Source organism: Archangium sp. (assembly GCF_045802675.1).
Taxonomy (GTDB): Bacteria; Myxococcota; Myxococcia; order Myxococcales; family Myxococcaceae; genus Archangium.
This window is the reverse complement of record NZ_JBJMQO010000124.1, coordinates 1-56361: the sequence shown is the minus strand read 5'-3', so window position 1 is coordinate 56361 and position 56361 is coordinate 1. Positions and strand designations below refer to the sequence as shown.

Here is a 56361-nt window from a genome sequence, read left to right as displayed (position 1 = left end):
CCCGCCGTCGCGGAGGCTGGAGCGTCCATCACGAAGCGCGCCAGCCCGGCCCACGTCACCTGGGCGCTGGCCGTGGCGGTGAGCGCCGCGTTGCCCGTGTCCTCGGCCGTCACCGAGTGCTCGAGCGCGCGCGCCGTGAACAGCTCGAGGGGGAACGTCTTGAGGCCCGCGTCGGCGGACGTGAAGGTGTAATCCAGCGGCAGCTCGGCCCTGCTGTCCGTGGAGGTGAAGCGCACCGTGCCGGTGTAGCCGGTCTTGCGCTTGCCGAAGCCGTCGAGCACCTCGAGCGTCAGCATGAGCGGGTCGCCCGCCTTCACCGTGTCCGGCAGGCCCGTGAGCACGAACTGGTCCGGGGGAGGCGGGCTCACCTCCACATCCAGCGTGTTGCTCGTCAGCCCGTCGCTGGAGGACGCGGTGAGGCTCTGCGTGCCCACGGTGCGCAGGACGATGCCGGAGAAGGTGTACTGCCCCGTGTCGGTGGTGGTGAAGGCGTGGCCCGCCGGCAGCGAGGCGTCGGCGTCACCGGAGGCGAGCGTCACCGTGCCGGTGTAGCCCTCCGCGACGTTGTCGAAGGCATCCAGCACCTTCACCGTGGCGCTGTGCCCGGTGCCGGAGATGACGGGGCTCTCGCCCGACAGCTCCAGGCGCGAAGCCGGAGCATGGGTGATGTTGAAGAAGTTGCTGGTGGCGGGGGTGAGCGGGGTGCCGGAGGTGGTGCTCGCGCTGGCCTCCAGGGAGTAGTCCCTGCCCGCCTTGTCGATGCGCACGGCCTGGATGCCGTCGAACGTGGCCACGCCCTTGTCGGCGGCCACGGTGAAGGGACCGAAGCCCGAGACGCCCTTCACGGTGAGCGTCACGGTGAAGTCCGCGTTGGTCACCAGGCGTCCGGCCGAATCCTGGATGGCCACCTTGACGGCGGGAGACAGCTGCGGCTCGCCGGCCGTCCCGTTGCGAGGCTGCTCGAGGAAGACGAGCTTGGAGGCCTCCGGGTATGCCGTGGCAGCCGAGCCCGTGACGCGCACGGCGTTGCCGGCGTTGTCCGTCACCTTCAGCGCCACGTAGTAGGGGGTGCCGGGAGTGAGGCCCGAGAGCGTCGCCGACTCCAGCGCGTTGGCTGGCTGGGGCGAGCCCACGATCACTGGAATGGCTCCGGCGAAGCCCGGGTCGGTGGAGTAGAGGAGCTCGTAGCTGCTCGCCTGCCCGGACAGGCCGTCATCGCCGACCGCCTTCCAACCGACGGTGAGGGAGTCGATGCCGTTGACCGTGAAGGACAGCTCCGGCGCGGCGGGCGCCACGTTGTCGGTGATGGTGAAGGCGTTGCTGGAAGCGGTCGCCAGCCCCACCCCCGAGGCCGTCAGCATGTAGCCCGGGTCATCCTCGGCGATGGAGAGGCCAGAGAACGAGGCCACGCCATCCACCGGCGTCACGGAGACGGAGCCCGCCAGCGTCCCGGTGGCCTTGTCGAGGCCGAGAGTCACCGCCGGAGTGCTGGCGGCCACCTGGTTGCCGAAGGCATCCGTCAGCGCCACCGTCGCGCCGAACGTCTCGCGGACGAAGCGGTCGGCCGGCTGCCCGAGGAAGGCGAGCTTCGCGGCGGCGCCGGGCACCACGCCCACCTCGCGGGTGGCGCCGAGGGCCGCATTGCCCGTGTCCCGCACCGTCACCTGCCGCGTGCCCGCCTGCTTCAGCATGAGCGCGCCGGTGAAGAGGTGACGGCCCGCGTCGGCCGAGGTGAAGGCGTAGTCCGCCGGCAGCATGGCCGAGCCGTCCGTGGAGGAGAAGCGCACGGTGCCGGTGTAGCCCGTCACCTGGTTGCCGAAGGCGTCCAGTACGGACACCTCGGGGCTGAGCAGGGCACCCGCCGTCACGGTGTCCGCCACCTGCGCCACCTCCAGCGAGGCGGGCGCGGCGGGCGCCACGGTGAAGGCCGGGCTCGTCGTGCCCGTCAGCCCCTCGGCGCTGGCCACCAGGGTGTAGCCCGTCGCGGCCTTCTTCAGCAGCAGCTCGGAGAAGCGCGCCACGCCATTCACCGCCGACACCGACACCGTACCCTCCAGGACCGCGGCCGCCGGGCCCGAGCCGCGCGCCAGCGTCACGGTGTTCGTGGCCCCCGTCATCGTCTCGCCATCCGCGTTCTGGAGGGTGACCGCGAAGCCCCCGAGCACCGCGCCGGCCGTACCGGACGTGGGCGCCTGGGTGAAGGCGAGCTTGGACGCCGGCAGCACGATGAACGCGAGGGTGGGCCGCGACAGCAGCGTCACCGGGCCGCCCTCGGCCTCCACCGAGGCCGTCACCGTCTTGAGGCCGGCGAGGGTGGACGTCACCCTGGCGACGGCCACTCCCTGTGCATCCGTGGTGCCCGCGGGCTGCACCACCGTGTTGCCCTCACCGGAGACCGTCACCTTCACGGTGCGGCCTTCCAGCGCCGTCCCGTCCGCCTTGCGCACCGTCACCTCGAGGTCGACGGTGTCCTTGCCGTTGGCGCGGATCGCCTTCGTCTTGCTGGCCTCCACCGCCGAGCGGTCCGCATCCGGCATCTCACGCGTCGCGGGGGAGGGCACCCTGTCCGTGTCGCAACCACCGCAACCCGTGAACAGACCGAGCAACAACACGCTCCACACGACCAGCCGTGCGAACGAGGGTGGGCCTTGCGTCATGAACATCTCCAAGCAGGGGGACTCCTCGCCACCGCCACTCGAAGGCACGGCGAGAACGAGATTTCTTCTAGCAGACATTCCACGTCTGGAAAAACCTGTCGGAGCGGGTGTCGAAGAACTCGTTCCGACCCGTCGTGCTCTCCGGGTCGTCCCGACGAGTCGTCACCCAGGTGTCGTTCCTTACGAGTTGTCTGACACCTTCTTCGAGACACCTTCTTCGACACATGCTGCGCGAGGCCGGCCTGCGCGTCTTCCGGGCCTCCAACGGCGTGCTGCTCGCGCGCGCTGTCCCCCGCGACGCCGTCACGGATATCCTGGGTGCCACGGCCACCAGCGAGCGGGCGCTCGGGGAGTTGCGGCGCCGTCTCCGCGAGCTGGCCAGCGCCCTGGGCGGATGATCAGTCGATCCCGGCGGGGAAGGCGTGTGTCCCGTCCGGGTTCAACGGCAGCCGCGTGGCGCCACGCACGGCCGCGAGGGGGAGGGGGCCGTAGAGGTGAGGGAAGAGGCCGGGGCGGGAGCCGCTGGCGGCCGGTTCCCAGCGCAGGGCGTCTCCGAGCGCGGCGACGTCGACCTCGACCAGGAACAGGTCCGGCTCGCCGGAGCGGTGCCTGGCGGCGCTGGCGCGCACCTGCGCGGCGGTGGAGAAATGCAGGAAGCCGTCACGTCTGTCGTCGGGGCTGCCGCGGTACTCGCCCGCGGCCTGGGTCGCCCGCCAGTCGTCGCCACGCACCAGGGTGTAGAGGGTGGTGACGGATTCGGGCGGGCGGGCTCGGTCGCTCATGGGCACATGATGCCTCATCCCGCCGTTCGCTGGACGTGGTTCACGCCATGGTGATCACGACGCTCCCGCGCTTTCTCCCGGTCTCGACATAGGCGTGCGCGTCGACAATCTGGTCGAGCGGATAGGTCCGGTCGATGAGGGGCCGGTATCGGCCCGCTTCCACCAGCTCCTTGAGGAAGTGGAGGTGCTCCACGCGCTCCGGGGCGTTTCCCGCGACGACCTTCTTCCTGCTTCTCCTCGAAGCCCAGTTGGAACCGAGGATCTGGGGCAGGCTCCCCGCGCTGAGGATCAGGCGCCCGTCTTCCTTCAGCGCCCCTTCGCACGAGGAAAACGAGGTGCTCCCGACCGTGTCGAAGATGAGGCCGTACTTCTCGCCGCCCTCCTGGAAGCGTGTCTTCGTGTAGTCGATGACGCGATCGGCGCCGAGTGCGAGCACCCGCTCCAGGTTGGGCGTGCTCGTCACTCCGGTGACCCTGGCGCCGAAGTGCTTCGCGAGCTGCACGGCCGCGCTGCCCACGGCCCCGGACGCGCCGATGATCAGGACGTCGTCGCCGGACTCGAGCTTCGCGAGGTCACGCAGGAATTTGAGCGCCGTGACTCCGCCGAACGAGATCGACGCGGCTTCCTCGAAGCTCACCCCGGCGGGCATGTGCATGAGCCGCCCGTCCTCGGGCAGGGTCCTGTACTCGGCGTGGCACCCCATGTCGAAGCCGGGGTACGCGAACACGGCGTCACCCACCTTGAACTTCCGGACGGCGCTGCCGACGGCCTCGATCTTCCCGGCGAGCTCGGTGCCGAGGACCTTCTTCCTCGGACCGAACAGCCCGAACACCGGGCGCGCGAAGAGGCCGAACCCCGCGGGCATCTGGAGACTGCGCGCCCTCCAGTCCCCGGCGGACACGGTGCTGGCTTTGATCTTGATCAGCACCTCGTTGGCTTTTGGCTCGGGCCTGGCCAGCTCCTCGATGCGAACCACGTCCGGAGGTCCATACTGACGGTACACGGCGGCCTTCATGCGAGCGGCTCCTTCCGACACGGGCACTTTCCAAAGGGCTACCCTCTTCGCCGGTTCTCCGTCAGAAGTCGAGCGGTCTTCCGTCGAGCACGGTAGCCTTCACCCGCGGGTCGAACCAACATGGGGGCACGTTGAAAAAAGTCATCAGCATTCCTGTTCTCGTTCTCGCACTGGCAGGTCTTGTTTCAGCACAGGCACATGCGGATCAAACCGCTCGCCCGCAACCCACGGACCCGCCAGCGGAGAAGATAGACAGCTTGATGGCTCCGTGGAGCCGGGGCGGCACACCGGGCGCGGCCATCCTCGTCATTCAAGATGGGCAGATCCTCTTGAAGAAGGGCTATGGCCTCGCCGACCTCGAGAGCAAGAAGCCCATCGGGCCGGACACCGCCTTCCTGCTCGGCTCCGTCACCAAGCAGTTCACGGCCATGGCCGTCATGATGCTCGCCGAGCGCGGCAAGCTGAAGTACGACGATCCGCTGTCGAAATTCCTTCCCGGATTTCCTCCCTACGCGCGGAAGATCACCGTCCGCCATCTGCTCCATCACACGGCCGGCCTGCCGGATTACGAGGACCTCTTCCTCGAGAGCGGCAATCTCGACAAAGACTATCCGCGGTCGGCGAAGACCCCACGGAGCCGCTTCGAGCCGACCTCCAAGGAGGCCCTCGCCCTTCTCTCCCGGGTGAAGGCGCCCCGCTTCGCTCCCGGCGAGCAGCATGAGTACAGCAATTCCGGCTATGTCATCCTCGCGCAGATCGTCGAGAAGGTTTCGGGGCAGTCCTTCGCGCGGTTCCTCCAGCAGAACATCTTCCAGCCGCTCGGCATGAGCCGTTCGCTCTTGTATGACGAGACGCGGCCCCAGGTTCAAAACGCCGCCACCAGCTACACGTTGCAGGACGGTGTCTACCGCGACATCGACTACACGCCGCTGAATGCCATCTACGGCGAGGACAATATCTACTCGACCGTCGAGGACCTGTTCAAATGGGACCAGGCGCTCTACACCGGGAAGCTCGTGAAGGCCGCGACGCTCGAGGCCGCCTTCACGCCCGGGACGTTGAACAATGGCCAGTCCACGGAGTATGGGTTCGGTTGGCGGGTACGAAAATTCCTCGGCCTCGACGTGGTCGCGCACGGCGGTGCGTGGGCCGGCTTCAAGACAGTCATTCTGCGCATCCCGGAGCAGCGTTTCTCGGTCGTCGTGCTCGCCAACCAGCAGCAACTGGACGTGAGCGGCATTGCTTTCGAGATCAGCAAAGTCTATCTGGCCGGAAGAATGGCCGGGCCCACTGTCTTTGAAGTCGCTCCCGAGGCGCTGCGGAAATGCGCCGGCAGGTATGAGCTCGCCCCCGGCTTCATCGCCGAGGTCAGCCTCGAGAAGAATGACTTGTGGGTCAAGCTGCCGGATGGAACGAGCTGGAAACTGCGGCCGCAATCGGCGACGACGTATTTCGTCGAGGGCCGGGAGCAGGAGCAGGTGACCTTCAACCTGGACGAGAAAGGCAACATCGTGAGTCTTTCCCGTTCCGGGCGCACCGCGCGAAAGCTATGAAGGGCCTGATGTGAGCGCATTGCAACGGGGGAGGGCATCACCAGGTCGAGGGGAGGGGGTCCGCGTCACCTTCGCCGATGGCCAGCAGGTGAGGGGCGACTGTCTCATCGGCGCGGATGGACTGCACTCGGTCGTCCGCCAGCGGCTGCTCCCCGAGGTGCGGCCGCGGTATGGAGGCCGGACCTCCTGGCGTGGGATCGTGAACGTCTCCTCCGAGGTGATTCCGGAGGGAAGCCAGTTCGAGCTTTATGGTCCGGGTGCCCGCTTCGGCATCTGTCACCTCGGCCGGAGCCCGGAGGGTATGTGGCGGATGTATTGGTTCCTGCTGGCGCCCGCGAGCCAGCGAGGCCAGGGCGCTGTTCAAAGGCTTCGACACCGCCGCTGGCCTCCGGCTCCTCATCCGCCCGCGCTCAGTACGGGTAGAGCTCCGCCGTCTTCTGCGCGTCGCAGGACGTGACGGCTTCCGCGCACTGGGTGGGATCCGTGTACATGATCGAGTTGCAGTTCGAGTAGTGGGCGATGCCGAGCGTGTGGCCGATCTCGTGGATGGCGACGGTCTTCGCGTAGTGCGCGCCCGTGTAGTACGTGTTGTTCAGCTTCACGGTGCTCCCGGTCATGCAGCCGCCCGAGGCGTAGTTCCAGGTGTACGCGTACCAGCCGGTGTAGCCGTAGTAGCCCTCGTAGACCATGACGTCGGAGGTGCCGCTGCCGCGCCAGTAGAGATACACGCCGTTCGAGACGCTCGAGTACATCCACGCGTTCATGGCGTCACCGACGGGCCAGCGCGTGGTCGTGTAGTCCGTGAAGGTGACGTTCGCCGGCCTCCGGCACCACTTGTAGCCAAAGCCGGCGAGCCCGCACCAGTTCTGGGCGGTCGGCCCTTGCTTCTCCTGGACCACCTCGCGCGTGTCGGGGCCCGTGTACTGGACGGTCCGTGCGCGGGTCTCCACCCGGTCGAGCAGCGCGCCGACCGGCTCACCCTGGATGAGGCCGTCCTGCACCAGGACCCGTCCCAGCGGTCCGCCGGTCACGGAGTAGACGCCCGTCATGGTGCGCGTGGCCATGGGCTCGGTGCCCCCCTGCGGGGTGAGGAAGAGAACCGCCTGCTCGCCCACCTTCGGCAGCGGGCTGTCCTTCGGCTCGAGCGTGCAGCCGTCGGAGAGCAGGCCGCCGGGGAACATGACCTCCACGGTGGTGCCCTGGGCGACCGCTCCGCCCGAGGCGCTCTTGAGCTCCAGCGAGGAGCGCGCGAGGTCGCCGATCCTCACGGTCGCGATGGTCACCGGCAGGTCGCTGTAGATGCCGCTCTCCGCTCCGGTGGGTTGCCCCTCCGTCTTGGACTGCGCGTAGGTGCGGATGACGTCGAAGCGCGTGGACTCCACCTGACCGCGAATGACCAACGCCGAGTGGTCGGTCAGGTCCTCGACCGAACCCCCCTGGCGGATCCAGTCGAGCTCGAGCGTGTGCTCCGTCCCCTCGGCGTGCGCGTGGGCGGGCCTCGGCGTTCCGGGCAGCCACGCCGTCACGGGAGCGTCCGCCGAAGCGAGCTCGGGCGACTCCCCGGCCCCGGGGTTGGCACATCCCACCACGCCCATGAGCGCGAGGGGTACGATCCAGGAACGCGTCTGCTTCTTCATCACGGCTATCTCCGCGGGTGAACGCCGGAGCCTGGCTCCAGCGTCGGTTGGAACGACGGACACTCCGTAAGGACGGAGAGACGTGGCGCTCGTCCCACGCGGAGCCGAAAAAAAGTTTCGGAGCCCCCACGGTGTAAAGAGGTGCTCGGGGCGGAGCCCGTGGGTCCGTCAGTCCTTCAGGAGCAGGCGCAGGCTGACGTCGAGCTGGCTGCGCACGAGGCGCAGCAGGCTGTCCAGCTCGTCGGACGTCAGCCCCAGCCGTGTCGTCAGCTCCTCGCGGGTGAGGGCCAGGAGCCGCTCGCGGGCGCGGGCAATCCAGCGCGCCACGGTGGAGCGGGGCACCTGGTACGTGGCGCTCACCGCGTCCATGGACAGGCCGTGCACGTGGTGCAGCCGCAGCAGGTTGCGCTCCCGGGCCTCCAGCCGGCCCAGCGCGGCGCGGAAGGCCACGCGGAAGTCCTCCTGGTGCCGCTCGCGGATGAAGGCCAGCTCGGGGTCCGCGCCCAGCCGCTCCGCCAGCGCCACCGGGGCCTCCTCCAGGGGCCGCTCGCGCGGCGCGGCGCGCTGCAGGTCGATGTGGAGCCGTAGCGCCACCGCCCGCACCCACTGTCCCAGCGGACCGCGCCCGGAATAGGAGGCCAGCTTCGGCGGTGTCCCGTCCCCCGGGACCAGCAGCCGCTGGCGCAACAGCTGCCGCAGCTCGTCCACGAGAGCGGGGGCCTCGCGCGGCAGCCACGTCCCCACCTGGGACAGCACGTGCGTGTCGAGCGCGTCGAGCGCCCGCGCCTCCCCGCGCACGCAGGCGAAGGCGAGGAAGCAATCCTCCGCGCGCAGGCTGGAGAGGACCTCGCGGGCCTCGCCCGGGGACGGCAGCCGCTCCGCCACGTACGCGAGGAAGGCCCGTGCGTCCATGCCCACCTCGGGCCACGCCTCGCGCGCTTCCCGCACCAGCGCCGCGAGCGCTTCCTCCAGGCCGGGCAGCGCCCGCAGCGCCGGGAGGAGTGCATGCGGCGCCCGCGACAAGAAGGACTCGGTCAGCTCAGACGTCACGGCCCACCTCCACCAACGAGCCCGCCCACTCGCGGGCGGGAATGAGATGCAGCGCCCCGGCTCAGGAGGCGCCATGGGCGGACAGCCAGGACTGCACCTCGCGCACGCGGGGCGCGTAGACGGGCGCGCTGCGTGCGTAGGCCGCCTGGGCCTCCCGCGCCAGGGAGAGCGCCCGGGGCCTCTCCCCAGGCGACTGCCAGAGGACGCGGGCGAGTGCGAAGCGCGCCCGGCCCACGTCATGCGGGGGGAGCTCCACCCGCGTGGAGAGCGTCACCGCCCGCTCCAGCGTCTCCCGGGCCTCGCGCAGCTGGCCGCCCTCCACCAGCGCCTGGCCCAGCATTCCGAGCGTCTGCACCACCCGGGGGTGCTCCGCCCCGAGCGCCTGCTCGCGCAGCTCCAGCGCCCGCCGCAGGTAGCCGAGCGCCGGGCGCACCCTGTGCAGGCGCAGCTCCACGTGCCCCAGGTTGTACAGCGCGCTGGCCACCTTCGGGTGTCCGGGGCCGAGCGTGGCCTCCCACAGCACTCGCGCCGCCTCGAAGTGGGCGCGCGCGTCTTCCAGGCGGCCCGCGTCCATCGCCACCGCGCCCAGGTTGTTGCGTGACAGGGCCACGTCCGGGTGCTGGGGGCCGAGCTGTGCCTCCTGGATGGCGAGCGCCTCGCGGTAGGCCGCCTCGGCCCGTGGAAGCTGTCCCAGGTCCGCGAGCGCATTGCCCAGGCTCAGCAGCACGGTGGCCACCCGCAGCCGCTCGCCGTCCCCGCCCTTGCGCAGACTGGCCAGGGCGCGCTCGTAGTGGGGCAGCGCCTGCGCCAGCTGGCCCTGTCGCGAGAGCGCGTCGCCCAGGTTCATCCGGATGATGCTGGTGTTGGAGTGTTCGGCCCCGAGGAGGCGCTCGGCCAGGTCGAGCGCCTCGCCATAGCGCGCCACCGCCTCGGCCACCTTCCCCTGGAGCCGCAGCGCGGTGGCCAGGTTGTTGAGGAGCTCCGCGCGCCGCGGGTGCTCGTGCCCGTACACCGCCTCCACCAGCGCCAGGGCGCGCGCATACGGCCGCTCCGCCTCGGCGTAGCGCCCCATCGCGTTGAGGGCCATGCCCATGTTCGTCAAGACGTCGGCGAGCGCCACGTCCTGGGGCCCGCGCGCCCGCTCCAGCAGGGCCAGGGCCTCACTGGCGTCCGCGAGTGCGCGCGCGTACTCGCCCTGCCGGTAGTCGAGGCTGCCGCGGACGCGGTGCAGCTCCGCGGCGACCTCCAGGGAGGCCTCGGGCCCCAGACGTTCCACGGCCGCCTCCGCCATGCGCGCGGTGCGCTGGGCCTCCTTCGCCAGGCCCAGGCCCTCGGCCTCCGTGAAGAGGAGGCGGCTCCACGCGCGCGCGGCCGTCTCGTCGTCGTGCCCGGCCTCCGCCACGCGCACCGCCTCCTCCAATACCTCACGTGCCGCGGGGAAGCTCCCGGCGGTGCCCCGCAGCTCGCCCAGCAGGAGCAGGGCCCTCGCCAGCGTGGGCCGGTGCCCCAGTCCTCGCAGGGCCGCCACCACCTCCTCCAGCCGGGGCAGCGCGCGCGCATGGAACCCGGCCGCGCCCTGTGCGCCCAGCCCGTCCAGCTCCCGGCGCAGCGCCGCCAGTTGCCGCCGGGCCTCCGGGGCTTCCGGCAGCGGGTCCACGCGAGCGAGCGTGTCCCGGTCCGCGCACGCGGCCAGGGAGGGGAGCTGCCGCGCGGCTTCCGGCGCCCGCGTGAGCGCCTCCCGTTCGCCCCCCTCCAGTAACTCCACCAGGACGAGCAACGCCTCGCGCCGGCCATCCAGGCACGCCGCGCGTAGATCCATCAGCCGCTCGGACTGCGCCTGCCGCACGCGCGTGTCCTCGCAGGACTGCCGCTCCTGGGCCACCAGCGCCTGGGCGTAGGCGTCCAGCGCCCGCGCGGTGGACTCGAAGGTGTCCCCCGGCACTGGTGATGCGCCCTGACGGAAGCGCTGCTCCAGCCGGGCCCGGCGCGCCGTGTCCCAGGTGCCCTCCAGCCGGGCCTCGAAGCCGGTGCACACCTGCGCGGCGTCTCCCCATGCCAGGCCGAAGCCCACGGCGGCGCTGGCCGCCACACCCGTGGCCAGCGCCGCCGCCGCCCAGCGCCAGCGACGCGCGCGCGCGCCGGACTCGAGCCGGGTGAGAAGCACGTCCAGGGAAGGGTGGCGCGCGGCCGGCTCGGCGGCCAGGCCCCGCAGCACGGCGTCGCGCACGGCGCCGGGCACGCGCGAGCCTCGGGGTGGCGGCGTCGCCCGTCCCTCGCGCAGGGCCCGGACGCGCTCCCCTGGCGTGCCACCCGCGAAGGGCCGCTGGCCGAAGAGGGCCTCGTACAGCGCGACGCAGAAGCTGAATTGGTCGCTGCGAGCGTCCGCGCGCTGGCCCCGCCACTGCTCCGGGGACATGTACGCGGGCGTGCCCTGCTGGACGCCGGTGAGGGTTTCCTCCGCCCGCGGCGGGGCCTCCCGGGTGGGGCCTTCCCCGGCCCCCGGCACCGAGGGCTCCAGGGGCAAGGGCTCCACGCGCGCGAGGCCGAAGTCGGTGACGCGCACCTGGCCGTCGTCCCCCAGCAGCACGTTGTCCGGTTTGAAGTCGCGGTGCACCAGCCCCACCGCGTGCGCGGCGGCCAGTCCCTGGCCCGCCTGGAGGAAACGCGAGAGCACCTCGCGCCACGGCCGCGGCTCCTCCGCCAGCCAGTGGCGCAGCGTCCGCCCCCGCACCAGCTCCATGGCGAGGAAGACGGTGTCGCCGTCCTGTCCCACGTCATGGACGATGACGACATTCTCGTGGGAGAGCCGGGCCAGCGCCTGGGCCTCGCGCACCAGCCGCCCGCGCGCCTCCGCGTCCGCCACCGCCCCGGGCTTGAGCAGCTTGAGCGCCACCTCCCGGTCCAGGTCCGGGTCATACGCGGCGAAGACGACCCCCATGCCTCCCTCGCCCACGTGGCGCAGCAGCACGTAGCGCCCCACGCGCGCCCCGGGCCCCGGTGTACCGCCCGGCCCGAGCGGCGCCAGGGGCTCCAGGTCCTCCGGGGACAGAGCCCCTCCACTCCGGAGTCCCGCCACCACCGCCGAGCATGCCGCGCACCCGTCCAGGTGGGCCTCCAGCCGGGCCACGCCGTCCGCGGACAGGTGCCCCTGCTCCCACTCCAGCAGCTCGTTCTCGTCAGGACACGGAGTCATGAGAATGACCGGAAGGCCATATAAACTGGAAATGATACTTCACCGGAAGACCTGGCCGAAATGAGGACGGCCACGGCGAGGGGAGGCCGCGAAATCCCGCCAGCGTCGAAATGGACGCCGTGGCATTCAATTCCATAGCCCTCCGGAGGGGCGCCGCGGGGTGTCTGGCTTTGAGGGCCTGGCTCGAACCGGAGGGCGTTGGATGGACAACGCACCTTCCTCGCCGTGGTGGCGGGAGACGCGGGTCCTCATCACCCTCGGGGGTGACGAGGATGGCCCACGGTATGACGACGGTCGCGGAGTTCATCGAGCAGCACCGGGAGAAACTCATCCAGCGCTACACGGAGGAGGTGGGACGGATGGAGTCCGCCCGGGGCCTCACCCCGTACGAGAGGATGGACAGCTTCCCCGAATACCTCTCGACCCTGGCGGCCCTCTCCCAGCAGGGCCACCGGGGCGATCCCCTGAGGACGAAGAAGCGCCAGGAGGAGACGCACATCGGCCAGCGCCTGCGGGTGGGCTTCAACCAGGAGGAGGCGACGAGCGAGTACGTCCTCATGGGCCGTCTCATCTCGAGCCTCTGGGAGGCGCTTCCCCTGGAGCAGCAGCCGTCGCACGAGGACACGCGGCTCCTGTTCGAGGAGCTCCGGGAGGCGATGGACCAGGTGGTGGCGACCTTCAGCGGCTACTCGTTGGAGGACCGGCAGCGCGAGAAGCGTTTCCTGCACCGCCTCGACGCACTGGCGGGCGAGGTGATGGGAGATGACGAGCGCGCCGTGCCCCTGCGGGAGCGGCTGGGCGCCATGGTGGAGGTGGTGCGGGAGGCCATGAGGGCGGAGGCGGCCGCGCTCCTGCTCGCGTCCCCGGACGGCGGGACACTGCTTCCCACCACGTACACGGGCCGGTGGAGCGCGCTGCCCGAGCCCGGGCCCGTTGCGGTGGACGGGCCCTCCTACGTGTCCAGGCTGGCCGGCTCCGAGGAGCCCCTGGAGCTGGCGGACGCGGTGGGGGCCGGCCCCCTGGTGCCCGAGGGCGTGCGCCAGAGTGGCCTGCACTCGCTGCTGGGCCTGCGGTTGTGGCCGCATGGCAAGCTCCTCGGGGTGCTCTACCTCGGCGTCGCGGAGATCCGGCCCTTCGAGCCCCAGGCGCGGCGCTACCTCGAGACGCTGGTGGAGTACCTCTCCGGCATCATCCAGAAGGCGCTCCTGCTCCAGCAGCTCCGGCAGACCAACGAGCGGCTGCGCAGGTCCGAGACGGTCTACCGGTTGGCGACCGAGGCCATCAGCGACGTCATCTGGGAGTGGAATTTCCAGACGGATTCCCTCACCTGGAGCGGGGGGGTGGAGACGCTCTTCGGACACACCCAGGAGACACTCGGAGGGCACATCTCCAGCTGGTACGGCCGCATCCATCCGGACGACCGCGAGCGTGTCGTCCACGGCATCCACGAGACCCTCGCCAGTGGCGGGCCGCGGTGGGGGGACGAGTACCGCTTCCTTCGCGGGGACGGCGGCTACATCCACGTCACCGACCACGGCCGCGTCCAGCGGGACGCGAGCGGCAGGGCGGTGCGGATGGTGGGGGCGATGCAGGACATCACCGCGCGCAAGGCGGCGAGTGAGGCGCTCCGGGTGAGCGAGGACCGGCTGCGGCTGACGGTGCGCGCGACGGAGCTGGGGACGTGGGACTTCGACCCGGTGACGGGCATCTTGCGCTGGGACGAGCGATGCAAGGTGCTCTTCGAGCTCCCCCTGGAGCCCGAGGTGACGTACGACGCCTTCATCGCGGCACTCCACCCGGAGGATCGCGAGCGCGCGCACGCGGCCGTCCAGTGGGCGCTGAATCCGTCCAGCGGTGGCGAGTACGACATCGAGTTCCGCCCGCTGGGGCGCAAGGGCCGGGCCGTGCGCTGGGTGCGCGCCATCGGCCGCGCCTACTTCGAGGAGGGAGGGGCCGTGCGCTTCATCGGCACCGCGCAGGACATCTCCGAGCGCAGGCACCAGCAGCAGGAGGCGCAGAAGCGCGCGGAGTTCGCCGAGCAGCTCATCGGCATCGTCTCGCACGACCTGCGCAACCCCCTCAACGCCATCACCCTGTCCGTGGCGGCGCTGATGAGGCAGGAGGACCTGGGTGAGCGGCAGGCGAAGGGACTGGCGCGCATCTCGGCGGCGACGGAGCGGGCGACGCGGATGATCCGCGACCTGCTCGACTTCACCCGGGCGCGGCTCGGAGGCGGCATCCCCATCGAGCGCGGGCCGCTGAACCTCCACACGCACTGCCGGCAGGTGGTGGAGGAGGTGCGGCTCGCCCATCCGGACCGGGAGGTGGAGGTGGTGGGGAGCGGGGAAGGCGCGGGCGAGTGGGATGGGGACCGGCTGGCCCAGGTCATCACCAACCTGGTGAACAACGCGCTGGCCTACAGCCCGCCGGGAACGCCGGTGCGCGTGGAGACGCGCGGCGAGGACGGCACCGTCCTGCTCCGTGTGCACAACGAGGGCAGGCCCATTCCGCCCGAGCTGCTACCGCACCTGTTCGAGCCGCTGACGCGGGGCAGGCCCGGAGGAGACACGGCCAGCCGCAGCATCGGCCTGGGCCTGTTCATCGTGGCCAACATCGTCCAGGCGCACGGAGGCACCGTCGACGTGCGCTCCGAGCCGGTGGAGGGCACGACGTTCACGGTGAGGCTGCCGCGGGCACGCGTCGTGGGCTGCTCCGACGGCGGAGGGATGGGGGCGCGGCAGTAGCGTGCTCGGCCTCTCGGTGGGTCGGCTTCCTGGGCGGAGGACCTCGCCCGGGGTTAGACTTCGCCCATGAACTCCAGCCCCTCTGGCCGGTCGTCCGTCGTCGTGGCGGAGCTGGGGCCCACGAACACCGGGAAGACGCACCGCGCCATCGAGCGCATGCTCGAGCACGAAACGGGCATGATCGGTCTACCCCTGCGCCTGCTCGCTCGCGAGGTCTACGATCGGGTGACCGCTCGAGTGGGCGAGGGGCGGGTCGCGCTGATGACGGGCGAGGAGAAGCGCCTGCCGCCCCGTCCCGACTACTGGGTGTGCACCGTCGAGGCGATGCCAACCGACCGGCAGGTCGACTTCCTCGCGGTGGACGAAATCCAGCTCGCGGCCCACCGGGAGCGCGGGCACATCTTCACGGACCGGCTGCTGCATGCGCGGGGGCGCAAGGAGACGTGGTTCCTCGGCGCGGACACGATGCGGCCCATGGTCCAGGCGCTCATCCCCCATGCGTCGATGAAGCGCGCCACCCGCCTGTCCCAGCTGCGCTATGCCGGGCGCCGCTCGCTGAAGAGCCTTCCTCCGCGCTCGGCCGTGGTCGCGTTCTCCGCGGACCGTGTGTACGAGCTCGCCGAGTCGCTGCGCCGCCTGCGGGGTGGGGTGGCCGTGGTGCTGGGCGCGCTCTCCCCGCGCACGCGCAATGCCCAGGTGGCGATGTACCAGTCCGGGGAGGTGCAGTACCTCGTGGCCACGGATGCCATCGGCATGGGGTTGAACCTGGACCTCAACCACGTGGCCTTCGCGGCGCTCTCCAAGTTCGACGGCGCCGAGCAGCGGGAGCTCTTCCCGGACGAGCTGGCTCAAATCGCGGGCCGCGCGGGGCGCCACCTGAATGACGGCAGCTTCGGGATGCTGAACACGCTGCCCGAGCTATCTCCGCGGGTGGTCTCGGCCATCGAGTCCCACCGCTTTCCGGCGGTGCGCAGTCTCATCTGGCGCAATTCCTCGCTCGATTTCGCGAGCCCGGAGTCGCTGTTGGATTCGCTGTCGCGGGCCCCAGGCAACAATGCCTTCATCCGGGTGGAACGCGCGGACGACTTCGATGCGCTCAAGGAGCTCTCGAACGTTCCCGCCATTCGAGACGTCGCCACCGACAAGGCCACGGTCGAGCTGCTGTGGCAGGTCTGCCAGATTCCAGATTTCCGCAAGGGTCTGTTCGGCCAGCACGTCGCGCTGCTGCGGGAGACCTTCCTTCAGCTCTCCGAGGGGGACGGAAGGCTGGAGCAGGCCTGGCTGAACAAACAGGTGTCGCCGCTCGATGACGTCGCCGGAGACATCCACACGCTGATGGATCGGCTGGCCGCCATCCGCATCTGGACGTACATCAGCCATCGTGCGAGCTGGCTGCACGACGCCGAGCAGTGGCAGGAGCGCACCCGCCGCATCGAGGACGCGTTGGGCGATGCCCTGCATGAGCGGCTCGTGGAGCGCTTCGTGCAGCGGGCCGCCCGCAGGAGCGTACGCCGCTTCGTGAGAGCCTCCGCACACCCCGCGGCCACGTCGGACAGCCCCTTCGCCAGGTTGGGACAGCTGCTGGGCGAGGTGCCGGGCGCCGACGGCGGCGAACTGACGGAGGAGCAGTTCGTCCAGCGGGTGGTGGATGCGACGCATGACACCTTCGAGGTGGACGCGTCGGGAAGCATCTCGTTCGAGGGGCAGCCGCTGGCCCGCCTGGTTCGCGGGAAGGACCGGCGCTCACCGCTGATCGCGCTGACGGAGCCGGAGATCTGGACGGGAGGCGCGCGGCAGCGGCTCGAGCGCCGGTCGCTGGCGTTGGCGAGGGATCTCGTCACCGAGGCCATGGGCGGCTTTCCCGCCGAGGCCCTCATGGGAGCGGGCCGTTCCGCGCCGATGCGGGGGCTCGCCTACCGTCTGGCCGAGGGGCTGGGAGTGATTACCCAGGGCGAGGCGCACGAGCAGTGGCGGCTCCTGGAGGAGGAGGAACGCGAGCACTTGAGGGTGCTGGGCGTCCGCGAGGGGCAGCGCTTCCTCTACGTGGCCGAGGCGCTCGCACCGCAAGCGCTCGAGCGGCGCTGCATGCTGACGGCGCTGTTCCAGCGGAGTCCGGCACCCAAGGGGGTTCCCCGGGAGCCGGTGCTCGAGGTCGCGGAGCTGGGCGGCTGGAACGCACGGGCCCTGGGCTATGCGGTGCTCGGTCCCGTGGCGTTGCGGCTCGACCTCGTCGAGCGGCTCGGCGAGGTGCTGCGCCACCCGCACGGGACCCAGAAGGCGCACACGTTCCTGCAGGAGCTGCGTCTGGAGAGCGGGGTTCGCGCGCGGGTGCTGCGAGAGCTCGGAGGCCAGTCCGGGCGCCCTCCGATGAAGAGGCGGCGGCGCCGGCGGGGAGGGAAGGGGCCCGGGGCGGCTCCCGACACACGGGGAGCCGAGGGGACACCGGCTCACGCGGGCGCGCACCCGAAGCCCCGCAGGAGCGGGGCCGGGGAGGGGGGCGCACAGGGCGAAGGCCGGAGAGGCGGTCCGCCCCAGTGAGGCGCCAGGGACGGCGTCACCACTGGAGGGCAATCGACTCGTAGCCGCTGTAGAGCAGGGCCGGGGCCTTGCGCCGCGGCGGCTGCGACTCGTCCAGCAGCAGGTAGGGCATCCGCTCGAGGAGCGCCTCGAAGGCGATCTCCAGCTCGCGGCGGCCCACTCCCGCACCCAGGCAGGCATGCACACCGTAACCGAAGCTCACGTGCTTCTGGTGGAGGTGGTCCCGGGTGATGTCGAAGCGATCCGGATTCGGGAAGACGGCCGGGTCGCGGTTGGCGGCGGCCATGCCGAGGAACACCCGGTCCCCCTTGCGCAGCGTCTGGCCACGCAACGGCACGTCCTGCGCGGCGACGCGGAGCATGAAGGGCACCGACGGATTGAAACGCGTCATCTCCTCCACGGCGGACTTCACCAGGGAGGGATCGTTGCGGAGCTGCCGGAGCTGCTCGGGATGCGTCAGCAGATCGACGAGACCGTTGCCGAGCTGGTCGGTGGTGTTGAGGTGCCCGGCCGTGAGGATGAGGCTGGCGTTGGCCACCAGGTCCTCCTGGGACACCTCGCCCTCGTCGTGGGTGTGGATCATCTGGCTGAGGATGTCCTGGCCGATCGATTTGCGGCGCTGCTCCACCAGCCCGTTCAGGTAGTCCCGCAGCTCCGCCTGGGCCGTGTTCGCCTGCTTCGCCAGCGCCAGCAGGTCGGCGCCCGGCGTGGGGCTGGAGAAGGCCGCCAGGGGCCCGGTCCACTTCACCAGGCGCTCACGGTCCCCGGCGGGAATGCCGAAGAGTCCGGCCATGACGTACACGGGGAAGCGGAGGGAGATCTCCGTCACGAAGTCCGCCCGCTGCAGCGGCAGCACCCGCTCCAACAGCTCGTCCATGGCCTTGCGGATGAGAGGCCGCCAACCGTCGAGAACCTGGGGGGTGAAGACCGAGGTCACGCGGCGCAGGCGCAGATGCTCCACGCCATCCTTGTAGAGCATCTGCCGGCGGGAGACGGAGCTGAAGTCCTCCACCACTTCCGGCCCGGCTACGCCCTGGAGCTGCTGGGCGAAGGCGTCCGTCCGTTTGGCGCTCAGCCGCGAGTCGCGGTAGCAGGCGATGACGTCGTCGTACCGGGTGACGAACCAGGCGCGCACCTCCTCCGACCAGTACACGGGCTGCTCGTTCCTCAACGTCCCGTAGAACTGGGCTGGATTGAAGAGGTTCTCGGCCTTGAGGGGATTGAGGTCGCTCATCGCAGTGGGGCGGTCAGGGTGTGGAGGGCTGACGGCGGGACGGAGCCTAGTCGCCGGGTCCGGGCCTGTCGATACGTGGAATCATTCCGCGAAGGCACGCTGGATGAGCGCATGCATCGGAGCATGGGCCGGAAGCGTACCGAGCGTCTGCCCATGCGCACCGGCCAGACGGGACTCGCAGAAGGTGTCCGCGACCTGGGTGTTGCCAGCGCGCAGGAGCAGGGAGGCCTGGAGCGCCAGGGCGAGGCGCTCGACGATGAACCGGGAGCGCACCTCGAGCGTGCTCAGGTCATCGAACTCCTTCGCCAGGCGCGCGGCTTCGGCATCGAGCGCCGGATGCCCACCCCGGGCGGCGAGGAGCTCCGCGAACAGGGCGTCGCGGCTGGCCGGCTCGCGGGTGGCCGCGCGCAGCATGTCGAGGCACTGGATGTTGCCGCTCCCCTCCCAGATGGAGTTCAGCGGGGCCTGCCGGTACAGCCTCGCGAGGTTGGACTCCTCGACGTAGCCGGCACCGCCGAGGCACTCCTGGGCCTCGTTGATGAAGACGGGCGTGCGCTTGCACACCCAGTACTTGCCGATGGCCGTCGCGATACGGCCGAAGGCCGCTTCCTTCGCATCCCGGTGGTTGGCATCGACGGCCCGGGCCACGCGCGCGGTGAGCACGGTATGCGCTTCCGATTCGAGCGCCAGGTCCGCGAGCACGTTCATCATCAGCGGTTGTTCAATCAGCCGCTTGCCGAAGGCCTTGCGGTGCCGTGCATGGTGGATGGCCTGCACGAGCGCCTGACGCATCTGGCCGCTCGAACCGATCATGCAGTCCTGGCGCGTGAGGGCCACCATCTCGAGAATGGTGGCGATGCCGCGGCCTTCCTCGCCCACCATCCACGCGGTGGCGCCCTGGAACTCGACCTCGGAGCTGGCGTTGCTCCAGTCGCCGAGCTTGTCCTTGAGGCGCTGGATGCGGATGGCATTGCGCTCGCCGTCCGGCGTGAAGCGCGGCAGCAGGAAGCACGACAACCCGCCCTCGGCCTGCGCGAGCACGAGGAACGCATCGCTCATGGGCGCCGAGAAGAACCACTGGTGGCCGACGAGCGCATAGGGCTGTCCGGCGCCCCGGCTCCCGAGCGGATGTGCGCGCGTGGTGTTCGACCGCACATCCGAGCCGCCCTGCTTCTCCGTCATGCCCATGCCGAGCGTGGCGCCGTGCTTCTGGGCCGCGGGGATGAAGCGCGGGTCATAGGTGGCCGAGCTCACGCGGGGCAGCCATTCCCTGGCGAGCTCGGGCTGGCGGCGCAGCGTGGGCACGCTGGCGTAGGTCATCGTCAGGGGGCAGCTCGTGCCCTGATCGGCCTGGTTGTGCAGATAGAACAGCGCCATGCGGGCCACATGGGCACCGGGCTTGTCCTCGTGGCGCCAGGCGAAGTTGGGCACGCCATGGGCGATGCCCAGCTCCATGAGGCGGTGGTAGGCGGGGTGGAACTCCACCTCGTCCAGGCGGTTGCCGTACCGGTCGAACGGCCGGAACTTCGGCTTGTTCTCGTTGGCCACGAACCCGAGCTGCATGAGCTCACCGCCGACGAGGGGGCCGTACTTCGCGAGCTCGGCCTCCGCCCAGCCGCCCCCTTCCCGGGTGACGGCCTCTCGCAACACCGTGTCCGTCGCCCAGGCGTCATAAATGAGCGGCGGGGCCTGGTTCGTGACCTGGTGCGTGAGGAAGCCTTCGGTGACGGAGCGGTGTTCGTTCATGGGCGCGTTCCTAGCAGATTGCCCGGTTCCTGGAGGCCGGGCCCTGGCCAGGAATGCCCCATCCGAGGCAACCTTCCCCCATGCAACTCCAGACCTCCGCGAGCCGCCCCCCGCTCCCCCTCCTCCCCGAGAACCCCTCGCTGCTCACCCGCCTGCGGGTGGGCCTGCGGACCCTCCAGGTGCTGAAGGTGGAGCCCACGAATCCAGCCTTCGGCGCCGTGTTCTACGACAGCGTCGAGATTGGCCGGTGCGCGGAGCTCGCCCGCCAGTTCTCCCGCCATGAGGAGGGCCGCCGGCTGCTCGCCGACAAGCCCTCGCTGAGCGGCTCGGAGCTGAACCTGGAAGCGCTGGAGAAGCTGCCGCCGGGAACGTTCGGTCACACGTTCGCGAGCTACTACCGGGCGAAGGGCCTTCAGCCCATCGAGACGCTCAGCCCGCCGAAGAACGACGCCCAGTACCTCGCCAAGCGCCTGCGCGAGACGCACGACTTCATCCACCTGATGACCGGCTACGATACGGACGTCATGGGTGAGATGGAGGTGCAGGCCTTCTCTCTGGGTAACCTCCACCTGCGCACCTCGTTGATCATCCTCCTCAACACGGCGAGGGAGCTGCCCCAGCACATCCCCGGCTTCAATGCGGCGGTGTATGTCCGGCGGTTGTGGGCCGCGTTCCGGCGCGGCGCCGACTCGCGCCAGTTCGCCAGCTTCCGGTGGGAGCACCACTGGGAGACCCCGGTGGCGCTGATGCGCGAGCAGCTCATCGCCCCCGCGCGGGAGTGGAACTGAGCGAGGGGAGCTCCTCCAAGCCGCGAGGCCGGTGTGACGCACTTCACGCCGGACCCGTGAGCACCCTCACAGCCTGCCCGGCGGGGAATCGTCAGAGTAGGCGTCAACAGGGGCGACACAGCCCCTGGTGAGCAAGGGGTTGGGCTCCATGTATTCGATTCAAGAGGTCCTCAACAACATCGATGCGAAGACGGCGATCATCCTCGCCAGCGGCATCGTGGTCCTGGTCGGCGCCTTCCTCATGTATGGAGAAGCCATCCGGCTTGGCTTCCGGGACAAGACCCACTCCATCCCCCTCTTCGCCAACATGTATTTCTTCGCTCACGACCTCTTCTTCGTGGCGAAGTACGACTACTGGTTCCATGGCGTGGGGCACTGGCTGTTCAAGCTCTTCTGGGTGGCGCTGCTCGTCTTCACCCTGCTGGAGTTGGTGGTGCATTACCAGACGCTCAAATACAGCCGGAAGGAGTTGTTCCCCATGCTGACACAGGCGCAGTACGTGCTGGTGTACGTGGCCCTGCAGGGGGGCGTGGTGGTGCTGTTCTGGTTCGTCTACAGCGTGCTGGAGGATCCGCTCTTCCTGATCAACTTCGCGCTCACGGAGATCCTGTCGAGCACGTTGTTGCTGCCCCTGCTGTGGTCGCGGCGGAGCGCCCAGGGACAGTCCATGCTGCTGGGCTCGGCGGTGCTGGTGGGGGCCGACGTGGGGTACTTCCTGCTGCTCCTGCCCCTCATGGCGCATGAGTTCGCCACGCCGGTCATCTACTCCCTGGGCGGGGTGCTGGCGGTCCTGACGCTGGGCTATCTCTGGGCGCTGCGCGCGGTGCGGCGCGGCGTCTCGGTGAGCCCGGCGAAGGCGCTCGCGAGCCGTGTGATGTTCTTCAGGCGCACCCCGGGGGCGATGCCCCGCTGAGAGCAGGCCGCCGCTCCGAGGCCCCGCCCGGCGGTGAGGCGGGCCGTCTCGTAAGCCTCCAGAGGAGCGTGGACTCGCAGCAGGGGCGTCACCCGGGGGCGCAACCACCCTCGGGGACGATTCCCTGGAAACGCCGGCCATTCCATATTATGGTCATAATATGGCAAGGGCGCCCGGGTATGCAGCCCGGGTGATGCCCCCTGGCGTGCGCCTGCACGAGGAGAAGTCATGAACGGCCGAGTCTCCGCTCCCAAGAACACGCGGCACCTCCAGGACCTGGAGCGAATGCTCCGGGGAGAGGTGCCCCCGCCGCCGATCGCCAAGCTGCTGGGGCTCGAGCTCACCCGCGTCGAGCCGGGCCGGGTCGTCATCGAGCTGAATGCCTCGGAGCGCCACGCCAACCCCATGGGGACGCTCCACGGAGGGGTGATCTGCGACCTGGCCGATCTGGCCATGGGCGCGTCCATGGCCACCACCCTCGAGGACGAGGAGAGCTTCACCACGCTGGACCTCACGTCGAAGTTCTTCAAGCCCATCTGGAACGCGCGCCTCCGGGCGACCGGGCGCGTGGTCAAGCGGACGCGAACGCTCGGGCTGATCGAGTGCGACGTGGAGGACGAGAAGGGCAGCCTCGTGGCCAAGGTGTACAGCTCGTGCATGGTCCTCCGCGGCGATGAGGCGCGCGGGCGATGACGGCCACCTCGTCTGTCGTGGGAGCGCGGGGCTCGCGCGAGGTGCGCGCGGGGGCCGTGCTCGCGGTGCTGTCGGTGGCCGCGTTCCTGGCCAGCCTGGATCTCTTCATCGTCAACGTCGCGTTCGAGCACATGGGCCGGAGCTTCCCCGGGGCCTCGCTGGCGGACCTGAGCTGGGTGCTCAACGGGTACGCCATCGCCTATGCGGCGCTGCTCATTCCGCTCGGGCGTCTGGCCGACCGGTTCGGACGCAAGGCCGGGTTCCTGCTGGGGCTCGGCCTGTTCACCGCCGCGAGCGCCGCCTGTGCGGCGAGCACCGGGCTGTGGATCCTCGTCTTCTCGCGCATGGCGCAAGCGGTGGGCGCGGCGCTGCTGACTCCCACGAGCCTCGGGCTCCTGCTCAACGCCACGCCCCCGGAGGGGCGGACGCGGGCGGTCCGCATCTGGGCGGCGGTCGGTTCGCTGGCGGCCGCGGCCGGGCCCGTCGCGGGAGGGCTGCTCGTCGAGCTGTCGTGGCAATGGGTGTTCCTGGTGAACCTGCCCGTGGGCATCGCCGCGCTCCTCGCCGCCGTCCGCGTCATCCCGGACTCGAGGGAGGCCGCACGCGGTCCCCTGCCGGATCTGCCCGGCGCGGGGCTGCTCGGCGTAGCGGTGGGGGCGCTCTCGCTCGCGCTCGTCAAGGTGCAGGAGTGGGGCTGGAGCGATGGGCGCACGGGTGTGTCGCTCCTGGTTTGCGTCCTCGCGGGAGCGTGGTTCTGGTGGCGCTCGGGCGGGCATCCCGCGCCGGTCGTCGAGCCCGCATTGCTCCGGGTGCGGACCTTCGCGTGGGCCAATCTCAGCGCGTTCGTATTCAGCGTGGCGTTCGCCGCCAACCTGCTGACCAGCATCCTGTGGATGCAGGAGGTCTGGCGGTTCTCGGCCCTGCGCACGGGCCTGTCGATTTCCCCCGGCCCGCTGATGGTTCCCCTGTTCGCCAGCGTCGCCCAGCGGCTCTCGCGCCGGGTGGAGGCCGGGTGGCTCGCGGCCGCGGGCTGCGTGTTCTGCGCGGTGGGCCCGGCCCTCTGCAGGGTGTCTGCGGGAGCCGCGCCGGACTACGTGACGGGATTGCTGCCGGGCTGGATGCTGGCCGGGGTGGGGGTGGGCCTCGCCTTTCCCACGCTGCTGGCCTCGGCCACCGTCGAGCTCCCTCCGGCGCGGACCGCCACGGGCAGCGCGATCGTCAACATGAGCCGCCAGGTCGGGATGGCGCTCGGCGTCAGCCTGCTGGTGGCACTGGTGGGCGGGGCGGTGGGCGACGCGCTGCGGGCCGCCTTCGGGCACGTGTGGCTGGCCGCGGCCGTGCTGTCGCTGTGCGCGGCCCTGTTGAGCCTCGGGGTGAACCCGTCCCGGGTGACACGCCATTCGACGGCATGACCCTCCCCGAGCTCTTCGTGGATGGGAGCGCCCCTCTACCGCGGCATCGCGCGCCTACTCGGGCTCCTCCTCCAGGTCCGACTTCAAGCGCGCGAGCAGCTCCACCGCGCCCGCCGCGTACCGGCTGATCCACCGGTCGTGGATCTCCTTGATGGGGAGCGGATTGAAATAGTTCCAGCGGTGCCGGCCCCGCCGCTTCACGATGACGAGCCCCGCCTTCTCGAGCACGCCGAGGTGCTGCATCACCGTGGTGCGATCCAGCTCCGGGAAGTGGTCGGCGAGCTCCCCCGTCGTCCGCGGCTGCGTCTTGAGCAGGTCGAGCATCGCGCGCCGCCGGGAGTCCCCCAGTGCTTTGAAGATCGCGTCGTGATCGTCACCGCTTGACATGTTATAAAGTTATAACATATTGACGGTGAAGGTCAATTCGTGGAGGCATGTCATGGGGCACGAGCAAGGCGCGACGTCAGCAGCGGGGGGCGAGATGGACCTCACGTTTCAGGTCCACGCGAAGATCGCGAAGCCGGTTGCCGAGGTCTTCGACGCGGTCTACAACCCGAAGAAGCTGAGCGGCTACTTCACGACCAACGGAGCGAGTGGTCCGCTCGACGAGGGGACGACGGTCACGTGGGACTTCGCCGACTTTCCCGGCGCGTTCCCCGTGCACGTGCGCAAGGTGGAGCGCCATCGCTTCATCGAGCTCGAGTGGAAGGCCGGCGATGGCGACTACCACACCCGGGTCCGGATGGAGTTCGAGCCGGTCGGCGGCGACGCGACGCTGGTGCGCATCAGCGAGTCGGGATGGCGCAAGACACCGGAGGGCCTCAAGAGCTCCTACGGCAACTGCATGGGCTGGTCGCAGATGCTCCTGTGCATGAAGGTGTTCGTGGAGCAGGGGACGAACCTGCGCTCGTTCCTCTACTAGCGCGGTCCCGGTGGCGCGGCGCTGACGGGCGGTGACGGACCGGGGAGCGTACCCGGCTCCCCGGGCTGCCGCCCGCCGAGACGCGCAACCGCTTCAACTTCTCCTTCGAGAGCTTCGTGCGGACGGTCGCCGCGCCCGAGCATCCGCTCGTCATCTTCCTGGATGACTCGCAGTGGGCGGACCTCCCCTCGCTCCAACTGATGGAGCGGCTGCTGTCGGACCTGGCGACCCATCATTCGCTGGTCATCGGCGCCTATCGCGACAACGAGGTCTCGGACACCCACCCGCTCTTCAGCACCGTGGCCGGGTGTTCATGCAGCCGTCAGCGCCAGGCTTCATTCTACGGCCCGCGGCGGAATGTCGGCGGCTCGCTGGCGCCGGGCAGCGGTCGCGAGCAGATTGTTCGTGGCGGGCACGCCCTCCATCGGGCGGCATGACCACGCTCGCCCCGTCGCAGGCCGCTCAGGCGAATCGGCCCTCGCATGCCGAACGCGGGGGTACCTGTATTCACGTCCAATGCTGCGCTGCGTGAGCCGTATCTAACCTCTGGTGAGGTCCAACTGGAGGAACGGTCATGAGGCACATCAAGGCTGTGGTGATCGGCGCGTTGTCCGCGGCTCTGCTCTTCGGCGTGGGGTGTAAGGGCGCGGGCGGCGCCGGGAATCAGGGAACGAGCGGGACCAATACGACCCAGGGCGGCTCCACCACCGGAGGTGGAACGACGACGGGAGGCTCCACGGGCGGAGGTAGCACCACGGGCGGTGGCACGGGAGGAACGGGCTCCGGCGATATCGGCGGCACGGGAGGAACGGGCTCCGGCGACATCGGCGGCACGGGCGGAACGGGCTCCGGCAGCGTGGGCGGCGGCGGAACGGGCTCCGGCAGCGTGGGCGGCGGCGGCACGGGCACTGGCGGCGACCTGGGCGGCACGGGTGGTAGCGGCACGGGCTCCGGCGATATCGGCGGCACGGGTGGCAGCGGCACGGGCTCCGGCAGCGTGGGTGGCTCGGATACTGGCGGCACCGGCTCCGGCGGCTCCGGCTCCGTGAATCCGGGGACTGGCTCCAGCGGCGGCACGGGTGGTTCTGGCTCCAGCGGCGGCACGGGTGGTTCTGGCTCTGGCGGCAGCACGGGCCACTAAGACCGGAATACCGGCGCACGTGGACGCTCTGGCAGCGCCCCGTGCGCCGGACCGCGTCATGGCGCTCGCGTTCCACCGGCGCTGATCCGGAGGACAATGCCGCTTCCGCCCCTCGGTGCCAGCTTGCTGTCATGAGCCTGGCGATTCGGAAAGAGAGCGAGCAACGTGAGGTCGCGGCAGCCCCTGGCCAACGGTGGGTGATTGTCGCCGTGGATGGCCGGGGTTGGTACGTCCGGCTCGAGGGCAGCCGTCACCTCGACCGGTATCCCAACGTGACCCAGGCCATCCACCGTGGGCGCAAGCTGGCGCACCAGCACAAGCCCGCGGGCCTCGTCGTGCGCTACCTGGACGGTGTGGAAGAAGAATCCTGGTTCGGTGACGGCGAGGGCCCCTGAGGGGGAACGCCCGTGGGACGCGAAGCAGGCGTGCGTGCAGGCGCTCGTCTTGTACGGCCTGACGGGGCAAGCGCTCCGGCTTTCACGAAAGCCAGGGGTCGTCCTCATGGACCCGGCCGACCCCAGATTGTCTTCGGAAGGGATGCGTGACCGTGCGCCATGTGCGGTCCGGCCGCCCTGGAGCCTCCTGCTCCCGGGGTGGGCCTCCTGGAGGCCGAGCGAATGAGCAACAGGGAGAAGGAGGACGAGGGAAGGCAGGACGAGTCCTGGCAATCCGCTCGCTCGGGGCGTCTACGGGCGCACCCGGCAACCACTCCGCGGACCGGGGGCGCCCCGGTGGGCATGCACCCTCTCGGCGTGAGCCTCGGACACGATGGTGTCATCTACGTGCCCTCCAGCTACCGGCCCGAGCACCCCGCAGCGCTCGCGGTGATGCTCCATGGAGCGGGGGGCTCGGCCCGGCACGGCTTGGACCTGCTCCGGCCCCTGGCCGATGAGGCGAACCTGATCCTCGTGGCCCCGGGCTCCCAGGGCGCTACCTGGGATGTCATCGTGGAGGACTTCGGGCCGGACGTGCGCGCCATCGACGAGGCGCTCGCGCACGCCTTCGAGCACTACGCGGTGGACCCCGCGCGGGTGGCCATCGGAGGCTTCTCCGACGGAGCCTCGTACGCGCTCTCACTGGGGCTCGGCAATGGCGACCTGTTCCGGCACATCATCGCCTTCTCCCCGGGCTTCGCGGTGCCGCCCCGGCAGATCGGCAGGCCGCGCATCTTCATGAGCCATGGCACCCAGGACCGGGTGCTCCCCATCGACCGGTGCAGCCGCCGGTTGGTGCGCGTGTTCGAGCGCGCCGGCTACGACGTGAGCTACCACGAGTTCGAGGGCCCGCACGTCGTCCCCGCGGACATGATGCGCGAGGCCGTGCGCTGGTGGCTGGAGGGCACGGTCCACTGAGCCCTCAGGAGCTGCACGAGAGCGCCGAGCATCCCGGCCTGGACCTCGCCCAATCGGGCCGCCGGGCCGCGTAGGCCTCGCGCCCCGGTTGCTCGTCGTAGGGCCGCCGCATCACGTCGAGCAGCTCGTGCACCTTCGAGTCATCGCCCGCGTGGGCGGCGTCGATCGCCTCCTGCGCGAGGTAGTTGCGCAACACGTACTTCGGATTCACCGCGTCCATCCGGCGCGCCAGCTCGGCGGGGGGCACGGCTTCGCGCCGCGTGCGCTGCCACCAGGTTGTCAGCCATTGGAGGCCCTGGGCCCGGTGGGCCTCGGGGACCTCGCCGTAGAAGGCCTCGCGCAGCACGGCCGGGAGCTCGCCTGGGGCCGCCGGCCCGGTCACCACGCGAGACAGGCCGCGGAAGAAGAGCGTCATGTCCGTCTCCTCCGCCGCGAGCCACGCGAAGCACGTGTTCACCAGCTCGAAGTCGGCTGCGTCCTCGAGCGAGGTGAGCCCCAGCTTCGCCGCGAACCGGGCCGCCAGCTCCGTCTCGAAGGTCCGCTCGTACTCGCGCAGCCCCGCCTCGAGCAGGGCTTCATCGCCCTCGAGCAGCGGCAGCAGCGCCCTGCCGAGCCGCTCGACATTCCACATGCCGATGGCGGGCTGGTTGCCATACCGGTAGCGGCGCTGCTCGGCGTCCGTGGTGTTCGGCGTCCATCCCGGGTCGAAGTCGTCGAGCCAGCCATAGGGGCCGTAGTCGATGGTGAGGCCGAGGATGGACATGTTGTCGGTGTTCATGACGCCGTGCACGAAGCCCACCGCCTGCCAATGCGCGATGAGCCTCGCGGTGCGCCGCGCCACCTCGTTGAAGAAGGCGGCGTACGTGTCCTTCGACGGCGCGCCGAGCTCCGGGAAGAAGTGCGTCACCGTGTAGTGCGCCAGCTTCCCGAGCAGCTCCACGTCACCCCGGCGGGTGCACAGCTCGAAGTTGCCGAAGCGCAGGAAGCTCGGCGCGACGCGGCAGACGATGGCACCGGGCTCGGCCTCGGGGTGCCCGTCGTAGAACATGTCCCGGATGACCTGCTCTCCGGTGGCCACGAGCGATAGCGCCCGGGTGGTGGGCACGCCCAGGTGGTGCATGGCCTCGCTGCACAGGAACTCCCGGATGGACGAGCGCAGCACCGCGCGCCCATCGGCCCGGCGCGAGTAGGGCGTCCGGCCCGCCCCCTTGAGCTGCAACTCGTGGCGCTTGCCATCGGGCGCCACCAATTCACCCAGCACGATGGCGCGCCCATCCCCCAGTTGGCCCGCCCAATGGCCGAACTGGTGTCCGCCGTAGTTGGCCGAGTACGGCACCATGCCCGGCCACAGCGCGTTGCCCGCGAGCACCCGCACCCACTCGGTGGCGCGCAGGGCAGCCTCGTCCAGTCCGAGCAACCGCACCACCTCGGGAGAGAGGGCGATCAGCCTCGGGGCCGGGACCGGGGTGGGCTGGACCTTTGACCAGAGCGCGCCCTGCACCTGGCGGGGCCCCCCGTTCGCGAGCGGATCTCCAGGGGTCGAGTCGATGAAGCGGGAAGTGAAGTGAGGCATGTCCTAATGGATGTAAGGGGGGAGCCGCTGATGCAAGACGTCTGGCCGCACGGTGAGTGGGCGGGCGGATCAGTCCACTTTCGAAATGCCCATCTTTCCACCATTCACTCGAGTCAAAGAGGCGGAACAATGGACGAGACACTTCATCCCACCGAGGCCGGGGAATCGGAAGACAAGACTGTTCCGCGGGACAATAGGGAGCTGGACGTCGAGCGCATCCGCCGGGACTTCCCGATGCTGCAGCGGCGTATGAATGGCCTGCCGCTCGTATACCTGGACAGCGCGGCGACGAGTCAGAAACCCCAGGTGATGATCGATCGGATGCGCGCCCTGTACGCCGAGGAGTACGCGAAGGTGGAGGAGGGGCATTCGCTCAGCAAGCACGCCACGCAGGTGTTCGAGGAGGTGCGGGCCAAGGTGGCCCGGCTCATCAACGCGGCCGAGCCCCGGGAGATCATCTTCACCCGAGGCTCCACCGAGGCGCTGAACCTGATTTCCCGCGCCTTCGAGCGCTCGCGGCTGGGCCCGGGTGACGAGGTGCTCATCACCATGGCGGAGCATGCCTCCAACGCCATTCCCTGGCAGATGGCCTGTGAGGACAGCGGCGCGACGCTGAGGGTGGTGCCCGTCACGGCCTCGGGCGAGATCGACCTGGCGCGCTTCGAGCAGCTCCTCGGTCCGCGCACCCGCATCGTGGCCGTCTCCCATGTGTCGAACGTCACGGGCACGGTGTTCCCGGTGAAGCGGATGACGGAGCTGGCGCATGCCCGAGGCATCCCGGTGCTGGTGGACGGGGCGCAGGCCGTGCCCCACATGCCGGTGGACGTGCGGGACATCGGCTGCGACTTCTACGCGGGCTCGGGCCACAAGATGGGAGGGCCCTCGAGCGTGGGATTCCTCTACGGCGTCGCGAGCAAGCTGGAGGAACTGCCAGTGGCCGATGGCGGCTCGACCATGGCCCAGACGTTGAGCTTCGAGAAGATCCAACCCAAGCCCCTGCCGCACAAGTACGAGGCCGGGGAGCCCGCGTTCGGCGAGGTCGTCGCCTGGGGTCCGGCCATCGACTACTGGATGGACCTGGGCCTGGAGCGCATCGCGGCCTACGAGAAGGCGCTGACCGAGTATGCCACTGGGAAACTGTTGGCCATTCCCGGCGTGCGCGTGCTGGGCGAGGGGACGGAGCGCATCGCCGTGCTGTCGTTCACGGTGGAGGGGGTGCCGCCCACGGAGGTCGAGAAGGAACTGGATCGCCGGGGCATCGCCGCTCGTGCCGGGGAGCTGGACGCCGAGCCGCTGCTGAAGGCCCTGGGCGTGGACATGGCGGTGCGCGCTTCCTTCATGTTCTACAACACCCACGAGGAGGCGGACGCCCTGGCCGAAGCCGTGGCGGAGATCGCCCGGCTGCACTGAGCCCCGTGAAGGTGTCAAAGGACTCGTTCCGGTACCTCATCCCCCCACGAGTCGTCTGACACCTTCGGCGGCTTGCAGGCAGCCAACGACAACACCACGCTTCGCAGCTCGAGCCGCGGTCCATGGACCCGGGAGCAACGGCTCCCGAGGTCCGAGAATCGAGAGGGTTACTTGCCGCCGGAGATCGTGGAGGTCATGCGATGCATCTGCTCGGTGTACTCGGCCATGGTGCCCAGGCCCACCGAGGCGCGGCGCTCGTCCACGTGGGCCTCGTCCTCGATGGGGCGGGGCACCAGCTTGCCGTCCACCGTGTGGAACTGGGTGCCGTAGCGCTGCGGCTTGCCGTCGGCCACCAGGATGCGGTCCGTCAGGTAGGCGAGGTCCTTCTCCGAGCCCTCGCCATTGGCCACGGCCTTCTCCAGCAGCGGCAGGCACTGCTTCTGGAAGGCCGGGTCGAGGTCCGCGTGCTGCACCAGGAGCCACGCGGCCTTCGAGGCCCGCTCGCCCACCAGCGTCTTCGTGGGCCAGCCCACCTGCGCAAGGATTTCCTTCATGCGCGCGGTGTTCTTCACGTCGATGGCCTTCATGCGCTCGTTGGCCGCCGTGTCCTTGAAGTTGGCCGCGCCCGCCGCGCGCCGGGCCACCTGGTCCTCGTCCATCATGCGCAGCAGCTCGTCGCGCAGCTCCGGCTCCCGCGCCGCGTTCAGCTTCGCGTCGTTGGCGGCCACGCGCTCCAGCACGCGGGCGAAGGCCGGGTCCTCGCGCACCGAGGCCAGGTCCGGGTCCTGCTTCATGTGCTCGGTCATGGCGAAGCCGGCGTCCGCCACGCGCTCCAGCCAGGTGAGGGCCTCGGCCTTCTGGCCCTCGAGCGCCGCGGCGCAGGCGGCGTCATAGAGGATGCCCTGGTCGCGCACGCCCCCCGCCCAGGCCTGCCGGTAGAGCGGGAGCGCCTCGGCATACTTCCCACCCATGGCGAGTGCCTCCGCCTGGCTCGCCAGCTCGCGGGCCTGGGCGGTGGGCGCCGGAGCGGTGGCGGCGGCGGGAGCGGCGGGCGTCTCGGAGGACGCGGAGTGGGCACACGCGGACAGCAGGCTCAAGGCGGCGAGCCGCACGATGAGGCGGTTCATTCGGTCATCTCCCAGCGGGGGACTCGGGCCAGCGGGATGCCGGCCCGGGGGCGGGGGATGGTAGCGGAGCGGGCAGCGAGATGCCCATGGCGGTGGCGATCGTGTGCAAGTCCTCCAGGCTGATCTCGAAGTGGCCGCGCCGGGCCAGCATGCCCCAGTGGGGGTTGTTCCGGATGAAGCCGAGGCTCTCGCTCAGGCCCGCCAGGGGCACCTCGCGCGCGGCGCGCTCGAAGCGCACCTCCCGGCGGTAGGGAACGAAGCCGCCGCCCATGTCGAAGAGCACCGTGCGCTCCCCGTGGACGCGGCCCAGCGCGGTGAAGGCCCGGAGCGGCTCGCCCTCGTGCATGTCCGTCTTCGGCGAGTAGTACACGAGCCAGTCCCCCACGCTCATCCGCTCCAGCGGCAGGCGCTTGCCGTGGCACAGCTGCGCGAAGTGGCCCTCCACTCCTCGCATCACATGGGACCGCGAGACGACTCCCACCCAGGCGCGCGTCATGAGCGCTGCTCCACGTGCCGCACGAAGGCCCGCGTCTGCGCCTCGGCACCGGCCGCCTGCTTCCTCACGAGGAGCCGGTCCCAGAGGAAGCCCAGCGGCCCGAAGACCTCCAGGGTGAGCCGGACGCGGGTGCCTCCCCCGGGCACGGGGTGGAACTCGTGGACCGTGCGCAGGGTGGCCAGCGGCAGGTGGGACAGGTCGCTGAAGCACGAGGGCGCCTCGGCCTTCTCGATGGACATGCGCACCCGCGGCCCACCGCGCGGCGTCAGGAAGAAGCGGGTGCCCGGGGCCAGCGCACCGTCGTGCTCGATGGACTCGAGCTCCGGATCCCAGCGGGGCCAGTGGGTGAGCTCGGTGATGGCGCGGAAGAGTGACTCGGGGGGCGTGGAGACGACGGTCTCGTGGATGTAGCGGCGCATGGTGGCTCCTTCGGTGCCGGCGGCGTGCCGACGGAAGCCACCCTCTCATGGGGTACTGCCAATTTCTGTCAGCAGCCGCTTACCCGGGTTGGGGCTCGGGGATGGACTCCCGCGCGCGCCACTCGCGCAGCAGCGTGATGCGGGGGCGGCCGATGCGCTCGGTGAGCGGGGCCCACGAGGTGATGCGGTCGGTGCGGAAGTTGCGGAAGTCCCGCCGTGTCTCGCACCAGGAGATGAGGACGCGCGAGCGCTCGAAGAAGGCGAGGCCCAGGGGCCAGATGGTGCGGGAGCTCCGGGCGCCGTGCGGGTCGGCGTAGTGGATGAGTGCCTTGCGCTGCTCGCGGATGGCTCGGCGGACGAGCGCGAGGTCCACACCGTCCGGTGGGCGCTCGCGCGCGGGGCCCGCCAGCAGCGACACGTCGTCCACGAGTGAGCGCAAGTCCCTGGGCAGCACGGCGCGCAGTTTGGCGACCACGTCCACGCAGGCCCGGCCGAGCCCCTCATCCCCGTGCTCGGTGGCCAGCCGCAGGCCGAGCACCATCGCCTCGAGCTCCTCGTCGGTGAACATCAGCGGCGGCAGCAGGAAGCCGGGGCGGAGGAGGTAACCCACGCCGGCCTCGCCCTCGATGGAGGCGCCCTGGCCGCGCAGCGTCTGCACGTCCCGGTAGATGGAGCGCACCGATATGCCGAGCTCCCCGGCGAGGGACTCGGCGCTGACGGGTTGGCGGTAGCGGCGCAGCACCTGCATCAGCCGCAGGAGCCGTTCGGAGCGGGACATGCCCCCATGCTGACAGAAAACGGCGGGAGGCGAAGGGGCTCAGTTCGTCGCCGAGGGCGTCACCCCCGACACCGAGGCGCCGAAGAAGTTCGCGGCGATCTCCTCGTACATCGTCTCCACCGCGCTCTGGAGGGCCAGGGGGATGGAGTCCCGCGACAGCGCATCCTTGTGCCCGATGGCCGTGCCGGTGAGGCGCTTGACGATGTGGCCCCGCGCATCCACCAGGCGGGCCTTGTAGCGGATCTGCCCGGTGGCCTTGGAGTAGTCGCCGCCCGCGCTGCCGAAGACGAGGTCGGGGTTGACCTCGAGCAACTGCAGCGTCAGCTCGGTGGGTCCGGTACCCAGGGCGTAGCTGCTCTTGAAGGCGTTGGTGAAGCCCCGCTCGAGGCTATGCCGCCAGTCGTTCACCTCCATCCGCGCGGGGCCGAAGGGGACGACCAGGGAGTCGCGCACCGCCTCCTCCATCGCGAGCGAGAGGCTCTGGGCGGTGGGGGCGAGGTCCAGATTCGGGGACGGGTTGAGCTGGGCCACCGTCAGCGTACAACCCGTGCACAGCACCACCAGCGGAAGCAGGAGTCTTGCGATCGTGGCCATGTGTGATTGCGTACCATGGGCCGTCATCCGCGGCATTACCGCCGCATTACCTCGTATTACCGTGGCCACGCCTTGCGCCTGGAGAGACTCATGAAATTCCTGCTGCCCCACGCCGAACGCATCTACGCCGTGCTCCGAATCATGACCGGATTCATGTTCTGCCTGCACGGGTTCCAGAAAATCTTCGGACTGTTCGGCGGAGTGCCTCCCGGGGCGCCGCCGTTCATCATCTACGCCGCGGGCGGCATCGAGCTCGTGTGCGGCCTGCTCGTGCTGATCGGGCTGTTCGCCGCGCCCGCGGCCTTCCTCGCGAGCGGCACCATGGCGTTCGCCTACTTCATGGGGCACGTGTTTCCCAAGGGCAACATCCTCCCCATCATCAACCAGGGCGAGCTCGCCGCGGTCTACTGCTTCCTGTTCCTCTACATCGCGGCGCACGGCTCGGGCATCTGGAGCGTTGACGCGGCGCGCAGGGGCGCGAAGGCCTAGATGGGCTCGAGGGGCGGGCGGGACTGGACGCCCGCTCCGGTTCACGGGCCGGGCTCGGCGACGCGCTCGATGAAGTAGTGCAGCTCCAGGTACTTCCTTCCGAGGAACCACATCTCGTGCCGGGCCCGCAACACCACCGCCGGGTCATCGCAGGGCGGCTCCGTGCGCGGAGTGCCCTCGGCGCTCCAGACCCAGATGGTCTCGTTGAGGGGCAGCCGCAGCGGGAGCACCGGGTTGACCAGGTACACGCCCTGGTCCCCACCCGGTGCTTCCTCCTGGGCGCACGAGGTGAGCCGCAGCCCCGAGCCCCCCGGCGCGTCATGGTCGAGCCGCAGGATGCTGGTCATGTTGGAGAAGGGCAGCGGGAACGCGATGTTCATGTACCGCATCGCGCCGGCCACGTGGCTGGAATAGGCGGCGACGTAGATGGGACTCCCATCGCTCACATAGGTGCGGATCCACCCGCGCACGCGCTCGCGCCCGTCCGCTCCGTCATCCACGGCGACGATGGCGCCCTTCACCCCGTGGCGCTGGAGGCGCGTGTCGCTCGGGAGGACGAGCTGTTGCACCCTCCTCGCGAACCACCCCCACAGCCGGCCGCCGAGCCGGAAGCCGGGCTTCCAGTCCGGGACGACCCACAACGTGTAGCTCGCGGTGTGCTCATAGAAGCGACGGACCTCCGGGGCCACGCGGAGCGGATCGAAGCCGGGACGTGCGTACTCGGAGAAGTCATCCACGAGGCCCGTGGGGTGGCGCCCGTCCGGTGGCGCGAGGCGCTCGAAGAATCGCGGGCCCGTCCGCCCGCGGGAGCTCAGCCGGCTGAACACCACTCCCGCCGCGTTGGCGCGCGAGACGGGGTGCAGCAAGCGCAGGCCGAGCAGCCCGAGCCCCACGAAGCCCACCGCGTTCAGCGTGCCGTGGAAGCGGAGCATGGTGGGCAGCGCCACGAGGCTCGGGCGCAAGAGGCCCCAGAGGCCCGCCAGTGTGGTGGAGCCGAGCAGCGCGAGGGCCGCCCCCGCCAGCAGCCCGCGCCCCGCGCCCCCGGAGTCCGCCCTCGCGGCCCCCACGAGCAGGAGCCCCGCGAGCAGCGGCAGCAGGAGCACATAGAGCCCCACGCCGAGCACCTCGAGGGCACGGTGGCCGGCGATCCCCGCGGCGAGCAGGGGGAAGGCCCCCATCAGCCCCACGGCGACGGCCGGATGGAGCCGCCAGGCGCGAGGTGCCGAAGTGCGGTGGGCCGCGAGGAGCCGGCCGAGCAGTCCCACGATGAGCAGGCACCCGAAGCCCGCGAAGTGGAAGTGGATGGCGGTGAGCAGCACCCACAGTCCCTGGAAGCCCAGGAGTGGGAGGTCCCCCAGCCAGGTGAGGACCCAGACCGCGCCTCCCGGGAGGCAGAGCAGGGCCCCGTCAATGGCCAGCTCCTCCACGAGGAACGCGCCGCGCCCGGCCAGCCGCACGAGCCCGTGCAGCGCGGCGCAGGCCGTGAAGAGCAGATAGGGCAGCCCCAGGGCGACCCGGGCCTGCCAGGGCAGCGCCTCCACGACGAACGCCAGCACGAGCCCCAGGGCTCCGATGGGATGGAGGACTCCGAGCATGCGGGACAGCCGGGAGGAGCGCCCGGTGCGCACGGGGACGAAGGTGAGCGGGAGGGCCAACGGGACGAGCACGAGCGGCGCCAACAAGAAGAGCGTCTCGGCCAGGAGGAACTCGTGGAACCCTCCCGTGGTCCACCTCCACGCCAACAGGGTGGCCCACAGCCCGAAGCCAAGCAGGGGCACCCCCACGGTGTATGGGAGCCCGCCCCGCCCCTGTCCGGCTTCCAGTACGCGCATCATGGCCCCACCATACCCGTCCGGTGAGTCTCCGGGCTCGCCTGCTCGGCGGCTGGACCCGGGCGGCGGGCCCGTGTCAGTCGAGCAGCTGCATGAGGTCCGCCCGCGTGATGGCCGCGGCTCCAGACGCCCCGCCGAGCGCGGACTCGAAGAGCGCGCGCTTCTTGTCCTGGAGGGTGAGGATCTTCTCCTCCACCGTGCCCTGCGACACCAGCCGGTACACCATCACCGGCCGCTGCTGGCCGATGCGGTGCGCCCGGTCCGCCGCCTGCGCCTCCACCGACGGGTTCCACCACGGGTCCACGAGGAACACGTGGTCCGCCGCCGTGAGGTTGAGCCCCGTGGCTCCCGCCTTGAGCGAGATGAGCATCACCGGCGGGCCCTTCGGATCCTGGAAGGACCCGGCCACCGCGCCCCGGTTGGCCGTGCTTCCGTCCAGCCGGATGAACCCGATGCCCGCTTCCTGGAGCGCCGGCTCGATGCGGTCCAACAGCGACGTCCACTGCGAGAAGACGAGCGCCTTGTGCCCTTCCTCCACCGCCGTGCCGAGCGCCTCGACCAGCGCCTGCACCTTGGAGGACGTCTTCGCCTGCTGTCCCGGCACGAGCGCCGGGTGGCACGCCGCCTGACGCAGCCGCAGCAGCGCCTCGAGCGCCTTGAGGACGCTGCCTCCCTCCTCCAGCTGCGACACCACCTCCTCGCGCGTGGCCGCGTACACCGCGTCGTAGACGGCGCGCTCCCGCTCGGTGAGCGTGACGTGGAGCACGGACTCGGTGCGCGGCGGGAGCTCGGGCGCCACGTCCCGCTTGAGCCTGCGCAGCACGAAGGGACGGATGCGCGCTCGCAACCGCTCGGCCGCCCCCTTCTGGTTGTCCGAGACGGGCCGCGACCACCGCTCCTCGAACTCTTTGCGCCCCCCGAGCAGCCCCTGGTTGGTGAAGTGCATCAGGCTCCAGAGCTCCTCGAGCCGGTTCTCGATGGGCGTGCCACTCAGCGCCACCCGGAAGCCCGCCTGTAGCCCGTATGCCGCTCGCGCCACCTGGCTGTCCGGATTCTTGATGGCCTGCGCCTCGTCCAGCACCACCGTGTCCCACGTCCTCGCTCCGAGCACCTCCGCGTCCAGGCGCAGCAGCGCGTAGGTGGTGAGCGTCACGTCGGCCGTCTCGTCCAGGGCTCGCCCGGGGCCGTGGTAGACCGAGACCTTCAGCGAGGGACGGAAGCGCTTGAGCTCCGCCTCCCAGTTGGGCAGCACGCTCGTGGGGGCTACGACCAGTGTGCCCGGTCCGATGATGCAAAGGGTCTGCAGCGTCTTGCCCAGGCCCATGTCGTCCGCGAGCACGCCCCCGAGCCCCGCCTGCCGCAGGAAGGTGAGCCAGCTGATGCCCTGCAACTGGTAGGGGCGCGGCGTCGCGGTGAGGTCCGGGGGGAGTTGGACGTCCGGCAGTTTCTCGAAGCCCTGCACCAGCGGCGCCAACCGCTCGAGCCCGGGCGGGGCAGGGTGCTCCAGTGCGTCGCACAGGCCGGCGAGCTCCGGCAGGGCATGGTTGGCCAGCCGTCCGTCCTTGCCTCGCGCGGCCAGCAGGTCCGCCACGCGCTGGCCGTGCGTCTTCAGCCACGCCGTGGGCAGCGGCGCCCATCCTCCGCCTTCCAGCGGCACCAGGCCCAGTCCTTCCTCCCACGCGCGCATCACCGCGCCCGCGTCCACCGTGCGCGGCGCGCCCGGTCCCGCTCCCTCCACCTGGAAGTCGAGCGAGAAGCCCACCCGTGGCACCCCGGTTCGTGAGGCATCCGCGTCCAGCGAGAGCAGGGGGCGCAGCTGTACGTTGGGGCTCACCACGCGCGCCGCGTCCCCGGTGAGGCCTCCTCGCCAGCGCCGCAGCTTGTCGGCGAGCTGCACCGCCTCGGGGCCCTGCACCGTCACGCGCCGGCCGGGCACCATGTTCAGCTCGTCGCGCAATTGGTGGATGAGCTTCTGCTCGGTGGCCTCGTCGCGCACGGGCACCGCGCCCTCGAGGTACACCATGCGCCCGTTGTCGATTCGCACCGTGGGCGGCGAGCCGTACACCAGCGTCGGCAGCACCGACAGGCCCGAGTCCAGTTGGTCGAGCTCCAGCGAGATGCGCGGCTTCAGCGTCCGGTCGATCGGCGGCAGTCGCTGGCTCCGCACGTCCACCGGCATGCGCCTCGCGAAGTCCGGCAGCACCTTCCCGGTGAGCTCCCCCATCTGCTGCGGCGAGAAGGTCCGCTCCTGAGGGAGTTTCTCCAGCCATGCTCCCGTGAGCGACTGCTCTCCGAGCTTCCGGAGCGTGCCCCCACACACCGCGAGCCCGGAGCTGACAACCTCGGAGACGCTCGGGTCCTTCTCCACCTTGAGCACCGTCTGCTCTCCCCGGTCCTCCACGGTGACGCGCGGAAACAGGGGCTCGCTCGAGACGGACACCAGGACTCCGTCGAAGAGCACCGTGCGCGCGGGCTCCAGCACGCGCAGCAGCGCCTCGAGCCGCTCGGGGGGAAGTGCGCCCCTCGTGGGTTTGAGCAGCAGCTTGTCCGCGAGCAGATCGCACGGCTCCACTTGAATCCGCGCCGCCTCCACCGGGTTCGTCAGCAGCGAGGCGAGGCTGCGCGCCAACAGCCGCGCCGTGTTGTCCGGACGCACCAGCAGTCGCTCGAGCTGCAGCCCTCCGTCCACGCGCTTGAAGCGGTACACCATGCGCTCGGACTTCGGCGCGGCTCCCGCGCGCGGGACGGCCTGGGCCACGGGGGCCTGGGTGGGCGCGGGCCGGGACAGGGCGGGCCGGGCCGGGGAGGGCTGTGCGGGGGCACGCGGTGTGGGGGCTCGCTGAGACACCGTGTGGTGGAGCATGAGGGCCGCCGCCACCACGTGCTCGCATGGGTCCACCCGGCCCCGGCAGTCACACTCCCAGATGTCGTCCTCCGGGTAGAGCACCGTGGTGAGCGGGTTCGGCCGGCCGGTGACTCGCACCCGCAGCACGGCCTCCTCCTGCCCGACCGATTGCACCGAGACGGCGCCTGCCCGCGCCAGGCTCATGCCGGTGGACCAGATGTCCGGGCGCGCTTCCTCCCGGACGGTTTCGAGTAGCTCCGCGGTCACGGACATTCGAGCACTGTCCCTATCTCCACGGAGGGCTCCGCGCAAATAAGGGACGCGCCTCCCGAGATGGTGTCAAAGGACTCGAGTTCCCTCCTCTCGGGGAAGGTGTCAGGGAAGGTGTCAAAGGACTCGATCGTGAACGGGACCTGGGTGGCTCGAAGGTGAGACAGGCGGAGCCGCCGGTAATCGAGTCCTTCTGCCCACTTGTGGCTGGCCTACGGGGTGCAGGTGCCTGGCGGGTTACCGCGGCAGCGAGGAGGGGTGGGGATGGGTTGGCCGCTGAGGATGTTTCACGAGGAGGGCTACTACTTCGTCACGTCCAGGTGCTTCCAGGGCCGGCTGCTGCTGCGTCCCAGCCAGGAGGTGAACGAGGTGGTCGGGGGCGTGCTGGCGCGAGCCGTGGCGCAGAGCGCCGGCACCGTGCGGCTGCACGCCTTCACCTTTGCCTCCAATCACTTTCACCTGCTGGTGTGGGCCCAGGGGGCCGCGCTCGCTGGCTTCATGCAGTACCTGCGCGCCAACCTCTCTCGGAAGGTAGGGCGGCTGGTGGATTGGAGTGGAGGCTTCTGGGAGAGGCGCTACTCGGCCGAGCCGGTGCTGGACGACGCGGCACTGGTAGGGCGACTGCGCTACGTGCTCGCCCATGGAGTGAAGGAGGGCCTGGTGGAGAAGTGCAGCGAGTGGCCGGGCCTCACGTGCCTGCCGCAGTTGCTGGGGCCCGCGCGGCGCCAGTTTCGGTGGTTCAACTGGACGAAGCGTTGGAGCAGGCGGAGGAGCGAAGAGTTGGCTGCGGGAGGAGGACGCTTCGGCGAGGAATGTGCGGAGCCGGTGGAATTGGAAGTGGCGCCACTGCCGTGCTGGCGGGGCTTGGGAGAAGAAGAGCGGCAGCGTGCGGTACGGGCGCTGTTGCACGAGGTGGAGGCCGAGTTCCGTGAACGGGGCAAGCCTGCCCTGGGCGCGAGGGCCGTGCAGGCGCAGCACCCACATACCCGTCCCGAGCGTCTCGAGCGCAGTCCTCGTCCGCTGGGGCATGCCTCCAGGCGAGAGGCCCTGTGGGAACTGCGTGAGCAATACCGTGCTTTCGTGGCGGCGTTCCGAGAAGCCGCGGCGCGCTGGCTACAGGGAGACTTCTCTGCGCGCTTCCCCCTCTTTTCCTTTCCGCCGCGCGTCGTACCGGAGCGCGTTGCTCGAACTCTTTGACACCCGTTCGGCGACACCCGTTCGGCCAGCCGCCCCCCGAGCACCCGAGCGCGCAATCTCCCTGCCCGGGTCGGACGGGCCTGTTACAAGCAGGGTCCCGTGGACGAGGCCAATCGAGTACAGGAACGCAAGCCCGAGGGGGCGCGAAAGAAGCCCCGGAAGGTGTCCGCGCGCTATCTGGAGAACGCCGCGCTCCACTACCTCAAGCGCTACTCGGCGACGGTGAGCCAGCTCCGGCGCGTGCTCATGCGCCGGGTGGATCGCTCCCTTCGCGTGCACGGCGGAGAGCGTGCCGAGGCCCTCCAGTGGGTGGACGCGCTCGTGGACAAGCTCGTGCGCAACGGGCTCATCAACGACAGTGCCTACGCCGGGATGAAGGCGCAGTCCCTGAGGGCCTCGGGCCGCAGCTCCAGGATGATTGCCCAGAAGCTGCGGATGAAGGGCGTGCCCGCGGAGCTCGTCCAGCAGAAGCTCGCGGAGGCCACGGCGGAGCTCTCCGAGGAGGAGGCCGCTCGCATCTGGGCGCGCAAGAAGCGGCTCGGACCTTTCCGGCGCGATGCGCGGACCCGCGAGGACCACCGGCAGAAGGACCTCGCCGCGCTGGCCCGGGCCGGCTTCTCCTTCGGCGTCGCGAAGAAGATCATCGACGCCGAGCCCGAGTAGCCGCCCCCACCGGCCCGCCTCGCGGGGCTCGCCTCAGAGGTACGTCACCGTGCCATCCTGGCGCGTGCAGCTGCCGTCCTGGCTGGGGTTGCCCACGGTGCGCAGCACGTCGCTCCCCGAGGCGGGCAGCCGCCGTCCGGACAGCTCGGAGCCGATGGCGCGGATGATCAGGTTGCGCAGCAACTGCACCTGGTAGCAGGGGATGTGCGGCTCGGCGTGCGAGTCGCCGATGCCCGAGTCATTCGTGAGGAAGAGGTAGCGGCCGAGGGTGAGCTGGGCGGCGAGGCGCATCTGGTACTCGGCCTCGTCGGCCACGCCGCTCGCCGCGACGGGGTACACCTTGATGCCGGAGAGCCGGGCGCGGTTGGCCTCGCGCAGGAAGGCCGGGTGGCTCTGCGTGTGCGTCGGCGCATCGGCCACGAGGAAGGTGAGGCGCGCGGTATTGCCCGTGCGCCACGTGAGCTGATGGATGGCTCCGAGCCCGCGCTCCATGGCCTCGGGGTAGTCCCCGCCGCCGTCCGCCGACTGGGCCTCCAGCCGCTGCCGGAAGGTGCCCAGGTCCGAGGTGAAGTCGAAGGAGCGCACCACGTACGCGTCCCCGTCGTCGCGGTACACCACCAGGGCGAAGCGCGCGGAGATGTCCGGGTACGTGCTGCGCACCGTGTCGACGATGCCCTGAATCTCCGCCTTCAGGTAGCTGAGCTCATCCGTCATGCTGCCGGTGGCATCCACCACGAAGGCCACGTCCAGCTCCGAGGGCAGGACGGCCTGGGCCCCCGGCAGGGTGAGGTTCCACGCGCTGCCCTCGACGGGCGTGGTGAGCGGCTCACCTCCCTGCCCGGGCGGGGGCGTCACCGTCACCGAGAACCCTTCACTGGCCTGGGCACCATCGTAGGTGGGGAGGAAGAGCAGCCGGCCGTCGGTGGCGGTGGGGGCCTCGAGCCGCGTGCCCCCGGCATCCTTCACGCTGACGCGCGCGTTGGGAATCGGGCGGCCCTCGGCGTCGCGCACGGTGATGATGACGCGGTCCGCGGTGTGCGGGGCGGGCAGACCCTGGGGGGCCTCCCCGGTGAGGTACTGCTGGAAGAAGGCGAAGTTGAGGTTGTCGTCCCAGTCTCCGGCGGTGAGCTGGCCGGGCGCCGGGGTCGGGCTGCCCGTGCCCGTCCCCGGGGTGCCCTCGGTTCCCCCTCCGCCTGGCGGCGAGCCCGCCCCCGAATCGGTCGGCGAGGGCGTGGGGCCCGGCGAGGAGGGAGGCGACTTGGAGTCTCCTCCCGAGAAGGTCTCGTCCTGGGTGGATGTTCCACAGGCGGCGAGCAGGGCGAGCACCGCGGCCAGCCCACAGAGTCCGAGCAGCGTCCGTTTCATGATCTTCCTCCGGAAGGGGAGAACAGGGAGCGGGGCGCGGGGTTGCAATCTTCCTGCCTGGAGGGTGGCCGGGTGTTCCAGAGGGGGGACGCGGTGCGTGGGAGAGGGCGGCTGCGGTTTTCCACCACGAAAAACCGTGTTCCTCCGCTCTATGGTGTCGGGAGTCCCACCCCGGAGGCGACGAGGGACAGGCGGCTGGGAAAGACATGAGCATGAGCCAAGACAGCACCCTGCAGCGTGACTGGGTACGGACGTTGGAGCAGTTGATGGAGCTGGCCACCACCCAGGACACCGCGCGCGGGCTGTTCCTCTCCCGCACGCTGGAGACGGTCCGGGAGCTCGGGGACGAGGCGGCCCTGGCGCGCTGTCAGGAGGTGCTCGGCCGGCAACGGCTCATGGACTTCGTCAACTACCCCGTCACCCTGCTGGTCCGGTTGACGCTCGTCGCGGTGCGGGAGTTGAGCGCCCGGCAGGGCGGGGCCGAGCCGGTGCTGCGCCTGCTGGGGCAGAGGGCGGCGGTGGGGCTCATGTCCTCCTCGGTGGGCACCGCGATGGATACGCGGACCGGCAGCCGCGACGAGCACATCTCTTCCAGCCTCCAGGCCATCTACAAGGTGTCCTCCAACTACGGGGAGCGCTCCATGGAGTGGCTGGGCCCGAGGCACGGCCGCTTCACCATGCGGCGCAGCTTCCTGCCGATGCCGTACCACGAGGGCGCCATGCGGGAGGTGCTCGAGCGGCTTGGCGCACGGGAGCCCCGGGTGTTGGGACGGATACTGGGGCCGCTCGACAGCGAATACGACTTCTCCTGGTCGTGAAGCCCGTCCCGGGCGCTTGCCCGCCCGGCGGACGGGCGTGGGCCGGGCATACGTCCTGCTCCTCCGGGGTACCTCACGAGGGGAGGACGACGATGACGCATGAAGAGCTCGTGTCCCATGTGGTCGGCCGGGCGGGACTGCCCGGCATGCAGGAGGCGGAGCGGACCGTTCGCGCGGTGCTCGCGGTGCTCGGCGAGCGGCTGAGCTGGCCCGTCATCCAGGCGGTGGCGGAGGACCTTCCCGGTGCGCTGGCCACGAGCCTGCGCGAGGTGACACCGCACCAGACGTTCAACCTCGCCGAGCTCCACGCGCGTGTCGCGGAGCGGACGCGGGTGCGGCTGGGGCTCGCGGTGGAGCACACGGGCGTCGTCTGCCAGGTGCTCGCGGAGGCGCTGTCGGAGGGCGCGTTGCACCGGCTGCGCGAGGCCCTGCCCGAGCCCATGAGTGCCCTCTTCGCGCCGCGCGAGCCCGAGGAGTCCTTCTCGCACGTGCACCATGAGCCGGGCCGGCGCACACTCTCCGAGGGCCGGCCGGGAAGCCAGCACCCCATCTCCGAGTACCGTCCCGAGCGGGCGCACACGCACTCGGTGCTGCGGGCGGACAACCCGCACGGGGACACGAAGCTCTCCAGTACCTCCGGGTTCACGCAGGAGCGCGAGCAGGAGACGCTCGCGGCGGGGCACCCGGGCTCGGACCGTCCGCTGAGCGAGGGAATGGAGTGAGCGCCTACGGGCCCGCCGCCGTCCTGGCGCCCGCCTGCTCCGCGAGCCACTGCTGGGTCCTGTCGATGAGCGTGTCCATCTGCCGGGTGTAGCGCTCGACGCCGTAGAGCTCGCGCGTGAGCGCGACGCCCCGACGGGCCGTCTCCGCGAGCAGCTCGGGGTGGGCCGCCGCATGGGAGAAGACGCGGAGGATCTCCTCGCGCGGGATGCACGTGCCCACGGGATCTCCGTCCCCGAAGAGGGGGTTGCTTCCCTCGCGCGAGCGCAGCCGCAGCCCCTCGGGCATCCAGTCGGTCAACTCCCCGAGCCCGCCCACGTCACTGGTGATGAGCGGCACGCCGGCGGCCATGGCCTCCAGGGCCGAGTAGCCGAAGGATTCATAAGCGGAGGGAATGACGGCCAGGTCCATCTCCGGCAGTGCCCGCAGCACTTCCTCTCTCGGCCGGTACCCGTACCACACCACCCGGTCGCCGAAGCGCCGGCTCCGCCACTTCAACAGGTTCTTCAACGTGCCCGAGCCGTAGATGTGCAGGGTGGCCTTGGGCAGACAGCGCAGCACGTCTTCCAGGTGCTCGAAGATTTCATGCAGCCCCTTGGAGAGCTCCAGCCGGCCCACGAAGATGACGTTGCGCACCTCGTCCGAATAGCGCTCCTTCACGGCGGGAGGCGCCTCGACGTAGTGGTGGACGACCTCGTGCCGCTGCGCGCCGCCCAGGTGCCGCTCGGCATACGCCCGCATGTATTGGCTGATGAAGAGCACGAAGTCCGCCTGGCTCAACATCTCCACGTCCTTCTGGATGAAGGGCAGCACCCGCGGGGACGCCGTCCGCAGCAGCTCTCCGAAACGCTCTCCCGCGTAGCCATTGAAGATCTCGTGCGTGGCGAACACATGCGGGATGTGGACGAGGCACGCGCTGTTCCTGGCCACCGCGCGCAGCCGCGTCCCCACATACGTCCCGTACGTCTCGTTGCCGAGGATGAGCAGCGGCTGGTCCATCGGGAGCAACCCGTAGAGCTCCTCCAGCTTCGGGTCGTAATCGGTCTCCAGCCGCGTCTGGAAGCGCGGGTAGGGAATCCGCAGGATCTGCTCGCCGGCCTCCCCTTGGCGCACCGAGACGGGCCAGCGGTGGGTGTGAATCGTCTCCACCACGTGGAGGTGGGCGAACCGGCGCCGCAGGTACTCCACGAGCATGTTCGTATACGTCCCCACGCCGCCGATCCGCATGTGGCCGTACTCGGAGGTGACCACGACGACGTGGGGGGATTCGAGGAGGGGCGGGTGCATGGGGGAGGTGTCAGGCCAGCCCGGCCTTGGCGGTGTCGCTGGCGCTCATGAGCGAGCGCGTGCACGCGTCGATGAACGTGTCCATCTGCCGGGTGTAGCGCTCGACGTTGTAGAGCTCGCGCGTGAGCGCGACGCCCCGACGGGCCGTCTCCGCGAGCAGCCCGGGGTGGGCCGCGGCATGGGAGAAGACGCGCAGGATTTCCTCGCGCGGGATGCACGTGCCCACGCCGATGCCGTCTCCGAAGAGGGGGTTGTTCCCCTCGCTCGTGCGCAGCCGCAGCCCCTCGGGCATCCAGTCGGTCAACTCGCCCAGGCCGCCCACGTCGCTGGTGATGAGCGGCACGCCGGCGGCCATGGCCTCCAGGGCCGAGTAGCCGAACGGCTCGTAGATGGAGGGCATGATGGCCAGGTCCATCTCCGGCAGCACCTTCAGCACCTCCTCGCGCGGCTTGAACCCGTGCCACACCAGCCGGTCGTCGAGGCGCCGGCCGCGCCAGCGCAGCACGTGCTTGAGCGAGCCCTTGCCGTAGATGTGCAGGGTGGCCTTGGGCAGGCACTGCAGCACGTCTTCCAGGTGCTCGAAGACCTCGTGGAGCCCCTTCTGCAGCTCCAGCCGGCCCATGAAGATGACGTTGCGCACCTCGTCCGAGTAGCGCTCCTTCACCGTGGCGGGCGCCTCGACGTAGTGCCCGATGACGGTGTTGCGCGGCGGCTCTCCGCCCAGGTGCTTCGAGGCGTACGCGTGCATGTACTGGCTGATGAAGAGCACGTGGTCCGCCTGGCTCAACATCTCCACGTCCTTCATCATGTGGGGCACGGCCCAGGGGGGCGCCGTCCGCAGCAGCTCCCCGAAGCGCTCTCCCGCGTAGCCATTGAAGTTCGCCAGCGACGCGAACAGGTGCGGCACGTAGATGAGCGAGGCCTTGTTCTTGGCCGCCGCCCGGAGCTTCGTTCCCACGTAGGCGCCGTAGGACTCGTTGCCGAGGATGAGCAGCGGCTGGTCCATCGGCAGCAGCCGGTAGAGCTCCTCCAGCTTCGGGTCGTACTGGGTGTCCAGCTTGAGCTGGAAGTTGGGGAAGGGGGCCCGGATGACCTGCTCGCCGAAGGGTCCCTGGCTCACCGCGATGGGATCCCGGTTCGAGTAGGGCATCTCGACCACATGGATGTGGGCGAACTTGCGCCGCAGGTAGTCCATGAGCATTTCCGTATAGGTGCCCAGGCCACCCACCCGCAGGTGCGTGTACTCGGTCGTGACGACGACGACGTGGGGAGTCTCGAGAAGAGGCGCCGACATGATTTCACCACCTGAAGAAAGACATGAGGACCGCGAGGCTCAGGGCGCGCGGCCGGATACCGGAACGTGGGAGACGCGCAGCTGTCCGCCCTCGAAGCGGGCCACGTCGCCGGGATTCCAGGAGAGCACCTCGGCCGTTGAGGAGCCGTGCTCGGCCAGATGCGCGCGCACCGTCTCCACCATCTTCTCGTCGGTGCTCACGCCGAGTCCCTGGAACATGTGCGCGTAGGGCAGGACGTAGCGGGCCCGGGCCGCGAGGCTCGCGCGTGCCACTCCCGCCTCGCCCAGCGTCATCGACTGCGTGTACCCGCGCTGGTGCCCCGCGTGGACGGCGCGCAGCCGCTCGAAGGGCAGGGTGAGGGCGTAGTGCGGCAGGCCGATGTTGAGCACTTCCTGGAAGGAGCGGAAGTTGCTGAGCACCACGTCGCTGGGGCCGCGCTTCTCGGTGAGCTGGCGCACCGCCTCGACCATGTTGCCCAGGGGGTCGGCGCCGCTGTCCACGAGCACCAGCGCGCTGAAGTCCGGGGTGCTGAAGCGGTAGCAGTTGCCCCAGGTGCGCAGCCCGTCCGTTGGGCCGGGTGAGTCCACCGTCGGCTGCTCCCCGTAGAAGGGCAGCACGTCGATGTCGATGTCGCCCACGCGCAGGGTGCTGCCCCAGGCCGGAGCCACGGCCCGCAGTCCCAGCTGGCGCAGGGTGGCGGAGAAGTCCTCCGGCGTGAGCAGGTTGGGGCGGGGCACCTGGGGGACGATGATGGGCACGTCCGGCCGGTGCAGGTAGCGCAGGATGGACGGCGGGTACCAGTGGTCCTCGTGGTGGTGGGTGATGAGGATGGCATCCGGCTCGAGCGGCCTGGATTCCCGGGGGAAGCGCGAGAAGTGGGTGCTCTCCCCGATGTTGAGCACCTGGGGATCCACCAGCAGCGTGGTCGTCCGCGAGCGGATGACGAGGCTGGCGTGCTCGCGGCGGTAGATGCCGGGGGCGTCCACCGCGGGCCACGCGCCGAAGGAGGCCTCGTCCTCGGCGGGCTCCAGGCAGGTGCCGAACAGCTGCGCGAAGCGGGGCGGCAGGTTGGCGGCGGCGGCGCCCTTGATGCCCTCCACGTCCCGGGTGGTGCCGGCGGCGCGGATGAGCTGGGCCGCCCAGGCCACCGACTCCAAGGGCAGACGCAGCCCGGCGCGTTGGATTTCCTGCCCCCGCCTCACCTGGGCATACAGCGTCCAGTCGCGGGCGGGCTCGCGGAAGGCGTCGAAGAGCAGGGCCTCGGTGGCCACCACGCCGCCCTTCTCTATCTCCTCGGGGCGGAAGAGCTCCGGGGGGAGCTTCTTGACGTCGATGATCCGCTCCAGCCGGCGCCGGCACTCCTCGGGCTCGAACCCCGCGTCCAGCCACTGTTGGAGCACCAGGCCGAAGGGGACGTTGGGCTGCGTGGGCTTGAAGCTGAGGGCACTGCTTCCGGAGAAGAGCATGGCGGAATCTCGGAGGGGCGGACACGCTCAGTGTCTCGCAAGAGGGGCCCGCCTGCACAGGGCCCCCGGGGCGGTGCCGGGTTCAGGCGGCGGTGGTACTCGGGGCTCGTGCGGCGGGCTCCTGGCCCTGCAGCTGGGCATGGATGAGCTGGGCGTAGAGGCCGCCGCGCGCCAGGAGCTCGTGGTGGGTGCCCTGCTCGGCGAGCCGGCCCTTCTCCATCACCAGGATGAGGTCCGCGCTCATCACCGTGCTCAGCCGGTGCGCGATGACGACACGGGTGCAGCGCAGCCCGGTGAGCGCGTCGAGCACCCGGGCCTCCGTCACCGTGTCCAGCGCGCTCGTCGCCTCGTCCAGCAGCAGCATGGCCGGCTTGCGCACCAGCGCCCGGGCCAGTCCCAGCCGCTGCCGCTGCCCACCCGACAGCGAGTTGCCCTGGCTGGCCAGGGGCGTGTCGTAGTTGAGCGGCATGGTCATGATGTCGTCGTGGATCTGCGCCAGCTTCGCCGCCTCCACCACGGCCTCGGTAGGCACGTCGGGGTCGTCGAGGGTGATGTTGGCGCGCAGGGTGGAGCCGAAGAAGGCGGGGTTCTGCAGCACCACGCCCATCTGGCCGCGCACCGCCAGCAGGTCCAGGTCCGCCAGGTTCACGCCGTCGTAGCGCACGTGCCCCGAGCTGGGCAGGTACAGGCCCAGCAGGAGGTTGGCCAGCGTGGACTTGCCCGCGCCGGAGCGGCCCACGATGGCCACCATCTTCCCGGGCTCGATGCGCACGGACACGTCCTGCACCACCAGGGGCGAGTCGGGGGCGTAGCGGAAGCACACCTGCTCCAGCTCGCACGCGCCGGTGAGCGTGGGCGCATGGCCCACCTTGTCCGCTGGCCGCTCGGGCGGGGTCTCCAGCACGTCGCGCAGCCGCTCCAGGTAGCTCGTCATCTGCTGCAGTTGGCCCGCGGTGCCCACCAGGTTGGAGAGCGGCACGAGCACCGCGCTGGCCAGGGCGTTGAGCGCCAGCATCTGTCCGGTGCTCAGGTCCCCGCTCAGCACCTGCCACGTCCCCATCATCAGCAGGATGAGCGGCGAGCCCATGCGCAGCGCCCCCATGGCGCTGTCCACCCAGACGCCGAGCACCCCGCGCGCCAGCGACACGTTGAGCACGTCCACGAAGAGGTTGGAGTACGTCTGCACCGAGCGCTGCTCCACCCCGTAGGCCTTGAGCGTCTGGATGCCCGAGAGCATCTCCATCTGGTACGTCGTGTTCTTCGACTCCAGCTCCAGGTTCTGCGACATGAGCTGGTGCTGGCGCCGGCGCGACAGCAGGAAGACGACCACCTGCAGCGTGCCCAGCCCCACCACCAGCAGCCCCATCCACGGGCTGGTGGCGAAGAGGATGCTCAGGTAGAGCAGCACCATGCCGCCGTCCAGCAGGGTGGAGAGGGTGCTGGAGGAGAGCATGTCGCGCAGCGTGCTGTTCATGCCCATGCGCATGACCAGGTCGCCGGTGGGCCGCGTCTGGAAGAAGGAGTAGGAGAGGCTGACCAGGTGCTCCAGGAAGCCGAGCGTCAGCTCGGAGTCCACGCGGATGCGCAGCGCGGTGAGCAGGTAGCCGCGGATGAGCGAGGCGAGGAACTGGAAGAGCACGATGGCCATCATCCCCACGCCCAGCACCAGCAGCAGGTGCTGGTCCCCGCGTGGAATCACCCGGTCCACCACCATGCCCGTGAGCAGCGGTAGCGTGAGGGCGAAGAGCTGCACCATCAGCGACAGCACGAGGATGCGGCCCAGCAGGCTCGAGTGCTTGAGCAGCGGCGCCGCGTAGCGGCCCCAGTCCGTGCTCCGCTTGCGGCCCTTGACGAAGTTCTCCCCCGGCTCCAGCAGCAGCGCGATGCCGGTGAAGGACTGGCGGAACTTCTCCAGCGACAGCCGGCGCCGGCCCTGTGACGGGTCCACCAGGTCCACGTAGTCCGGGCCCAGCCGCTCGAAGACGACGTAGTGGTTGAAGCGCCAGTGGAGGATGGTGCCGGGCTCCAGGAAGGGCAACCGGTCGATGTCGATGGAGACGCCCCGGCCCCGCAGGCCGAACTTGCGCGCCGCCTCCAGCAGCGAGCGCGCCGTGGTGCCGTCGCGGGACACGCCCGTCACCCGCCGCACGTCCTCCAGCGACACGTGCTGGCCGTGGTAGCCCAGCACCATGGCGATGCACGCGGCGCCGCAGTCCATCACCGTCATCTGGCGGATGTCGGGGATGCGCCGCAGGCTCATCCGGGACCGGAGCTTGCGCAGCGCCGGGAAGCGTTCATGCAGGGGCGGCCGGCTCTTCTCAGCGCTCATGGCGGAACAGTCCCTTCAAGGCCGGGAGCAGGGTCATCAGGATGCTCTCGGAGCGCACCCGGGCCTCGACCCGGGCCGGCATGCCGTCGAAGTAGTCATAGGGGAGCCCATCGCTCTGGAAGCTCTGCGCGGGCAGGCGTGCGCGCACCAGGATGAAGGCGCCCTTGAACTCGAAGGCGTCGCCCAGGCCCGGCCCCAGGGCGCGGCGCACCTCGTTGGGACCGATGATCTGATCTCCCACCTGCTCCACCGTCACCTCGCGGTACTCGTAGCGGAAGCCCTCCATCTCCAGACGCAGCGGAGAACCCGGCCGCAGGTAGGGGCGGTATTGGCCGGGCAGGAAGGCCACCAGCAGGGGCGAGGCGTTGTCCGGGACGAGCGAGAGCACGCTCACGCCCGCGGTGAGGTACTGGCCCGGCTGCACGCGCACGTCCATGACGATGCCATCGCTGGGAGCCCGCAGCGCGCGGGCCTCCAGCCGGGCCTCGGCCAGCTCCTGCTCGGCGCGCAGCGAGGTGAGCGCCTGGCGCGCCGCGCCGTCCGAGGGCTCCCTCAGGTAGCGCACCAGCTGCAGCTCGAACTCGTGGCGCAGCCGCTCCAGCGTGGCGGCCTCGTCCACGGAGACGAGCGTGACCAGCTCCTGGCCCGCCCTCACGCGCTGCCCGTGCCGCACCGTCACCTTGGACACCAGCCCGGCCTCATGGCTCGTCAGGTCGAGCTTGCCGTCCATCTGCACCACCGCCGGGCCGGAGGCGTACTCGTCCACCGTGCCCACCACGCAGTAGAGCACCCCGGTGCCCATCACTCCCAGCAGCAGCCAGTACATCCACTGCGTCCACGTGGGCGCGATGTGGAGGATGTCCCCCTCCTCGCGCACGCTGGTGTAGTGGTCGAGCGCTTCCTGGCGGTAGAGTTTCTTGCCTTGCATGCGTGCGCTCCGGATCAGGGGGCCGCGGGGGTGCCCACCCGTGCCTCGGGTGCCACCCACACCCGGACGACGGTGCCCAGGGGCAGCCGCGTGCTGGGGTGGGGCTCGACGCTGGCGATGGCCAGCACCATGCGCGAGGCCGTGTCCACCTCGGGGGACACGCGCTCCACGCGCCCCTCGAATCGCGCCGGGGAGCCCGGCACCTCGAGCAGCGCCCGCGCGCCCTCCACCACCTCGGGGGCGAGCGTCTCCGGGATGGCGAAGCGCACCTGCTGGGCGCCGTCCGCCAGCAGGTGGACGAGGGCCTGGCCGGGCGTCACCAGCACTCCGGGGTCGAGGTAGCGCATGGACACGGTGGCATCGAAGGGGGCGCGCACGGTGGCCTCGGACTGGCGCAGCCGCAGTTGCTCCACCTGGGCCTGGCGGCTCTGCACCAGGGCCTGGGCGGAGGCGAGCTTGGCGGCTGCCGTCTTCTCCGCGAAGCGGAGCCGGGCCTGCTCCTCCTCGGACATGGCGCCCAGGGACAGCAGCTTCGTGTCCCCGCCGCGCTTGAGCGTCTCCTGGGCCGAGGCGAGCGCCAGCCGCGCCACCTCCTCCTCGGCGCGCATGGACTCCAGGTCCGCCGTGGCCACGGCCAGCTCATGCTGGAGCGGCTGCGTGTCGAGCCGGGCCAGCACCTCCCCCTTGCGCACCCGGTCCCCCACGCGCACCGCCACGTGCTCCAGCCGGCCGTCGAACTTCGCCGACACGTCCACGCTGCTGCCCGCGAGGATGATGCCGATGAAGCCCGGGCCCTCGTGCCCGGGGGCTGGAGGCGACTCGGGCGGCGCCGCCGCGGCGGACGGAGGCGGGGGCGGCGCGGGGGGCGGGGGTTGCGGACGCACCCAGAGCAGGGCCAGCCCCACCAGCAGCACGAACCCGGACCCCAGGATGACGGAACGCTGTGACATCGCGCGCAGCCTACCGGACCCCGTGTTTCTTGGCAGCCGGAGGATCGAGCGTCAGCACGCTCGACACCTCACCGGGCTCGGCGAAGCGCAGCAGCCCCCACCCGATGCCAGCCAGGCCAATCATCAACCCGGGCGTATCCGTGCCCAGGGGCGTCGCGCAGCGCCACTCACGCCGCGTGGCCCGCGCGAGCAGGGCCTCCAGGGTGCCCTGGATGAACGCTCCCACCTCGGGCGACTCGCCCACCGCCTGGGCGGCCACCAGCAACTCCAGGTTGCCGAGGTCCCCATGACACAGCGAGTCGTTGTAGCCGAAGCCCTGCTCGAGCGTGCCGGCCACCGCGGCGCGCAGCTCCTCGCGCAAGAGGGGCGTGTCCCGGTGGCGCAGCATGCGCGCGCGCGCCAGGCCAATGCCCGGGGCGCCATGGCACCACGCCTGCATGGAATGGCCGGAGGCGCGCGTGTCGCGCCAGTTGAGCTGCTCGGGGGAGAAGAGGGTGCGCTCGTACGCGAGCGCCTCGTCCGCCACCGCGGAGAAACGCGCCTGGCCCGACGCGGCGGCGAGCTCCTCCAGCGCCCACGCCATGCCCGAGGCCCCATGCGAGAAGCCGCTGAGGGGTTGGGGAGACTTCACCAGCGTCATCCACCCGGAGCCCTTCTCCTGGGGCTGCCGCGTGGCCAGCAGGTGCTCGCCGCAGCGCACCGCCGCCGCCAACGCCGCCGGAGAGCCCGTGGTGTGGTGCAGCGCCAGCAGGCCGCCAATGCACCCGGCCACGCCGGCGATGATGTCCAGGCTCTTGTCCTGCTCGACGAGCGGCGGCACCACCTCGACGAGGGACTCCGCCTCGGCCAGCACCGCCGGCTCGTCGAACAGGACGCCCAGCTGCGTGAGCGTGTAGATGACGCCTCCCCAGCCCTCGAAGGCGCCCAGCACCTTCACCCGGGGGCGGGAGCGCTCCGCCAGCTTGCGCAGGTTGTCACCGACGTGGCGGGCCAGCCGGGTGAAGCGCTCCTCGCCCGACAGCCGCGCCAGCTGTGCCAGGAACAGGCCCACCCCCGACATGCCGCCGTAGACATCGAGCGTCATCGGGGAGAACGTCCAGGTATCGAGGCTGTCCTGGCGCAGCCCGAGCCAGCCCATCATCCCCTCGTCGCTGGCGGCCAGCGTGGCGATCCGGTCTCCCACGGCCTGGGCCGCCGCCACCAGCCTCGAGCGCTCCACCGGCGTGGCGGACTCCCGCCGCACCGCGCGCGGCCGCTCGGGCTCCCGCGGCAGCTCGGGCAGCGAGGACAACAGGGAGCAGCGGATCCACCACAGGTGCCGCTCCAGGTCCCCCTCTCCCATGCCGTGCAGCCGCTCCTCGACGACCTCCATGCCGGTGCGCCACAGCGCCTTGATGAGGGGCTCTCCCTCCCCGCTGCTCAGCTCCAGCGAGTCGGGCCGCGTGGAGAAGCGGGGGATGTCGCCGCGGTGCAGGGCGGTGCGCTCGGCGCTGGCCACCTTCTCCAGGAAGGGCCGGCGCTTCATGCCCGCCCACAGGTTGTCGAAGTACCGCTCCCGCTCCAGCCCGTCGCGCAGCAGGTCCGGGTGATAGCTCTCCTGGAGGATCTTGTAATAGATCTGCGTGGAGCGCAGCAGCGCGCGGATCTCCACCGGGATGAAGCGCCGCAGCGGCCCCTCGGGGGCGAGCAGCGCGTCGCGCTCGCGCAGCAGCAGCCGGTACATCCGCTCGAAGCCCACGCACAGGCTGTCCAGGTAGTTGCCCAGGGGGACGTTCTCGCCACGCAGCGTGGGCAGGTTCTTCGCGCCCTTCATCATGATGCGCTTGCGGTTCTGCCGCATGGTGTCCGCGCCCAGGTCCTCCCAGTAGGGCACCTCGAGCGGGCTGAGCTGGCCCTCGGGCGAGCCCATGCCGCCCACATCCACTCCCTCGCTGTTCTCCGTGGCCCAGGCGCGCAGGGGCAGCATGGAGATGCGGGTGACGGAGTAGTCGATCATGCGGATGAAGAGCTGCTCCTCACGGGACAGGAAGCTCATCTTGTCGCTGATCTGCGGGTGGAACAGCGTCTCGAGATCCACGATGACCGGGTTCTCCCCCTCGGCGATCAGGTTCTCGTAGTGCATGTCCATGCCGCCCACATGGTGGAAGAGGCACAGCTGCGCGCCCAGCCGCTGGTAGAAGCGCTGGACGCCCTCCTCGGACTCGCACGGCCGGGCGTCCACGAACTCGCTCCAGCCGTACCCCTCGCGCGCCAGCAACCGCAGCTGGCGGAAGGGCGGCAGGTCCCCGCGCGCGTCGACCCAGGCCAGCAGCTCCTGGAAGCGCTCGTCCACGCCGAACGAGCGGGGCTTGTAGACGAGCTTGACGCCCGAGGCGAAGGTGAGGGTATGGACCGAGCGCCCCGAGTGGTGCTGATCTCCCGCGTGGCCGGAGAGTTCCACCAGCAGGCCCGCGTCCGGCGGCAGCAGGGTCTCGCGCAGCGCCGGGCCATCCGCGGCCAGCCGGGTGGCGAACTCCGCGCTCGTCTCCACCCAGCGCTCCACCGCCTCCACGCACAGCCGCGCCAGCACGGCGTACTCCTGGAAGAGGGGGAGCGCGTACCGCGGATCGCGCAGCATCTCGACGAAGTGGGTGAAGCGCTCCGGGCCCGTCTCTCCCTTCAGCTGGCCCCGGAGCCGGGCGATGTTCATCTCCAGGACGAGCGTGCGATTGATGCGCTCGAACAGCCGCGTGGGCAGTCCGGCGAACAGGAGCGTCTCGAGCGTCTGCACGTCGAAGAGCAGCCCGGAGTGGCTGCGCGCCACCTCCTGGAGGTGGGCCCGCAGGCGAGCCCGGCCCCGTTCGACGAGCGGCCGCACCCACTCGATGAAGCCATAGGTGGCGATGCCCTGGTAGTTCGGGGGGATGGGGAAGGGCTCCGAGGACACCGGCCGGGAGAAGGCCTCCTGGAGCACCGTCAGCCACGGAGGCGTGTGGCCCGCGAACCGCCGCTTCAGCTCCTCCGGGGACTCGGTGAGCAGGGCGCGCAACTGGGCCTCCGTCAGGCCTTCCGCCTCCAGCCGCTGTTCGAAGGGAATCGTCGAGCTGAAGGGCTCCTTGGCGCGCCACCGCTCCAGCAGCCGCTGCGCCTCCTCGTCGCGCGCGCCGCCCGCGGCCTCGGCGCCGAGCCCCTCCTTCCGCTCATGCAACCAGACCGCACGGAACCACGCTGCCGAGTCGAAGGGAGAATCGTTCACGATGTGCATCTCCGTGGGGGAGGAGTCCAGAACGGACACGCGCCGCAGCCAGGGGTGGCACGCGGCGCGCGGGTGATGCTACCTCAGTCGCGGGTGGATCAGCCGCAGCAGGCCGTGGCCACCGTGGAGGCGCAGCAGCACGACGTCCGGGCGATGGAGATTTCGCTGCCACAGCCACCGCCGGATACGCCCTCGAGGTCCAGCTCGGTCAGATCGACCATGCCGTCGGGGTTCTCCGGCAGGCTGGCGCGCTCCGTCTCGCTCAGGCTCATGCGGTACTGCTCATCCTTCCAAGCGCGGACCACATCGATGTTGCTCATGGAGGGCTCCTCGGAGACATCAAGGGGAAAGAACCAGCCGAAAAGAAGGACAACCTGGAACTCGTGAGAACAAGGTTATAGTGGCTATAACCGGAACGTCAAGCCTCGCCCGGACGGAGAGGGGCCCGAGCGGTGGGCTCGCGGTGGGGCCCGGAGTGGCGGGATGCGGAAACGACAACGCGCCGCGGCCAGGGCTGGCTCGCGGCGCGTCATGAGACCCGTTCGGGTCAGGAGGGATTAGCCGTGGCAGCAGGCCGTCGCCGTCGTGGAGTAGGTGCAGCACGAGCTGTTGGCGATGGAGATGTCGGTAGCTCCACCGGCCACGCCGTCCAGGTCCGCGTCGGTCAGCTCCACCATACCGGCCGGGTTCATCGGGAGGCTGGCGCGCTCCGTCTCGCTCAGGCTCATGCGGTACTGCTCATCCTTCCAAGCGCGGACCACATCGATGTTGCTCATGGGGGGGGCTCCTCTCGGTTAAACGGTGAATGTGGAACCGGCTGTTTCCAGGAACAAGCCGGAACCAACTGAAAACAGTTATACACGTTCTAATCGGACCGTCAAGCTACACCCGGATGGTAGTGACGG

Annotated in this window: 46 protein-coding genes (1 of these 46 only partly in view); 19 read left to right on the top strand and 27 right to left on the bottom strand. The window is 70.3% G+C overall.

Annotated elements, in window-relative coordinates; translation table 11 throughout:
• Positions 1-2657 carry the 5' portion of a lamin tail domain-containing protein gene (locus ACJ8AN_RS34370; RefSeq protein ID WP_407759788.1) on the bottom strand. Its footprint begins 2932 nt before the window's first position, so only the first 2657 of its 5589 coding nucleotides appear in the window; it begins with the start codon at positions 2655-2657; the stop codon falls past the left edge of the window.
• A 224-nt stretch (positions 2658-2881) separates the two neighbouring features.
• On the opposite strand from ACJ8AN_RS34370, the gene ACJ8AN_RS34365 reads away from it, so the two are divergent.
• Positions 2882-3055 (top strand): hypothetical protein, encoded by a 174-nt coding sequence (locus ACJ8AN_RS34365; protein WP_407759787.1) that lies wholly within the window; start codon positions 2882-2884, stop codon positions 3053-3055.
• Here the strand turns inward: ACJ8AN_RS34365 and ACJ8AN_RS34360 are convergent, their stop codons facing one another.
• Positions 3056-3439 (bottom strand): DUF952 domain-containing protein, encoded by a 384-nt coding sequence (locus ACJ8AN_RS34360; protein ID WP_407759786.1) that lies wholly within the window; start codon positions 3437-3439, stop codon positions 3056-3058. It abuts the gene before it with no gap.
• Positions 3440-3479: 40 nt separating this feature from the next.
• Positions 3480-4454 carry an NAD(P)-dependent alcohol dehydrogenase gene (locus ACJ8AN_RS34355; RefSeq protein ID WP_407759785.1) on the bottom strand — a complete coding sequence of 325 codons (975 nt, stop codon included), beginning with the start codon at positions 4452-4454 and terminating at the stop codon, positions 3480-3482.
• A gap of 131 nt (positions 4455-4585) precedes the next feature.
• Between ACJ8AN_RS34355 and ACJ8AN_RS34350 the strand changes: the two genes are divergently transcribed.
• Positions 4586-6007 carry a serine hydrolase gene (locus ACJ8AN_RS34350; protein ID WP_407759784.1) on the top strand — a complete coding sequence of 474 codons (1422 nt, stop codon included), beginning with the start codon at positions 4586-4588 and terminating at the stop codon, positions 6005-6007.
• A gap of 410 nt (positions 6008-6417) precedes the next feature.
• Here the strand turns inward: ACJ8AN_RS34350 and ACJ8AN_RS34345 are convergent, their stop codons facing one another.
• The 3 genes from ACJ8AN_RS34345 to ACJ8AN_RS34335 all read right to left on the bottom strand — a co-directional run bounded on the left by ACJ8AN_RS34345 (position 6418) and on the right by ACJ8AN_RS34335 (position 11887).
• Positions 6418-7644 carry a matrixin family metalloprotease gene (locus ACJ8AN_RS34345; protein ID WP_407759783.1) on the bottom strand — a complete coding sequence of 409 codons (1227 nt, stop codon included), beginning with the start codon at positions 7642-7644 and terminating at the stop codon, positions 6418-6420.
• A gap of 168 nt (positions 7645-7812) precedes the next feature.
• Positions 7813-8694: a sigma-70 family RNA polymerase sigma factor gene (locus tag ACJ8AN_RS34340; protein ID WP_407759782.1), complete on the bottom strand. Its 882-nt coding sequence runs from the start codon at positions 8692-8694 to the stop codon at positions 7813-7815.
• Between the two features lie 61 nt (positions 8695-8755).
• The gene (locus ACJ8AN_RS34335; RefSeq protein ID WP_407759781.1) at positions 8756-11887 is read right to left on the bottom strand and encodes a tetratricopeptide repeat protein; all 3132 of its coding nucleotides are present in this window, start codon (positions 11885-11887) and stop codon (positions 8756-8758) included.
• Between the two features lie 284 nt (positions 11888-12171).
• Between ACJ8AN_RS34335 and ACJ8AN_RS34330 the strand changes: the two genes are divergently transcribed.
• Together ACJ8AN_RS34330 and ACJ8AN_RS34325 are read left to right on the top strand one after the other, a co-directional pair.
• A complete protein-coding gene (locus tag ACJ8AN_RS34330; RefSeq protein WP_407759780.1) occupies positions 12172-14631 on the top strand; it encodes a PAS domain-containing protein in 2460 nt (819 codons plus the stop codon).
• 66 nt (positions 14632-14697) lie between these two features.
• Positions 14698-17169, top strand: coding sequence for a helicase-related protein (locus ACJ8AN_RS34325; RefSeq protein WP_407759779.1), 2472 nt, complete (start codon positions 14698-14700; stop codon positions 17167-17169).
• Between the two features lie 16 nt (positions 17170-17185).
• Here ACJ8AN_RS34325 and ACJ8AN_RS34320 read toward each other — a convergent pair whose 3' ends face one another.
• Both ACJ8AN_RS34320 and ACJ8AN_RS34315 read right to left on the bottom strand, forming a co-directional pair.
• Positions 17186-18403, bottom strand: coding sequence for a cytochrome P450 (locus tag ACJ8AN_RS34320; protein WP_407759778.1), 1218 nt, complete (start codon positions 18401-18403; stop codon positions 17186-17188).
• Positions 18404-18484: 81 nt separating this feature from the next.
• Complete coding sequence (locus ACJ8AN_RS34315; protein ID WP_407759777.1) at positions 18485-20149, bottom strand: isovaleryl-CoA dehydrogenase; 1665 nt, start codon at positions 20147-20149, stop codon at positions 18485-18487.
• A gap of 80 nt (positions 20150-20229) precedes the next feature.
• Here ACJ8AN_RS34315 and ACJ8AN_RS34310 point away from each other — a divergent pair, with 80 nt between their 5' ends.
• The 4 genes from ACJ8AN_RS34310 to ACJ8AN_RS34295 all read left to right on the top strand — a co-directional run bounded on the left by ACJ8AN_RS34310 (position 20230) and on the right by ACJ8AN_RS34295 (position 23955).
• Complete coding sequence (locus ACJ8AN_RS34310) at positions 20230-20937, top strand: Coq4 family protein (RefSeq protein ID WP_407759776.1); 708 nt, start codon at positions 20230-20232, stop codon at positions 20935-20937.
• A 148-nt stretch (positions 20938-21085) separates the two neighbouring features.
• Positions 21086-21850 (top strand): hypothetical protein, encoded by a 765-nt coding sequence (locus tag ACJ8AN_RS34305; protein ID WP_407759775.1) that lies wholly within the window; start codon positions 21086-21088, stop codon positions 21848-21850.
• 228 nt (positions 21851-22078) lie between these two features.
• Positions 22079-22543 (top strand): PaaI family thioesterase, encoded by a 465-nt coding sequence (locus ACJ8AN_RS34300; protein WP_407759774.1) that lies wholly within the window; start codon positions 22079-22081, stop codon positions 22541-22543.
• Positions 22540-23955, top strand: a complete 1416-nt coding sequence (locus ACJ8AN_RS34295) for an MFS transporter (protein WP_407759773.1) — start codon at positions 22540-22542, stop codon at positions 23953-23955. Before ACJ8AN_RS34300 ends, ACJ8AN_RS34295 begins: the two co-directional genes overlap by 4 nt.
• A 54-nt stretch (positions 23956-24009) precedes the next feature.
• Here ACJ8AN_RS34295 and ACJ8AN_RS34290 read toward each other — a convergent pair whose 3' ends face one another.
• On the bottom strand, positions 24010-24342 hold the full coding sequence (locus ACJ8AN_RS34290; protein WP_407759772.1) for an ArsR/SmtB family transcription factor: 333 nt from the start codon (positions 24340-24342) through the stop codon (positions 24010-24012).
• 94 nt (positions 24343-24436) lie between these two features.
• On the opposite strand from ACJ8AN_RS34290, the gene ACJ8AN_RS34285 reads away from it, so the two are divergent.
• From ACJ8AN_RS34285 to ACJ8AN_RS34265, 5 genes are all read left to right on the top strand, one after another.
• Positions 24437-24877 (top strand): SRPBCC domain-containing protein, encoded by a 441-nt coding sequence (locus tag ACJ8AN_RS34285; protein ID WP_407759771.1) that lies wholly within the window; start codon positions 24437-24439, stop codon positions 24875-24877.
• Positions 24878-24942: 65 nt separating this feature from the next.
• On the top strand, positions 24943-25314 hold the full coding sequence (locus tag ACJ8AN_RS34280) for an AAA family ATPase (RefSeq protein WP_407759856.1): 372 nt from the start codon (positions 24943-24945) through the stop codon (positions 25312-25314).
• Between the two features lie 137 nt (positions 25315-25451).
• On the top strand, positions 25452-26018 hold the full coding sequence (locus ACJ8AN_RS34275; RefSeq protein ID WP_407759770.1) for a hypothetical protein: 567 nt from the start codon (positions 25452-25454) through the stop codon (positions 26016-26018).
• Positions 26019-26149: 131 nt separating this feature from the next.
• Positions 26150-26413 carry a DUF2188 domain-containing protein gene (locus tag ACJ8AN_RS34270; protein WP_407759769.1) on the top strand — a complete coding sequence of 88 codons (264 nt, stop codon included), beginning with the start codon at positions 26150-26152 and terminating at the stop codon, positions 26411-26413.
• Between the two features lie 222 nt (positions 26414-26635).
• Complete coding sequence (locus ACJ8AN_RS34265; RefSeq protein WP_407759768.1) at positions 26636-27370, top strand: alpha/beta hydrolase; 735 nt, start codon at positions 26636-26638, stop codon at positions 27368-27370.
• 4 nt (positions 27371-27374) lie between these two features.
• On the opposite strand, the gene ACJ8AN_RS34260 is transcribed toward ACJ8AN_RS34265, so the two are convergent.
• Positions 27375-28943, bottom strand: a complete 1569-nt coding sequence (locus ACJ8AN_RS34260) for a protein adenylyltransferase SelO (protein ID WP_407759767.1) — start codon at positions 28941-28943, stop codon at positions 27375-27377.
• A gap of 129 nt (positions 28944-29072) precedes the next feature.
• Here ACJ8AN_RS34260 and ACJ8AN_RS34255 point away from each other — a divergent pair, with 129 nt between their 5' ends.
• Positions 29073-30353: an aminotransferase class V-fold PLP-dependent enzyme gene (locus ACJ8AN_RS34255; RefSeq protein ID WP_407759766.1), complete on the top strand. Its 1281-nt coding sequence runs from the start codon at positions 29073-29075 to the stop codon at positions 30351-30353.
• 167 nt (positions 30354-30520) lie between these two features.
• Here the strand turns inward: ACJ8AN_RS34255 and ACJ8AN_RS34250 are convergent, their stop codons facing one another.
• The 5 genes from ACJ8AN_RS34250 to ACJ8AN_RS34230 form a co-directional block, all read right to left on the bottom strand.
• A complete protein-coding gene (locus tag ACJ8AN_RS34250) occupies positions 30521-31480 on the bottom strand; it encodes a DUF6624 domain-containing protein (RefSeq protein ID WP_407759765.1) in 960 nt (319 codons plus the stop codon).
• 4 nt (positions 31481-31484) lie between these two features.
• Positions 31485-31976 (bottom strand): EVE domain-containing protein, encoded by a 492-nt coding sequence (locus tag ACJ8AN_RS34245; protein WP_407759764.1) that lies wholly within the window; start codon positions 31974-31976, stop codon positions 31485-31487.
• Complete coding sequence (locus ACJ8AN_RS34240) at positions 31973-32395, bottom strand: SRPBCC family protein (RefSeq protein WP_407759763.1); 423 nt, start codon at positions 32393-32395, stop codon at positions 31973-31975. The genes ACJ8AN_RS34245 and ACJ8AN_RS34240 overlap by 4 nt, the downstream gene beginning before the upstream one ends.
• A gap of 79 nt (positions 32396-32474) precedes the next feature.
• Complete coding sequence (locus ACJ8AN_RS34235) at positions 32475-33173, bottom strand: helix-turn-helix transcriptional regulator (protein ID WP_407759762.1); 699 nt, start codon at positions 33171-33173, stop codon at positions 32475-32477.
• A 39-nt stretch (positions 33174-33212) separates the two neighbouring features.
• Positions 33213-33767 (bottom strand): hypothetical protein, encoded by a 555-nt coding sequence (locus ACJ8AN_RS34230; RefSeq protein ID WP_407759761.1) that lies wholly within the window; start codon positions 33765-33767, stop codon positions 33213-33215.
• Positions 33768-33857: 90 nt separating this feature from the next.
• On the opposite strand from ACJ8AN_RS34230, the gene ACJ8AN_RS34225 reads away from it, so the two are divergent.
• The gene (locus ACJ8AN_RS34225) at positions 33858-34256 is read left to right on the top strand and encodes a DoxX family protein (protein ID WP_407759760.1); all 399 of its coding nucleotides are present in this window, start codon (positions 33858-33860) and stop codon (positions 34254-34256) included.
• 41 nt (positions 34257-34297) lie between these two features.
• Here ACJ8AN_RS34225 and ACJ8AN_RS34220 read toward each other — a convergent pair whose 3' ends face one another.
• Both ACJ8AN_RS34220 and ACJ8AN_RS34215 read right to left on the bottom strand, forming a co-directional pair.
• A complete protein-coding gene (locus tag ACJ8AN_RS34220) occupies positions 34298-36091 on the bottom strand; it encodes a YndJ family transporter (RefSeq protein ID WP_407759759.1) in 1794 nt (597 codons plus the stop codon).
• A 73-nt stretch (positions 36092-36164) separates the two neighbouring features.
• A complete protein-coding gene (locus ACJ8AN_RS34215; RefSeq protein ID WP_407759758.1) occupies positions 36165-39206 on the bottom strand; it encodes an SNF2-related protein in 3042 nt (1013 codons plus the stop codon).
• A 261-nt stretch (positions 39207-39467) separates the two neighbouring features.
• On the opposite strand from ACJ8AN_RS34215, the gene ACJ8AN_RS34210 reads away from it, so the two are divergent.
• Both ACJ8AN_RS34210 and ACJ8AN_RS34205 read left to right on the top strand, forming a co-directional pair.
• Positions 39468-40400 (top strand): transposase, encoded by a 933-nt coding sequence (locus ACJ8AN_RS34210; RefSeq protein WP_407759757.1) that lies wholly within the window; start codon positions 39468-39470, stop codon positions 40398-40400.
• 99 nt (positions 40401-40499) lie between these two features.
• Complete coding sequence (locus tag ACJ8AN_RS34205) at positions 40500-41063, top strand: regulatory protein RecX (protein ID WP_407759756.1); 564 nt, start codon at positions 40500-40502, stop codon at positions 41061-41063.
• Positions 41064-41096: 33 nt separating this feature from the next.
• Here the strand turns inward: ACJ8AN_RS34205 and ACJ8AN_RS34200 are convergent, their stop codons facing one another.
• Positions 41097-42428 (bottom strand): vWA domain-containing protein, encoded by a 1332-nt coding sequence (locus tag ACJ8AN_RS34200; RefSeq protein WP_407759755.1) that lies wholly within the window; start codon positions 42426-42428, stop codon positions 41097-41099.
• Between the two features lie 212 nt (positions 42429-42640).
• On the opposite strand from ACJ8AN_RS34200, the gene ACJ8AN_RS34195 reads away from it, so the two are divergent.
• Positions 42641-43246 (top strand): TIGR02265 family protein, encoded by a 606-nt coding sequence (locus tag ACJ8AN_RS34195; RefSeq protein WP_407759754.1) that lies wholly within the window; start codon positions 42641-42643, stop codon positions 43244-43246.
• A gap of 92 nt (positions 43247-43338) precedes the next feature.
• Complete coding sequence (locus ACJ8AN_RS34190; RefSeq protein WP_407759753.1) at positions 43339-43968, top strand: DUF2267 domain-containing protein; 630 nt, start codon at positions 43339-43341, stop codon at positions 43966-43968.
• A 4-nt stretch (positions 43969-43972) separates the two neighbouring features.
• On the opposite strand, the gene ACJ8AN_RS34185 is transcribed toward ACJ8AN_RS34190, so the two are convergent.
• From ACJ8AN_RS34185 to ACJ8AN_RS34145, 9 genes are all read right to left on the bottom strand, one after another.
• On the bottom strand, positions 43973-45253 hold the full coding sequence (locus ACJ8AN_RS34185) for a glycosyltransferase family 4 protein (RefSeq protein ID WP_407759752.1): 1281 nt from the start codon (positions 45251-45253) through the stop codon (positions 43973-43975).
• 10 nt (positions 45254-45263) lie between these two features.
• Complete coding sequence (locus ACJ8AN_RS34180; protein WP_407759751.1) at positions 45264-46547, bottom strand: glycosyltransferase family 4 protein; 1284 nt, start codon at positions 46545-46547, stop codon at positions 45264-45266.
• Between the two features lie 39 nt (positions 46548-46586).
• Positions 46587-48014, bottom strand: a complete 1428-nt coding sequence (locus ACJ8AN_RS34175; protein WP_407759750.1) for an MBL fold metallo-hydrolase — start codon at positions 48012-48014, stop codon at positions 46587-46589.
• Positions 48015-48096: 82 nt separating this feature from the next.
• On the bottom strand, positions 48097-50343 hold the full coding sequence (locus tag ACJ8AN_RS34170; RefSeq protein ID WP_407759749.1) for a peptidase domain-containing ABC transporter: 2247 nt from the start codon (positions 50341-50343) through the stop codon (positions 48097-48099).
• Positions 50333-51271: an efflux RND transporter periplasmic adaptor subunit gene (locus ACJ8AN_RS34165; RefSeq protein ID WP_407759748.1), complete on the bottom strand. Its 939-nt coding sequence runs from the start codon at positions 51269-51271 to the stop codon at positions 50333-50335. The genes ACJ8AN_RS34170 and ACJ8AN_RS34165 overlap by 11 nt, the downstream gene beginning before the upstream one ends.
• 14 nt (positions 51272-51285) lie before the next feature.
• Positions 51286-52221, bottom strand: a complete 936-nt coding sequence (locus ACJ8AN_RS34160; RefSeq protein WP_407759747.1) for an efflux RND transporter periplasmic adaptor subunit — start codon at positions 52219-52221, stop codon at positions 51286-51288.
• 10 nt (positions 52222-52231) lie between these two features.
• Positions 52232-55456 (bottom strand): type 2 lanthipeptide synthetase LanM family protein, encoded by a 3225-nt coding sequence (locus ACJ8AN_RS34155; protein WP_407759746.1) that lies wholly within the window; start codon positions 55454-55456, stop codon positions 52232-52234.
• Positions 55457-55554: 98 nt separating this feature from the next.
• Positions 55555-55776 carry a mersacidin/lichenicidin family type 2 lantibiotic gene (locus ACJ8AN_RS34150; protein WP_407759745.1) on the bottom strand — a complete coding sequence of 74 codons (222 nt, stop codon included), beginning with the start codon at positions 55774-55776 and terminating at the stop codon, positions 55555-55557.
• 237 nt (positions 55777-56013) lie between these two features.
• Positions 56014-56232 carry a mersacidin/lichenicidin family type 2 lantibiotic gene (locus ACJ8AN_RS34145; protein ID WP_407759744.1) on the bottom strand — a complete coding sequence of 73 codons (219 nt, stop codon included), beginning with the start codon at positions 56230-56232 and terminating at the stop codon, positions 56014-56016.
• Positions 56233-56361 lie beyond the last annotated feature (129 nt).

Bases quoted from the DNA above. Each gene is read 5' to 3' on its own strand.
- ACJ8AN_RS34295 (WP_407759773.1), top strand. From the start codon at position 22,540: ATGACGGCCACCTCGTCTGTCGTGGGAGCGCGGGGCTCGCGCGAGGTG.
- ACJ8AN_RS34255 (WP_407759766.1), top strand. From the start codon at position 29,073: ATGGACGAGACACTTCATCCCACCGAGGCCGGGGAATCGGAAGACAAG.
- ACJ8AN_RS34240 (WP_407759763.1), bottom strand. From the start codon at position 32,395: ATGCGCCGCTACATCCACGAGACCGTCGTCTCCACGCCCCCCGAGTCA.
- ACJ8AN_RS34175 (WP_407759750.1), bottom strand. From the start codon at position 48,014: ATGCTCTTCTCCGGAAGCAGTGCCCTCAGCTTCAAGCCCACGCAGCCC.
- ACJ8AN_RS34195 (WP_407759754.1), top strand. From the start codon at position 42,641: ATGAGCCAAGACAGCACCCTGCAGCGTGACTGGGTACGGACGTTGGAG.
- ACJ8AN_RS34290 (WP_407759772.1), bottom strand. From the start codon at position 24,342: ATGTCAAGCGGTGACGATCACGACGCGATCTTCAAAGCACTGGGGGAC.
- ACJ8AN_RS34260 (WP_407759767.1), bottom strand. From the start codon at position 28,943: ATGCCTCACTTCACTTCCCGCTTCATCGACTCGACCCCTGGAGATCCG.
- ACJ8AN_RS34245 (WP_407759764.1), bottom strand. From the start codon at position 31,976: ATGACGCGCGCCTGGGTGGGAGTCGTCTCGCGGTCCCATGTGATGCGA.
- ACJ8AN_RS34355 (WP_407759785.1), bottom strand. From the start codon at position 4,454: ATGAAGGCCGCCGTGTACCGTCAGTATGGACCTCCGGACGTGGTTCGC.
- ACJ8AN_RS34330 (WP_407759780.1), top strand. From the start codon at position 12,172: ATGACGACGGTCGCGGAGTTCATCGAGCAGCACCGGGAGAAACTCATC.
- ACJ8AN_RS34210 (WP_407759757.1), top strand. From the start codon at position 39,468: ATGGGTTGGCCGCTGAGGATGTTTCACGAGGAGGGCTACTACTTCGTC.
- ACJ8AN_RS34165 (WP_407759748.1), bottom strand. From the start codon at position 51,271: ATGCAAGGCAAGAAACTCTACCGCCAGGAAGCGCTCGACCACTACACC.
- ACJ8AN_RS34230 (WP_407759761.1), bottom strand. From the start codon at position 33,767: ATGGCCACGATCGCAAGACTCCTGCTTCCGCTGGTGGTGCTGTGCACG.
- ACJ8AN_RS34275 (WP_407759770.1), top strand. From the start codon at position 25,452: ATGAGGCACATCAAGGCTGTGGTGATCGGCGCGTTGTCCGCGGCTCTG.
- ACJ8AN_RS34160 (WP_407759747.1), bottom strand. From the start codon at position 52,221: ATGTCACAGCGTTCCGTCATCCTGGGGTCCGGGTTCGTGCTGCTGGTG.
- ACJ8AN_RS34310 (WP_407759776.1), top strand. From the start codon at position 20,230: ATGCAACTCCAGACCTCCGCGAGCCGCCCCCCGCTCCCCCTCCTCCCC.
- ACJ8AN_RS34345 (WP_407759783.1), bottom strand. From the start codon at position 7,644: ATGAAGAAGCAGACGCGTTCCTGGATCGTACCCCTCGCGCTCATGGGC.
- ACJ8AN_RS34200 (WP_407759755.1), bottom strand. From the start codon at position 42,428: ATGAAACGGACGCTGCTCGGACTCTGTGGGCTGGCCGCGGTGCTCGCC.
- ACJ8AN_RS34185 (WP_407759752.1), bottom strand. From the start codon at position 45,253: ATGCACCCGCCCCTCCTCGAATCCCCCCACGTCGTCGTGGTCACCTCC.
- ACJ8AN_RS34315 (WP_407759777.1), bottom strand. From the start codon at position 20,149: ATGAACGAACACCGCTCCGTCACCGAAGGCTTCCTCACGCACCAGGTC.
- ACJ8AN_RS34235 (WP_407759762.1), bottom strand. From the start codon at position 33,173: ATGTCCCGCTCCGAACGGCTCCTGCGGCTGATGCAGGTGCTGCGCCGC.
- ACJ8AN_RS34335 (WP_407759781.1), bottom strand. From the start codon at position 11,887: ATGACTCCGTGTCCTGACGAGAACGAGCTGCTGGAGTGGGAGCAGGGG.
- ACJ8AN_RS34360 (WP_407759786.1), bottom strand. From the start codon at position 3,439: ATGAGCGACCGAGCCCGCCCGCCCGAATCCGTCACCACCCTCTACACC.
- ACJ8AN_RS34145 (WP_407759744.1), bottom strand. From the start codon at position 56,232: ATGAGCAACATCGATGTGGTCCGCGCTTGGAAGGATGAGCAGTACCGC.
- ACJ8AN_RS34285 (WP_407759771.1), top strand. From the start codon at position 24,437: ATGGACCTCACGTTTCAGGTCCACGCGAAGATCGCGAAGCCGGTTGCC.
- ACJ8AN_RS34325 (WP_407759779.1), top strand. From the start codon at position 14,698: ATGAACTCCAGCCCCTCTGGCCGGTCGTCCGTCGTCGTGGCGGAGCTG.
- ACJ8AN_RS34250 (WP_407759765.1), bottom strand. From the start codon at position 31,480: ATGAACCGCCTCATCGTGCGGCTCGCCGCCTTGAGCCTGCTGTCCGCG.
- ACJ8AN_RS34270 (WP_407759769.1), top strand. From the start codon at position 26,150: ATGAGCCTGGCGATTCGGAAAGAGAGCGAGCAACGTGAGGTCGCGGCA.
- ACJ8AN_RS34365 (WP_407759787.1), top strand. From the start codon at position 2,882: ATGCTGCGCGAGGCCGGCCTGCGCGTCTTCCGGGCCTCCAACGGCGTG.
- ACJ8AN_RS34190 (WP_407759753.1), top strand. From the start codon at position 43,339: ATGACGCATGAAGAGCTCGTGTCCCATGTGGTCGGCCGGGCGGGACTG.
- ACJ8AN_RS34265 (WP_407759768.1), top strand. From the start codon at position 26,636: ATGAGCAACAGGGAGAAGGAGGACGAGGGAAGGCAGGACGAGTCCTGG.
- ACJ8AN_RS34220 (WP_407759759.1), bottom strand. From the start codon at position 36,091: ATGATGCGCGTACTGGAAGCCGGACAGGGGCGGGGCGGGCTCCCATAC.
- ACJ8AN_RS34320 (WP_407759778.1), bottom strand. From the start codon at position 18,403: ATGAGCGACCTCAATCCCCTCAAGGCCGAGAACCTCTTCAATCCAGCC.
- ACJ8AN_RS34215 (WP_407759758.1), bottom strand. From the start codon at position 39,206: ATGTCCGTGACCGCGGAGCTACTCGAAACCGTCCGGGAGGAAGCGCGC.
- ACJ8AN_RS34170 (WP_407759749.1), bottom strand. From the start codon at position 50,343: ATGAGCGCTGAGAAGAGCCGGCCGCCCCTGCATGAACGCTTCCCGGCG.
- ACJ8AN_RS34225 (WP_407759760.1), top strand. From the start codon at position 33,858: ATGAAATTCCTGCTGCCCCACGCCGAACGCATCTACGCCGTGCTCCGA.
- ACJ8AN_RS34180 (WP_407759751.1), bottom strand. From the start codon at position 46,547: ATGTCGGCGCCTCTTCTCGAGACTCCCCACGTCGTCGTCGTCACGACC.
- ACJ8AN_RS34300 (WP_407759774.1), top strand. From the start codon at position 22,079: ATGAACGGCCGAGTCTCCGCTCCCAAGAACACGCGGCACCTCCAGGAC.
- ACJ8AN_RS34150 (WP_407759745.1), bottom strand. From the start codon at position 55,776: ATGAGCAACATCGATGTGGTCCGCGCTTGGAAGGATGAGCAGTACCGC.
- ACJ8AN_RS34305 (WP_407759775.1), top strand. From the start codon at position 21,086: ATGTATTCGATTCAAGAGGTCCTCAACAACATCGATGCGAAGACGGCG.